Source organism: Francisella sp. 19S2-4 (assembly GCF_036281795.1).
Taxonomy (GTDB): domain Bacteria; phylum Pseudomonadota; class Gammaproteobacteria; order Francisellales; family Francisellaceae; genus Francisella.
This window is the reverse complement of sequence record NZ_JAWUZH010000013.1, coordinates 1-48019: the sequence shown is the minus strand read 5'-3', so window position 1 is coordinate 48019 and position 48019 is coordinate 1. Positions and strand designations below refer to the sequence as shown.

The window sequence follows — 48019 nt, the reverse complement described above, 5'->3', positions numbered from 1 at the left end:
TTAAGGCTAAGTTTTTACTAAAAATAGCAAAAATATTCCTATTCATAGAAATTGAAAGATTTATTCAACAGTCTTTTTTTTAATCTGATACTTCTATTTAAGTATATTTTTTACTAAAAATATACTTTTTAATAAATATTTAATGAAGATTTTTGAGATTTTATTTTAATAATTAAGATATTTATAAGAAAGATATTTTGTTTATTTAAGTCTTACAACAAGAACATCAACATTCGCTTCATGCAAAATACTATTTGCTGTTGATCCTAAGAAAAATCTACCAACCGCACTTCTTCTATGACTACCAACAACGATTAGATCATTTTTATTTTCTTTTGCTTTCTCTAATAGGCTATTAGATATTGCACCGATCATTACTGATTTTTGACCAGTTATATTGTTTTTCTCAGCAAATTTTTCTAATGCTGCTTCAACTTTAGCTGTCTCATAAGTCATCAAAGAAATACTATCATTAGGTATAACAAATGCCGTATCTAATTGTGCATTATAAAGTTTAGCAACTTCTTTTGCTTTGTTAACAACATCACATGAATCATTCTCAAGATCTGTAGGCACTAGTAATTTTTTGTAACTATGAGCTTTGCTTACAGCAGCTTCATTTTCACTAACTCTTACCGTTAACACATCGCACTTAGCTTTATGTAGAACAGCATTTGCTACAGAACCTAAAAGTAAGTTTATACCGTGAGTAGCATGAGATCCAAGTACGATAACATCACACTGACTTTCTTCTGCATACGTAACTATCTCAGCCGCAGGATTACCAACTAAGACTTCATGTTCAACCTTAATTCCAGAGATTTTAGCTACTAGTTTATCTAGTTCTTCTTTTGCTTCTTGCTCTATTGAATGCTGAAAATCAACAATAGATGGTGCAAATGGTGCTACACAATCAATAACTGTAACTACCTTCAAAACTTCAGTATTATTTTTCTTAGCAAAGTCTATTGCAGAATTAATTACAACATCTGCATTTTCATAAACATTTACCGCTAGTAAAACCTTTTTATACGCCATGACGACTCTCCTAACTTGTCTTCCTTTAACTTCATTATAACAAACAAAAATAAAAAAGCATTTAATTACACATCAAATTTTATTTTTATAAATTACTTCAAAATACTTCCATATTTCATTAGGTAATTCTTGTTGTAATTGAAACCTATATTCAACCATTTTCTTAGGCTCAGCAAGTTCTATAGCACCTAAGCATTTTGATATTATCCCTAAATAAAAATAATTATCATTTTTACTAGTTCTTGCAAATACATATTTTGTATAAGTGTCTTTTATCAATTCTCTCTCAAGCTTATCATTTAAATCTTTTCCTATTTTTGAGTAGTAAGTAAAACACTTAGATGAAATAAATTTATTATCGTGCTGAGTAAACTTCTTACTCTCATCAAAAGTCATAAAAAGAAGAGCTTTGTTATCAAAAACTCTATATCCTGCTAAGTTAACCCCGCCATTGGTATAGTCTTGATTGAGCAGATGGGCAATATCCTTTTTTGAATACTTAATATACATGGATAAACCAGCACACTTATGATCCATATATTTTTCTATATAAACCAACTTATTATATTCAAGCAAATCTTTAATTTGAGATTCTAAGAAACTATTATCTTTTATTAAATCGGCTATTCGAAGTAGAACTTTACCATTACTTATAGAGATTAAAGACTCATACTCTTGTCTAGCAGCATTAACTGTAAATATTTCTAAAGCCAAATGTTTCAAAGCATTATTAAAGCTCTCCGTATCAAAATTATCTAAATTTGCTCGAAGTTTTGATTCAAGTTGCGAAAGTTTTAATATATTACAATCTAGTAAATATTCTAATATAAGTATTTCATATAACCTTTTTGCTGGAGTAAATTCTCTAGATATAAATTTTAAGACTAAATATTGCCTTCTATCAAGTTTAGGGATAGTTTCTTTAAAAGAGCTTAATATATCATAATATGTATCTTTAGCAGATAAGATGACTTCTGGAGATATAAAGTTATACTTTTGAAAATCAACTAAAGTTGGTATTCTTCCAAGCTCTTTTTTTAACTGTTTATAATCTCTTTTTATATTTTTCAGCTGAGAAAAATTTGTTACTTTAATATTTTTATAAATAATTTCCTTAGCGATATTCGTAAATGTTATTGTACTTTGACCCGCTATATAATTATTTGGAGAAACTACAAACTTTTTTAACTCATCCTTATCATAACTATTATTTTGACTTAATGCCACAGGAATAAGAAAATTACTATCATAGTTTGCAATAAAATCTAAAACTACAACAAAATGCTTGTCCTTATACTTACGTAAGCCTCTACCTAATTGTTGAATATAAACTATGGCACTTTGAGTTGGGCGTAGCAGTATAACCTGATTTACGCATGGAATATCAATACCTTCATTAAAAATATCAACTGTTACTATAGCTTCTAACTGATTTGACTCAAGCTGGTTTATAACTTCTGATCTGAATTTTTCTGAATCTTCGCTCGTTAATGCTTTAGCCTTTACTCCTTTCTGAGCTAGTTTAATAGACATCTGTTTTGCTTCATTAACATTGCTAACAAAAATTAGTGCTTTTCTTGAATTTCCACTAAACTGATAAAAGTTCATTTTCTCAATTATATGTGCAATTCGATTATCATCGACTAATCTTGAAAAATCACTGAGCAGCGACCTTTCTGACTCAATATAAAAATCTTCTATTGCAAAATAATGAAATGGACATAGTAAATCTTCCTCTAAGGCTTGATGTAATCTAATTTCATAAGCAATGTTATAGTCAAATAGTTTAAATATATCTGCCTCATCAGATCTCTCAGGCGTTGCTGTCATTCCAAGTAAAAATTTGGTTTCGAAGTAATCAAGAACCTTTTTATAGCTCTTTGCTTCAGCATGATGAACTTCATCAACTATTATGTAGTCAAACTCATCCTTTGAAAATCTTGCTAAAACTTTAGGATTCTTAAGCGTCTGTATAGTTGCAAATAAATATTCCGCAGAATCTTTATTATCTCCTGTATATAAACCAAAACTTTTATCTTTGATAACTTTAGCAAAAGTTTCTTTAGCCTTAATTGCAATATTTGTACGATGAACTATAAAAAGACAACGCTTAGGTCTAACTTTAGCAACATCAAACGCACTTAAAAAAGTTTTGCCAGTTCCTGTAGCACTTATTATTAAAGCCTTTTTTTTACCATTATTTCTTAATGTCTCTAGGTTATTTAACGCTTCTATTTGGGCTTTATTTGGATTTATGCTACTAGTTAAAATATTTTTTTGACTAATCTGTAAATTATCCTGCCTGAGATATATTTCTTTATATTCATCAATAAAATCTTTAGCTTCCTTAGCTTGATCAAAAAGTCTATTAAATTCTGATAACGCTTGTCTAACAATTTCATCACATTGACTAGCTTCAAATAACACATTCCATTCACTATTTACTGTAAGGGCTGATTGAGTTAAATTTGAACTCCCTAACATTATTTGCCAACTTTGTTTCTTCCTAAAAAAAAATCCTTTAGCATGAAAGTTTTCACTATCAAGTATTTTGAGCTCTATGTTATTAAATTTAAGAAGAACTTCTAGTGCTTTTGGCTCAGTAAAATTTAAGTAGCATCCGGTTAAGATTTTACCTTTTATATTTTTTGCCTCTAATTGACGCAGAGACTCTAAGATACACAAAACTCCACTTAATGTTACAAATGCAACACTAATTACAAACTCTTCACAGTTACTTAACTGATCATTGAGCTCTGTTACAATTTTATAATGCTTTGAATTTGTAATAAACTTTTTAGAGTCTGTGCTCATTTTATATCTGGACAGGAACTGCAGAGTTTAAGTTTGTACTACCTGTGCTTTTACCCCAACAATAAACACCACCATTTCCTTTGGCAATTCCACAAACATATGTTTTAGAGACACTTAATCTACTAAATTTGACATCTGTTTTTACTTTTTGTGGCTTACTAAAGTGTCCTCTCTCTCCATTACCAATCTCTCCTTGCTCTCCATCACCCCAGCAGTAAGCATTTCCTTGCTTATCTAAAGCACAAGCATATTTACTCTGACCATAAACTTTTTCAAACTTACTCTCATCACTAAAGCTTATTCCTAAAGAGTCCGAAGCTTTAGCTTGTTGTTCTTCCGGCTCTTCAGTATTCTTGTCATTTATACAATAAATATTATAATTTCTATCCATAAAGCACTTAGAACCATTTTTCTCACTGATTCCTTTAGCTTTTTGAAGTTGTTTGTAATGCTCTTCTATTTGTTTAGCATTGTCATTATCAGAGTCAGGCTCTATAATCTGATACTCTCCAACGCTAAGCTCTCCTGATCCATAATAAGAGATATCTTTGTTATATTCATAGTTTCGATTATATGCCGAAAAGAAGTTTTGGGTATAAGTATCAAGAGCAAAAACACTACTTCCTAAAAACACCAAAACCATTACAACTAAATTTTTTTTCATAAATAAATTTCTTAATATTACTTTTTAAATTTTAACTGGTACTGTAGAGTCTAAATTTATAGTACCTTTGTTACCCTTACCCCAACAATATACTTGATTAGATTGCTTAACAATTCCACAAGTATATGTTCTTGCCATAATTAATCTACTAAACTGCATATCTGTTTTGACTTTTTGTGGTTCATTAAAAAGACCTTTTTCGCCATTTCCAACCTCACCATTACTACCATCACCCCAACAATAGGCATGATTATTATCATCTAATGCACAAGCATAATGTGCTTTTGTGTACACTTTTTTAAACTTAACATTAGTATCAACTTTTTGTGGAATCTTTGCTTTATTTTTTATGTCTGGTGTTCCAAGCTGACCTCTTTTATTACTACCCCAACAATAAACTTCATCACCATTATCTAAAGCGCAGTTAAAATCATCACCTTCATGAACATTTTTAGACTTTTTAAGTTTCTCAAGATGCTCTAACATCTTTTTACTCAATTTCTTACCACTATTAGTAGTTGTATCTTTTCTAAGTTTATAATCCCCACATCTTACTTGTCCTGCTGCATCATAGCTACAGTTATAATTTTCAGAGTCATCCTTGCCAAAGCTATAACCATATTCCTGTATTTTCGCATCATCTCTATAATTATTATTCTTAGGTGAGAAATTGTCAGTTGAATAGTTATGGTCATCAAAAAAAGACTGTGTAAAAGTAGAATTAGCAAAAGCATTAGTACATAAAAACACAATTACTAGCAAAACTATAATTTTTTTCATAAATAAGTTTAGTTTTAAAAATTTCATACAACCATTAAATAATAATAAATTAAAATACTCACAAGTAAAATTCTATAAAAAGATTTTTTGCTCCCAATAACGTAAAAAACTAAAAAATTTTTCCTCTCTTGTATAGTTTTCTCTATCAACATAAGGTTTTGTTATAAGTATTGGATAACACCCAGCAATAAAGCATGCAAGACAACCAGTCAAAAGTCTATCATCTACAAGAGCAATTTCTTGTGGTCTACAATTAAGCATTTCTATAATTTTGTTAAGTCCATCAGGATATGGTTTCTTAGCTACTCCTGATATAAATCTAATTTTAGGAAAATATTTTCTAAAATACTCCAACCTTTCTTGAGTTGGTTTATTTGAAAGGATAAATATATTATCTTCACCAAATTTAGTGACAAAATTATCTAACCAATCTCGAACCTCGGCAAGAATTTCTGGCTTACCATGACTAGCTAATACACCATCAAAATCTAAAGCTAAATAGCTAATTTTTTTCTGATTTAAAAACTTCGAGGTTAAATTTACAACACTTTCTAAGCAATTATTCTGCTTCAAAGATCTAAGCTTTTTTCTGTAATGAAACATCTGTCTGATAGTGTATAAAGATCTACTAAGCATTTTTCTTCAAATCCATATCTTTTTTTAAATCCAAGGCTCTTTGATAAACATCATTTTTTTTAAGGTTTAATAATTCTGTAGTTAACTTAACAGCCTTTTTCAAAGGTAATTCTTCAAGCAATGCTCTAAGCAATAGTTCTTGATCGATACTACTAGATGGATCTGATGCGTCATGCCCACTACAATCAACTATTACAACAAATTCACCTTTTAGCTTTTCAGGATAACTCTTAAAAAACTCTATAACCTGACCTGGTTTTCCATTAACAAAAGTCTCAAATTGTTTCGTTAGCTCTTTCGCAACAACAATATCTACATTTGGCAAAACACTATCCAAATCAGCTAACAAATATTCTATCCTATGTACAGACTCATATAATATAACAGTCGTATTAAGACTCTTAAACTCAAGTATCTGCTCCTGCCTTTTTGCTTTTTTTGCAGATAGGAATCCTTTAAATACAAAGCTATCTGAAGGTAACCCTGCTACTGATAAAGCCGTGATCGCAGCACTAACTCCCGGAATAGGAACTATTTTATAATTCTCTTTACGTAGATTTGTTACTATTTTATATCCAGGATCAGATATTAATGGAGTTCCTGCATCACTAACTAAAGCAACTACTTTTCCCTCGTCTAAAAGCTCTTTAACCTGTTGTATCCTCGACTCTTCATTGAAGTCATGGCACGATAATAGCTTCTGATCTTTCCTGATATTAAGGCTTAACAAAAGCTTTGATGTCACACGAGTATCTTCAGCTAAAATAATATCTGCCTCTCTTAGCACATCAATAGCACGAAGTGTTATATCTCCTAAATTACCTATTGGCGTTGCAACAACATACAAAGTTGATTTTTCTATATTACTCATCTAGCATCTCCACTAAATTCGTAACATCTCCTGCTCCTTGTACTAAGATTATTGATTTATCATCAACAATACTCTTCAAAGCAGATATAGCACTACCAAAATTATCAGCTAGTATACTATTAGTAATTTCCTTAGCGATATCTTGACTTTCAAATCCAGCGATCACTTCTTCGCCAGCTGAATAAGTTGGTAATAAAATTAATTGATCTGCAACACGAAGAGTAGTTATCCAATCTTTAAATAAATCTCTATTTCTAGTATATCTATGCGGTTGAAATATATGAATAATCTTTTTATCAGGAAACTTCTCTTTAACAGCTCTTAGACAGCTAGCAACTTCGACAGGATGGTGTCCATAATCATCAATGACCTCTACCTGATGTCCTGAGATATTTTTTATATATCTGTCAAACCGTCTTGCAACCCCCGCAACATCTAATAATATTTGCTTTATATCTTTATATTTGAAACCTAAATCTAAACAACAGATGATACATGCTGTAGCATTTTGCACATTATATTCACCAGGCAGCTGAATGGCAAAATCATAATTTTTATTTCTATGACAAACCTTAAAGTATGTATAGTCATAATCTACACGATAATCACTTATTTGAGCATCTGCACCTTGTGAAAATCCATATGATACTATATTTTTATCATTCAAAGCATTTTTTGCTAATAAATCATTACATCCTTTATCATCTACACATAAATAAATGTTCTCAACTGTTTCTTTAGAAAGAAATTGCAAAAAATTATCTATGAGATTTTCATAACTATTTTTATAAGTTGCCATATGATCAAGATCAACATTAGTAACTATTGCACACTGTGGATTCAAATGCAGAAATGACGCATCGCTTTCATCAGCTTCTATGACTAATTTATCTTTACCATTTACTTGAATATTAGAATCTGTATATTTAACGACTCCTCCAACGACAAAACTACTTTTGTTATCAAGATGGCATAATAACGTTGCTAAAACACTTGATGTCGTAGTTTTCCCATGAGTTCCTGTTACAGCTATACTATAATCAAAATCTCTCATTAAAATTGCCAGGAACATTGCTCTTTGTAGACATTCTATCCCAAGAATCTTAGCTTTTTGAAGCAAAGGATTTTCAACTGAAATCGCGCTTGAATAAACGATCATATTATAACTATCTAAGCTAATATCATTTATTGAGGTAAATATTTTGATTCCTAAAGCTTCAAGTCTAGATGTTAGTTTATTAGGCTTACTATCATACCCATCAACAGCTGCACCAAGATTTTTAGCAGCTATAGCAAGTGCAGAAACTCCAATACCTCCTACACCCAGAAATAATATCTTTTTATTCAAATCAGCCTATTTTACGCAATCATGCCAATGTTTTATATAATTGATATAATACCATATCAACCTAACTAGTCACAGTCCTCTCCAATATTTAAATACTGCTTTACTTAACTCTTGCAACATCCCTTTACCATCAGCTGCAAATATATGATTTTCCTGACACCACTTTGTAAAAATAGTTCCTACATCTGCATACATCAAATCATACGCAAAAGCATTTTCAGTAAAGTTTGTAGTTTTTAAAGGCAACATCTCTTGATGAATACTTGATGAGGTTGAGTTAATAACAATATCAAACGTTCCTGAAATATTTGTGAAGTCTTCAATATCTATAGCGAATTCTGACACAAATAAGTTAGCTATTGCTTGTGCTTTTTGCATAGTCCTATTTGCAATAGCTATCGATTTAGGAGATTCTTTTATTATGGCAGCAACAACGGCTTTTGCAGCACCTCCTGCACCTACCACAAGTACTTTTTTTTGTTTAAGCTCAACTTTATAATTATTTTTAATGTCATTAACTATTCCCAAACCATCATAATTTAAAGCTATCATTTTCCGCTCTGGAGTAAAAATAACATTACTCGCAGCACCAACTGCTTTTGCTGTTGTATCTGAGTCGTCAGCTAAGGCAAAAACTCTCTCTTTATGAGGAATCGTTACACTTAAACCTTTAACTTCAGTATTATTTTTAAACTCTTTAATTTTTTCTTCTAATTCTTCAGGCTTAACCTCTATAGCTGTAAAAATCATATCCTGGCTGTACTGCCTAGCTAGCTCCATTTGAATTTTTGGAGATAAACTATGTTTTACAGGAAAACCAATAACATGGTATAAATCTGACATTTGAAACTCTTCAGTAATTAAAATATTAGAATTATATCATGAGTAAAAAAACATGATTAACTTGAATAGCGCAAAAAAAGTAAATATCATTATGCACACAAAAATCAAAGTATTAATAAAAACTTAAATGACAAAAATAGTTACAACATTAGGATTAAGTATATTTTTATCTACAGGATTTAGTTTACAAGTATCTAGTGGATCAACTCAAAAAATAAATTCTAGCGATCAAAAGGCTACTACAGCAATGAGTGCTATGCCAATAAACACAGACCCAAAGTCTAGCCAGAACCAGGTAAAAATAGATCAGCCCAAACAAAAAGAACAATTAATGGGTTCTAGCTCTTCTACTTGGACTCCAGCATATCTTAAAGTTAAAAAGTTTAAAAAATGTCTAAGTACACAAGACTATAGAGGTTGGCAAGGTTATTGCTTGCCGAGCAAACAGCCAAAGAAATGCCCAGATGCTTCTTGGAGTGAGTTAAATAAAATGAATTTAGTACCTTGTTCAAAATAAGTTTCTCGCGTTGATCGCCAACAAATAGTATTTGACTAATTAATGTCTTTTCTATAGAATACCGAAACTATTTCTGTGATTTATAAAATAAAGATAAAAATTTTAAAGAGGAAAATAAAATGAAAAGAACATTCCAACCTTCAAACCTAAAAAGAAAAAGAACTCATGGTTTCCGTGCACGCATGAAAACTTTAAGCGGAAGAAAAGTTATTAGAAACAGAAGAGCTAAAGGTAGAGCTAAGCTTAGTGCATAATTTTTGTTTAACCAAACAAAATATACTTAATAAAAGTGAGATCAAACAGGCTTTTGATAACGTTGAAAATAAGTTAAGCACACTACACTTTACTTTTTTGCTTGGCCAAAGAGATATTAAAGATCCAGGCATTTGTGTGATCTTGCCTAAAAAAAGCATAAAAAAAGCTACTAAAAGAAATCTTTGTCGGAGACTTATTAAAGAGTTTTTCCGATTAAACAAAGACTCTTTAGATCAAAAAAGCCTGATTGTACTAAGCAAAAAAACGGCATCTCAAGCTACTAAGGAAGATTTGTGGCAATCTATAGAAAGTTTTTATCAATTCTTAAGAAAATCACAATAGTTCCCTTCATACTATTAATCAAACTTTATCGTTACTGTATTAGCCCTTTTATACCAGCTAGATGTAGATATTATCCAACTTGTTCTGAATATGCTCTAGAAGCTCTAAAATCTCATGGTATACTAAAGGGATTATATTTAACTATACGTAGACTTTTGCGCTGCCATCCACTAGCAAAAAGAGACTACTACGACCCAGTTCCGGAAAAAATAAAAGGTTTAAAGAAATAATGAAAGCTAATCATATAAGAATATTACTATTAGTTATAATAGCAATAATGTTTTTATCTCTAATGAATAAGTGGGAGCAAACTTTTCCTTCTACTTCATCTAGCGAGCAACAAACAACAAAAACTCAAGAGAGTAATCACTACACACAGCCAGCAGATTCTAAAGCAGGCGGCGATGCAGCTAAAGATCAAACTCCTAGCTTAACCTCAAAAACAAGTTTCTCTCAATATGATAAAGCTGACAGTGTAACCATAAACACTAATGTTTTCAAAAACCTAAAAGTTAGCTTACTTAATGGCGCTATCACTTCAGCATCTTTAAAAGATTATACAGTTAGCTTAAATGATAAAACTCCTATGAGTTTACTAACAGAAAAGCAAGGCTCTGAGTATATTGCAAAAAGCAGTGTTGTAATAGATAGAAAGCCAGTAAATGTAGAATTTAAAAATGAAGGAATTAAAAAGCAAGATGGCAAACAAATTCTGACTTTATCTGGTTCTGTAGATGGCTTAGATATAGTTAGAACATATACCTTTGATGATTCTAAATACAATATTTTAATATCACAAAAAATCACTAATACTACTTCTAACCCTATTAATGTTATAGTTGATGATTCATTAGCTAGAGATTTTGATCCTGCAGGAGATAGCTTTAGTTTATTAAATGCTCATAGTTATACTTTTACAGGTGTTGCATATTCAACTCCTCAAGATAAATTTAGAAAAGAATCTTTTAAAGATATATCTAAGACTAGTGGCAAACCGACAATAATTGATAACAACGGTCAAGGCTGGGTTGCCTTCTTAGAACACTACTTCATGACTGCTTGGATACCTCAAGCATCAAATTCAAAAATATACTATAAAAACCTAAATGGCGATGTTTTTGAAGCTGGTGAATATACTGGTCTAACAATAGCTCCAAATCAATCACAAAATGTATCTTCTGTGCTTTACACAGGTCCTATCATCAAAGATAACCTAGTTAGCCTAGCTCCAAACTTAGAGAAAACTTTAGATTACGGTATGCTATCATTCTTCTCTGAGATTATTTTCTGGGTTATGAGCCATATCCATGCGCTAGTCGGTAACTGGGGATTATCAATTATCTTAGTTACTGTACTTATCAAACTAATATTCTATCCTCTTTCTGCTAAAAGTTACCGCTCTATGGCAAAAATGAGAATGTTACAACCAAGAATTAAGCGCCTTCAAGAAATATATAAAGATGACCGTCAAGCTCTTGGTAAAAAAATGATGGAAATGTACAAAGAGGAAAAAGTTAATCCTCTTGGTGGATGTTTACCTATGGTAATACAGATTCCTATATTCATTTCATTATATTGGGTATTGCTAGAGTCAGTAGAATTAAGACATGCTCCTTTTATTTTCTGGATTCATGACTTATCAATGAAAGACCCTTACTTTGTTCTTCCTGTATTAATGGGAATATCAATGTTCTTACAACAAAGACTTTCTCCAGCTCCTGCAGATCCTATGCAAGCTAAGATAATGATGTTCTTACCTGTAATATTTACATTCTTATTTGCATCATTCCCATCAGGATTAGTGTTATACTGGTTAACAAATAACTTAATCAGTATTTTGCAACAATGGTTTATAACAAAACGTTATCAAGCAACACATAAAAAATAAAATATCAATACTATGGACAAATCTTTTTTAAAACCAAAATACTGGGGGATATGGATCATAGTTGGCTTATGTAAAGTCGTTGTAAATATACTCCCATATAAAGCATTAATGCGCCTTGCTATTGGTATAGGGTTTTTAGCAAAACCTCTCGCAAAAAAACGTAATCAAATAGCTATTACTAATTTAAAGATAGCTTTCCCTGAAAAGTCAGATCAAGAAATAAAAAAACTGGCTAATGAAAGTTATAAATCTGCTTGCATGGCAGGATTCGAGAGCTTAATCGCTTGGTTTATGACAGATAAAAACTTCAAGAAACTAAATATAGACACTTCTGATTTCAAAACTTTTATTGATGTTCATAATGACCCAAACCGAACTCTTTTAGCTTTAGGATTCCACTTTCATTCTTTAGAAATCGCGGGTAGATATGTTGGTAATAATATTAAGCCTTTATCAATAATGTATCAAAAGCATAGTAGTCCATTAATGGAGCATATAATAACATCCTCTCGTGAAAAATATATTGATAAATGCTTTCAGCGTAAAAATATAGTCTCGGTAATAAAAAGCCTTAAAAGAGGTATGACAATGTGGTATGCTCCTGATCAAGATTTCAAAGAGCATGTTGTTTTTGTTAATTTTTTTAGCAAGCTTTGCTCTACTCTAACAGTGACTCCTTGGCTTGCTCAAAAGACAGGCGCAACAGTTGTACCTATGTATTATATAAGAAAAAAAGATTTATCAGGATATAAGCTCATTTCTTGTGAACCTATTGAATTTACGGGAGATCCACACAAAGATGCTAATATAACAAATAGATTCTTAGAGAATGCTATCCGCAAGTATCCAGAACAATACTTATGGCAGCACCGCCGTTATAAAACAAGACCTCCTGGCGAAGAAAAAATTTATTAGTTATTTATGATTAGTAGACTATATGTTAAAATTTAAATAGTACCTTAACTTAAGAGTAAGATGAGCAGTAAGAACTTTAAACCTGAAAACTGGGGAATATGGCTTGTAGTAGGCATAATGAACTGTGCTTCAAAACTGCCTTTATTTACACATAAGTATATTGTTCTATTCATTGGATTTATAATCAAACCTTTCTTAAAAAGCCGTAATGCAATCGCTCGAGAAAATCTCAAAATTGCCTATCCAGAAAAGTCAGATAAAGAAATAGAAAAGCTTGTTAAAAAGAGTTACTACTCAATGGTTCTTTCTGGAGCAGAAACTACTGCTGCTTGGCTTTTATCAAAGAAAAGATTTAATAAAATAGAATTTGAATGGGGAGAAGGTTCTAGGGAAAGATTCGAGAAGTATCATAATGACCCTAAACAAAAGTTAATCATATTAGGTTTCCATTTTCACTGTATTGAAATAATAGGTAGATATATGGGACAAGAGTTCCCTCCTTTTACAGTGATGTATCAAAAAAATGGCAACCCTCTTATTGAGGATTTGATAAAAGACTATCGTGAAAGAAACCTTTACAAATGTTTAGATAGTAAAAATTTTATATCTGTTATTAGAAGTCTAAAAAAAGGTTATACCATGTGGTATGCTCCTGATCAAGATTTTGGATTAGAAAGCTCAGGAGTAGAGAACTCGGTTTTTGCACCATTTTTCGGCAAACTTTGTGCTACTCTTACAGTAACTCCATGGCTTGCTCAAAAAACTGGTGCTGTTGTGGTTCCTGCATATTATGTGCGAGAGAAATGCTTAAAAAAATATAAAATTGTTACAGGAGAGCCACTAGAATTTACAGGTGACGCTTATAAAGATGCTGAAATTACTAATAAATTCTTAGAAGATGCTATTCGAAAATATCCTGAACAGTATCTATGGCAACATCGTCGCTATAGAACGAGACCAAATGGTGAGCCACAAATTTACTAAGGCTTAGATTTTATGTTAAGAAAAAAATTGTTGTTTATTAAAGGTTTTTCTTTAGTTGAGTTAATGGTTGTGATAGCAATTATAGCTATTCTAGCTTCTATAGGCATCCCTACATACAACAACTATGTCCTAAGAAGTCATCGAAGTGAAGCAACATCAGAATTATTATCTGCATCAAATGCTGCTGATAACTTTGAAATTCGCAACGGCTCATTTCCATCAGGCAGTGATATAAGCTCTTTCTATAAAACCAATTCTCAAAGTGGACTTTATAAACTAGCATATAATGGCGCAGGCTCAAGCTATACAATTACAGCTACAGCACAAGGAGCTCAAGCAGCGGATACACCTTGTACAGATATTCAACTACAAGTAAATGGCGCTATTGTTGATAAAACACCTACAGCGTGTTGGGACTAGTAAATTACTAAAAATATTTTAATTTAAAAATTTAAGGAATATTAAAAATGGCAAATTATAGCACAAATGAATTTAAAGGTGGTCTAAAAGTTTTAATAGATGGCAATCCTATGGTTATCGTTGAAAATGAGTTTGTTAAACCTGGTAAAGGTCAAGCATTTAACAGAGTTAAACTTAAGAATCTTCTTAATGATAGAGTCATAGAAAAGACTTTTAAATCAGGAGAGTCTGTTGAGGCCGCTGATGTAGAAGAATTCACAGTTGTATACTCATATTTTGATGGAGATAGTTATGTGTTTATGCACCCTGAAACATTTGAGCAGTATATGGTTTCTGATGAGGCACTAGGTGAAACTAAAAAATGGTTAAAAGATCAAGATGAATACCAAGTCATCTTATTTAATGGTCAACCAATATCAATAACCCCGCCAAACTTTGTAAATCTTGAAATAGTAGAGACTGATCCAGGCTTAAAAGGAGACACTGCTGGAACTGGCGGTAAACCAGCGACATTATCTACTGGTGCTGTTGTAAGAGTTCCTCTTTTTGTACAAACTGGTGAAGTAATAAAAGTTGATACTAGAACATCAAGCTATGTTTCAAGAGTCAAGGAATAATATGCAGTCAATAGATAATCTAGTCTGGATTGACTTAGAGATGACTGGACTTGATGTTGAAGAGTGTAAAATCATTGAAATAGCTGCGATCATTACAGATAAAGACTTAAATACTATTGCTGAAGCTGAGCCCATTGCAATTCATCAATCAGATGAGATTTTAGACAATATGAATGAATGGTGTATAAAAACTCATGGTGAGACAGGTCTTACTCAAAGAGTCAAAGATAGTAAAATCTCTTTAGAGGAGGCTGAACAAAAGATTCTAGACTTTATAAAACAATATGTCCCTTATCAAAGCTCCCCTCTATGTGGTAACTCAATATGGCAAGATAGAAGATTTCTCGCTAAATATATGCCTAAAATAGATGACTACTGTCATTATAGAATGCTTGATGTTACTAGCCTAAAACTTCTTAATGAATACTGGGGAGATGGTGAAATATTTAATAAAAAAGCTACTCATAAAGCTTTAGATGATATTCAAGAATCAATCGCCGAACTAAAGTTTTATAGAAAAAAATTATTATCACTTTAGAGAATTATATAAATGAAAAAAATATTACTTTTAATCTTATGTAGTTTATTAATAGCTAGTTGTTCCACTCACCCTCTTGGAATATCTGATGAGACATGGCAAAACATGACTCCAGAACAACAGGCTCAAGCATATCAAAAACAAGCTGACATAACTGCGAAACAACAAGCTCAAGAACTCGCTTACCAACAGCAGCAACAACAAGAGATTGCGAATATAAAAGCTAATCCAGCATATGGTCAATATATTCAGTGTGTAATTAGAAAAGGTAAATATCAAGCTTTTATTAATGACTGGAATGATATCCAAGCATTTAGTTTTGATGCTATTCAAGGTAAAACTACTACTGCTAATTTGACATATTATCAGAATAATAATAAATTCTTTAATGAGAATCAGGAACTATATATTTCACTTGAAGGTACTCAAATTAAGATTTGCAAAGATCAAAATGCTTTTTCTAATGATTGTTCGGTAATAACAGCAACTATGCCTCAATATAGAAGAGGAGCTAGGGTTAAAATAACTTCTGGAATAATAGAAGGTACTGCTAGATGTGATATGGTCTATGGCAATAGTGGATCATCAAATGGAAATGGGAATGCCAACATAATAATAAATGTTTGATAATAATTCTCATTATCGTATATCACAATCAAATATCTTTTGATATACTTGTCACACCAAATTATCATAAAAAAAGATATCTTTGAGAATTTATTATGAAATATGCTCTTGTTGGTAACCCAAACTGTGGAAAAACAACGATCTTCAACGCTCTAACAGGGCTTAACCAAAAAGTTGGTAACTGGTCTGGAGTAACTGTAGATAAAAAAACAGGCTTCTTTAACTTTAATGATAAAAAAATAGAAGTTGTTGATATCCCTGGAATTTACTCCCTATCAGTATCAGATGAGAACTCTATTGATGAGCAAATAGCATACTCTTTTATAGTTAAAGAAAAGCCAAATGCAATTATTAATGTAGTAGATGCATCAAATCTAAATAGAAGTTTATACCTTACTGTTCAACTTATAGAACTCGGACTACCCGTCATTTTAGCTGTAAACATGGTAGATGTTGCAACTAAAAAAGGTACTATTGTGCACTATGATAAGCTAGAGAAAGCTCTTGGATATAAGGTCTTACCAATAGTTGGAACAAAAAATATTGGTATTCAAGATCTAAAACAAACTTTAGCATGCCCACAAAGTACACCAAATTTTGATTTAACAAAGTTCTATCCTAAAACTGTCTTTAAAACAGAAAAACAAATTAGTGAGCTACGTCAAACTAAAATAGGTAATTTATGGCTTACTACAGAGCTTCTTGATGGTAGAGATATTCAGCTTGCTCAAGAAATCAAAGATAAAGATTTAAAAATACTAAAAGAATCTATAGGTATAACTAAAAATATAGATATAGCAAAACTCCGCCATCAAGCAGTCGCAGAGATTGTAAACATTACAACAGAAAGTAAGAAAGTATCTCGAATCAACCTTACCAAAATTCTAGATGCCATATGTATGAATAAATACTTAGGTGTGCCAGTATTTCTTCTTATGATGTACTTAATGTTCTTATTTTCAATTACATTAGGTGGCGCGATACAACCAATGTTTGATGATCTATCACATGCTATTTTTGTCGATGGTTTAGCATATTATTCAAATATGATAGGACTTCCTGAACCTCTCATAGGGATCTTAGCAAATGGCTTAGGTACTGGTATAAACACGGTACTAGGATTTATACCTCAAATAGGATTTTTATTTATATTTCTGTCAATTCTTGAAGACTCTGGTTATATGTCACGAGCTGCTTTTGTTATGGATAGATTTATGCAATCAATCGGCTTATCTGGAAAAGCTTTCGTACCTTTAATCGTTGGTTTTGGCTGTAATGTTGCATCTATTATGGCAGCAAGAACCCTAGAAACACGTAAGGATAGACTCATGACTTTAATGATGTCTCCTTTTATGTCTTGTGGAGCAAGACTTGCGATATTTTCTGTATTTGCTAGTGCATTTTTTCCTCATAATGGCGCTACTATTATATTCTTACTATACCTTGCAGGAATAGCTGGTGCAATAATTACAGGATACATTATTAAATTCACTTTTTTAAAAGGTGACACAGCCCCATTTATTTTAGATATCCCAACCTATCATAGACCCTCATTTAAAACTGTAATGATATATAGTTGGAACAGACTAAAATCTTTCTTAATTAGAGCAGGTAAGGTTATTGTTCCTGTAGCTATAATTGTTGGTAGTCTAAATAGTATATACATAACCAATAAGACTACTGCTCTTGAATATGCTGGTAAGAAGATTACTCCTATACTTAATCCAATGGGTATAAGTGATAATAACTGGCCAGCAACTGTAGGTTTGATAACAGGGACTCTAGCCAAAGAAGTTGTAGTGGGAACTTTAAATACTATTTACACCCAAGGTGATAACAATGTTATACCAAAAGAATTTAGTCTTGTAGATAGTTTCAAAGAGTCTTGGGATACCACCATAGACAATATTAAAGGTATAGATTTAGCAACGCTAATTAATCCAATAGAAGCTAGTAAAGCCGATGCAAATATGGATAATGGTGCTATGGGTAATATGATTGCTAAATTTGGCTCACTTTCAGCAGCCTTTTCATATTTATTATTTGTTCTTTTATATATCCCATGTATTTCTGTAGTGGGTGCAATGGTAAGGGAGTCCACTCGTGGTTGGGCGATTCTTTCCGTACTTTGGAGTGCTTCTATCGCTTATGTGTCTGCCGTTATTATTTATCAACTAATAAATTTTATAGACCATCCTGCTAGCTCTAGCATATATATTAGTTTAGCTGTTATATATATCTTTGGAATAGTTTTTCTAATGAAATACTTATCAACTAAAATAAAATTTGTAGCAAATCTCACGGGATGTTCAAGCTGTAATACTAAATGTTCTTAGTCATGCTCGTGCCATTAATCGACCAATATCAGAAAAATCCTTATCTTATAAATTTATTAAATAAAAGTCTTTAATATTTCTATCAAAGTATGATACGATGAAAAATAAGTACGTTCGAGGATGTGCTGATTTCAATTTAATTTATAAAAAGCTTGAGAGGAGTTTTTATGTCGAAGTTTGTCTATGCCTTTAGTGAAGGCAATAAGTCTATGCGTGATTTGTTAGGTGGAAAAGGTGCAAATCTTAGTGAGATGCTAAACAGTGGTCTTCCTGTACCTGATGGCTTCACAGTAACAACAGAGGCTTGTCTTAAATACTATGATGATCGTCAAAAACTAAGTAAAGATGTTAAAGAACAAATATTTGCTCATATCGCTGATTTAGAAAAAAGAACAGGCAAAACCTTTGGTGGTGGCGATAACCCTCTATTAGTATCTGTCCGTTCTGGTGCTAGGGTATCTATGCCTGGCATGATGGATACTGTTCTAAACTTAGGTTTAAATGACAAAGTTGCCAAAGCTATGGTAGCAAAGACAAACAATGAACAATTTGTTTATGATAGTTATAGAAGATTCATAATGATGTTTGCTGATGTTGTTATGGATTGTGAGAAAAAGCCCTTTGATAAAGTGCTTGATGATAAAAAAGCAAAAAGAAAAGTAAAAAATGACTGTGACCTAAGCGCTACTGATTATAAAGATATCGTTGCAGAATACAAAAAAATATACAAAGATTTAGTCGGTAAAGAATTTCCTATCGATCCTGTTGAACAACTTTTAGCTGCTGTTGAGGCTGTATTTAGATCATGGAATGCTGAAAGAGCTATTATATATAGAGAGATCAATAATATCTCAAATAACTGGGGTACTGCTGTTAATGTCCAAGAAATGGTATATGGCAACTCTGGTAATAACTCTGGTACAGGGGTAGCTTTTACAAGGAACCCTTCTACTGGTGAAAATGAGCTTTTTGGAGAATATCTAATTAACGCTCAAGGAGAGGATGTTGTTGCAGGTGTAAGAACTCCTGCACATATTTCTACGCTTAAAGATAAAATGCCTCAAGTCTTTGATGATTTTGTAAAAATTGCTAAAAACTTAGAAAAAGTATACAAAGATATGCAGGATATGGAGTTTACTATCGAAGATGGTAAGCTTTTTATGCTACAAACAAGAAATGGTAAAAGAACAGCAAAAGCTGCTTTAAAAATAGCTGTAGATATGGCTAATGAAGGGCTAATTACTAATGAAGAAGCTGTAATGATGGTAGAGCCTCATTTATTAGAACAGTTATTACACCCTAAATTTGATGAAAAAGCTCTAGCATCTAAACGCCCTCTTGGCTCAGCTCTTGGAGCATCTCCTGGTGCTGCTAGTGGTAGAATATATTTTGATGTTGAGTCATTACTGGCAGCAAAAGCTCGTGGTGAGGAAAAAACTATCCTAGTCAGAATTGAAACATCGCCTGAAGATATTGCTGGGATGAATGCTTGTAATGGTATTCTTACATTACGCGGAGGCATGACTTCTCATGCTGCAGTTGTTGCTCGCGGTATGGGTAAATGTTGCATATCTGGCTTAGAGTCTGCAAAAATTGATGAAGATAAAAAAACTATTACTTTTGAAAGAGGACAAGTTTTCACAGAGGGTGATTACTTATCTCTAGATGGCACGAAAGGTAATGTCTATAGAGGTATTATTAAAACTGTAGATCCTGAAGTTACTCAAGATTTTGAAGAGTTTATGAAATTTGTTGATAGTGTACGTAAACTTCGAGTTAGATGTAACGCAGATACTTATAAAGATGCTATGGTTGCAAGAGCTTATGGTGCTGAAGGTATTGGACTATGCCGTACCGAGCATATGTTCTTTGAAGAAGATCGTATTTCTTATGTTAGACAAATGATTCTAGCAAAAGATAAAAAAGAAAGACAAAAAGCTCTAGACAAGTTACTTCCAGTGCAGCAGCAAGATTTTGAAGAGCTATTTGAAGCAATGGATAATCTAGCTGTTACTATTAGATTTATTGACCCTCCTCTACATGAGTTTTTGCCTCATGAAGTCGATGAAATTGATGCTCTAGCAAGAGAGTTTAATATCAGCTATAGTGAACTAGAATCGCGAATTGAATCTCTTAGTGAAATGAACCCTATGATGGGTCATCGTGGTTGTCGACTAGCTGTGACATTCCCAGAAATTATTGAAATGCAGACAAAAGCTATTATCTATGCTGCAATATCAAGTAAGCGTATGGGAATTGATGTTAAACCTGAGCTTATGATTCCTTTAGTAAGTACCCTTGGTGAGTTTAAACTCTTAGGTGGAATAGTCAGAGAAGTTGCTGATAATATTCTTAAACGTGAAAATATGGAAATTGATTATAAAGTTGGCGTAATGCTTGAAACTCCTCGTGGCGCTATAGGTGCAGGTTTATTAGCTGCGGCTGGTAGTGAGTTTTTCTCATTTGGAACAAATGACCTAACTCAGATGACTTTTGGCTTTAGTAGAGATGATGCCAATAAGTTTATTAAAGATTATCTTGAGCATGGTATCTTGAGCTTCGACCCATTTGCTAGGCTTGATCCTAAGGGTGTAGGTAAATTGATGGAAATCGCTAAAGAAGGTGTAAAAGCTGTAAATCCTAATGCTAAAATGGGTATATGTGGTGAGCATGGTGGTGAGCCATATTCTGTAGGATTCTGTCATGACTTAGGCCTTGACTATGTATCTTGTTCTCCTTTTAGAGTTCCAATTGCAAGATTATCAGCTGCTCAAGCAAAAATTTATGCTGATCGCAAACAATAATTTCCTTATATCCTCTCTTAATTATTAAAAAAAATCACTCGTTACGCTAAAACGAGGTTTACACAAAAATATTATATAGCTACAATAACTATACTAATTTTTAATTAAGAGTATTCTCTTTAGGAATATTCTTATACTAAAAAGATAAGGGAAAATGCATAAAATAGTGAATTCATGTGTGCAGATGCGGATACATATAGATATCGAATCTATAATAAAAATATTAAGTAGTAGCAAGATCTTCTTTAGAGCTGTTACTTCTGTATTCATTCAAAAAAGCAAATCTCAAAGTAATTCTTCTCAAGCACTCCTCTCCCTCATAAAAAAATCTCTCTGTCTCTAAAATAAAAAAATAAAGACAAGTAAAACTATTTAGAATCTTTAAATTAATAATTAAATATCGAGGGTCAATAATGATAGATAAAATTTGGAAAAATGGTGAAATCATCTCTTATGAAGATGCAAAGGTTGGTATAAACACTCATTCTCTACACTATGGTTCATCTGTATTTGAAGGTATACGAGCATATGAAACACCCAATGGTGTTGGTGTTTTAAAATTAAAAGAACATATGGAAAGATTCTTATATTCTATGAGTGTTCTTGGTATGAAATGTAAATATAGTATCGATGAGCTATCTCAAGCTGTACTAGACATAATTAAGGCAAGCGGTAAAAAATCATGCTACATAAGACCTTTAGCATACTATGCTGAAGGTGGTGTAAGTGTACTGCCTGCTAAAGATCATCCAGTAGACATCGCTATTTACTGTATTGATATGGGTAAGTACATGTCTGCCGATGAAGTTGACATTAAGGTTAGTAAGTATATTCGTATCCATCCTCAATCAACTGTTTGTGATGCTAAAATTGGTGGTCATTATGTTAATAGCATCTTAGCATCTAGAGAAACTTTAGACACACATTATCATGAATCATTATTACTTGATGTAGATGGTAATGTTGCTGAAGGTGCGGCAATGAATGTCTTCTTTATAAAGAATAATGAACTAATAACAACTCCTCTAGGTACCATCCTAAACGGTATAACAAGAAAACTTATTATCCAAATAGCAAAAGATTTAGGCTATAAAGTTACAGAACGTTTATTCAAAGTAGAAGAATTAATTGATGCTGACGAAGCTTTCTTCTGTGGTACTGCAGCTGAAGTAACTCCAGTTGCAAGTGTGGATGATAATAAATTAAAAAGTTCAGATCATACAATAACTAATCAAATAAAAGAAGTCTTTGAAAAAATTAAGCAAGGACAAGCTTATAAAGAAATTTTAACTTATGTAGAGGAGTCTTAATATGGATAAGAAGAAAATTTATATCTTTGACACTACTCTTAGAGATGGTCAACAATCTCCAGGAGCAGGTATGTCTTTCGAGGACAATATCACGTATGCTGATCTAGCAGATAAGTTAAAAATTGATGTCTTAGAAGCCGGCTTTCCTTCTGCAAGTAAAACTGACTTTGAAATAGTAAATACTATTTCAAAAAGAATGGCTGAAAGAAAGTCTAATATGATTATTGCTGGGCTATGTCAATTACGTAAAAACCAAGTTGAAATTACAATGGATGCTTTACGCCCTTCTTTAGAAATTGGTAAAGCAAGAGTTCATGTCTACTTACCTGTAGATCCTAACCTAGCTCAAGCAAGCTTAGGTAGCAAAAATGATAATGAACAAAATATTAAAAATGTTTATGAACTAATTAAGCTAGCTACTGATCAAGGCTTCGAAGTTGAATTTAGTGCCGAAGGATATTCAAGACTTGGTGATACTTTTGATTATGTAACTGATATTTTTAGAGCTGCTGTGTCTGCTGGTGTTTCTGTAATAAACTGTCCAGATACTATAGGTGGTGCATGTGAAAGAGAAGGAGAAAACTATTTTGTCCATAATATGTCTAAACATGCAAAAATAATCAAAGAAGAATTTCCTGATAGGGATATAATTTGGTCGGCTCATTGTCATAATGATTTAGGCTTAGCATTAGAAAACTCTATGAATGCAGTCTTTGACGGACCTGCAAGACAGATTGAAGGTTGTATTAATGGTGTTGGTGAAAGAGCTGGTAATGCTTCTTTAGAGCAATGTGTTATGTTTTTAAACCTTTTTGGTAAGCAAAAAGATTGTCATTATTACAATGATATAGACATTTCTAATTTCAAAACTATCTCTGACTTTATTGGCGAAAGAATGCTATCAAGACAGCCTCACTATCCTATCACAGGCCTAAACTCTGCTAGACATACCTCTGGTGGTCATACTAATGCGATACTAAATAATCCATTAGCATATCAACCTTTTCACCCAGAATCAGTCGGTAATGAAATTAGTTTTGTATTTGGTCCACTTTCTGGAGGAAACCATGCTAAAAAGATTATCGAAGAGAGTGGCTATATCTGCAATGACAAAGAAAAAGCAAAAATTGCTCAACAAATAAAAGATATTTATCACGAGCGTAGAAAAGGTATCACAGATGAGGAACTAATTAACGCTTATAGAAAAATTAGAGCTCCTATCAATGCCTCAAGCATTAATTATGGAAAATCTAATGGTGAAACATATGTAGAACTTAAAGGTAGCTTCTTTGGTAATATTGACTATAGAATAGCGGACAATAGTGAAAACTCAGCTCTATCGGCTTTACTAAAAGGTATCCAAGAGTATATTCCAGAAGTAAATATCTCAGACTACTTCTCACGCTCACTAAAAGATGCGGGAATAAACTCCAAATCAGAAAGTACGATTATAATTAAAGCTGGTGATAATAGCCCTACAGTTGAGGGTGTAGCTATTGATCAAGATATAGAAATATCGACTCTTAAAGCTCTGATCGCAGCTACTAATAAATTATTTATAGAAACAAATTATAGGAAATAATATGGCAAGAAATATTATAGATAAGATTTGGGATGCCCATGTTGTTCAACAAATATCTGACTTCCCAGATATGTTATATATTGATAGAATGTTGGTACACGAGGTAACTTCACCTCAAGCATTTGATAAAATTAGAGAGTTAAATATCGCTATAAATAACCCTAAATCTATCATTGCAACTGTTGATCATAGTATATCGACATCTCCCATTAACCGTTTAGAAATGGAAGATAAAGTTGCTCAAGCACAAGTTGAAAAACTTCGTAATAATGTCAAAGAATTTAATCTTGATTTTTATGATTTTGAAAGCCAACATCAAGGTGTAGTTCATGTAACAGGCCCTGAGCTAGGCTTTACTCTACCAGGAATAACTCTTGTATGTGGTGACTCTCATACTTCAACACATGGAGCATTTGGGGCTTTAGCATTTGGTATAGGAACATCTGAAATTGGTCATGTACTTGCAACTAACTGTATCCTACAATATAGACCTAAAACAATGAAGGTGGAATTTGTAGGTAAACCTTCAAAATTAGCAACTGCTAAAGATATCGTAATGAAGCTAATAGCTAATATTGGTATCGGTGGTGCTGGAGGCCATGTCATAGAGTATACTGGTCAAGCAGTCAAAAACATGACTATGGAAGAGCGCATGACTTTGTGCAATATGTCGATAGAATGTGGTGCTAGAGCTGGCTTAGTCGCTCCTGATAAGAAAACTTTTGATTACCTTAGAGGTAAAAAATATGCTCCTCAAGACGCTGAGTTTGATAAAGCTATCGAAGAGTGGAAAAAGCTAGAAAGTGATACAAATGCACACTTTGATAAACATATAAAAGTAGATATTGAAAATCTAGGGCCAATGGTTACTTGGGGAATCAACCCTCAACATGCAATAAATATATCAGCGAAGATCCCAAATCTTAAAGATATTCCATCGCATCAGCATAAATTAGCTCAACAAGCTTATGACTATACTAAGTTTAATGCTGATGAAGATATTCTTGGTAAAGAGATCCAGTGGGCTTTTGTAGGCAGCTGTACTAATGGGCGTATTGAAGATATGCGTGCTGTAGCAGAAGTTCTAAAAGGTAGAAGAGTCTCTAAAAATGTCACTATGTATATAGTTCCTGGCTCAGAACAAGTTAGAAAAATAGCAATCGAAGAAGGCTTAGATAAGATCTTTACTGATGCTGGTGCTGATTTTAGAATGCCAGGGTGCTCAATGTGCCTAGCGATGAATGATGATAAAGTTCCTGCAGGCCAAAGGTGTATTAGCACATCAAATAGAAACTTTATCGGTCGCCAAGGTAAAGGAAGTATAACTCATCTTGCCTCACCACAAACTGTTGCTGCTAGTGCCGTTATGGGTAAAATTTGCAGTGTTGATAAACTATAAGGAGTCATAAGAAATGCAAGCTTTTAAAAAACTAACATCTAATGCAATCCCTTTATGGCTAAGCGATATTGATACAGATATGATTATCCCTGCTAACTTTCTAACTCAAACAAGTAAAGATGGTTATGGGAATAGTTTATTTCATAATTTAAAAGAAAAAGATCATGATTTTATTTTTAATAACCCTAATTACTCAAATTCACAGATACTAATCGCAGGCAGCAATTTTGGTTGTGGCTCATCTAGAGAACATGCTGTTTGGGCTCTTGCTCAAGCAGGAATTAGAGCAATAATTGCACCTTCTTTTTCTGATATCTTTTTTAATAATGCCGCTAAAAATGGCTTATTACTAATTTCTTTAGATAAAGATGTTGTTAAAAACTTATGTGATAAAGCAGATGATCCAAAGTTTAATGTAACTATTGATCTTGAAAACCAGGAGGTTTCTGCTGATGGGCATACTTATAATTTTGATTATGACCCTTTTCGTAAAACTTGCCTTATCAAAGGACTTGATGATATGTCTTACCTTATCGAGAACTTAGATCTAATCAAACAATTTGAACAATCAAGAAGAGGCTGAAATGGAAAAAAATATTGCTATATTAGCAGGCGATGGAATCGGACCAGAAGTAATGGAGTCTGCAATTAAGGTTCTTGATACTATAGCTAAGAAATATAATCACAAATTCAATTATACTGAAGCTCTTGTTGGTGGAGCAGCTTATGATAAATATAAAAGCCACTGTCCAGAACAAACATTAGAAATATGTAAAAATTCTGATGCTATACTTTTTGGCTCAGTTGGCGGTCCAGTTGAAGCTCAAAACGAAGAAAAATGGCAAGGTTGTGAGGCTAATAGCATTCTAGCTCTTAGAAAACACTTTAATTTTAATATAAACATTCGCCCAAGCCAAATATTCCCTTCTCTAAAAGAAGCATGCCCATTAAAAGATAATCGTATTGCAAATGGTGCTGATATTGAGATCTTTAGAGAGCTTTCTAGAGATATCTACTTCGGAGAGCATAGAACTTTTACAGATGAAAATGGTACAAGATGCGCTACTGATGTTGCAGAGTATGATGAGCATACAATTAGAAGTATTGTCACGCAAGCATTTGAGAGAGCTACACAGCGCTCAAATAGGCTTACATCTGTGGATAAAGCAAATGTCCTTGATACATCAAGACTTTGGAGAAATATAGTTAATGAAGTAGCAAAAGATTATCCAAATGTAAAAGTTAATCATATGTATGTTGATAACTGTGCTATGCAAATGGTTCTGAATCCAAGCCAATTTGATGTCATGGTTACAGGTAATCTTTTTGGGGATATTATCTCTGATTTAGCCTCTGTACTACCTGGATCAATTGGTCTAGTGCCATCTATTAGCTTAAATAAAGATGGTTTTGGTCTTTATGAGCCTTCTGGTGGTTCTGCTTATGATATCAAAGGCCAAGGCAAAGCAAACCCAATAGCTCAAGTACTATCAGCATCACTAATGCTTTCTTACTCATTTGGATTAGTATCAGAAGCTGAAGCTATTTCTAATGCAATTAATTTGACTCTTGAAGATGGATTTAGAACCCAAGATATCTATACTCAAGGAACTAAACTAGCTTCTACTGAAGAATTTACGAGTGAAATTATAAAAAGATTGTAAATTTATTTATCCTAATGAAATATCATATTTATTCGCTATAGCAGTCACAATCTTGGCTACTATGCCATATATAATACCTAAAATTATCGTAATTACTCCTAGCCATAGGAAATAATTTTGATAAATACCTAAACTTACCATTGGATCAATCTTACCATCAGGAATGGCAACAAGCTGACCTAATTTACCAGATAAAGCTCCACCTAGAGCGATTGCAAGCATAAAAAATCCCATACCTAAAGTAACTATTTCTTTTCTGAAATAAATAGCAATCAGTGAGAATCCTAATGCTGCAACTAAAAGTTCTGCTAATGCTCCAAAAAAGAAATAAACAAACATCCAGTTTCCATCAACAAAGCCACTTACCTGTGTCAGCTTTATCACCACATATAAACTTAGAGGCGCTATACCTGCAATTACAGTTCCTATAGAGTATTTATAAGGTACAGATAAGTGTTTTACACTCTTTTTATATAAAATAGCTAATAATGGACTCAAAACGATTAACCAAAAAGAATCTAAAGACGCATAAGTTGCTGGAGATACATCAAACCCTATCAAGTTAAGTGAAACATTATGCTTTGCAAATAACACTAATGTCGAAAACATTTGGCTATAGACAATAAAATAAATCACCGCTTCAATAACTAAAATCACTCCTATTACTTGTAGAATAGTCTCTTTACGATCACAAGCATTTCTTGCATCATTTAACATATATATGAATGTTAGAATGCATAAGATTATTATCAAATATAAAGAAATATCTGTAACCTGGAATAAGCCATAGCATATTAATAACTGAGCTAAGCATATTAATGATATTAACATCTTAACTTTGGTAGTCATTGATGGTGTATCAGACCCTACACCTTTTAAAAGCTTTGCACGCCAGAAATAGTTTGATATAGCAAGAAACATACCTATAACACATATGATGAATGCATAAGAATAACTAGTATATTTTGCAATTATCGGTGTAAACGCTATAGCAAGGAAACCACCAATATTTACTCCCATATAATATACTGTAAAAGCCGAATGAGACTGCGATGGATTATCATTAAAAATTTTCGAAATTAACGATGTCGGTGTTGGCTTAAAGAGTCCATTACCAACAATTATAAGTGATAAAGCCCAATTTACATGACTTAAATCCGTTGATACTGCTAAAACAATATAACCTAATAATAAGAATATCGCACCTATAACTAAAGCATTTTTAACACCTATATATTTATCAGATAAGTACCCACCTATGGTTGGCGTAATATAGATAAGTGAAGCAAATATTCCGAAAATTAAATATCCTTGCGACTCACTAATATGGCTAGCTGTTATAAAAAGCATAAAAAGAGCCTGGAAGCTATAAAAAGCGTATCTTTCCCATAACTCTATAAACCATAATACAGAAAACTGCCTTACTTTTATGTCTTTTATCAAAACTATCCCTCTAATTATTATTTAAACCAAAAAGATAATTTAACCTAAATAATGCTAAATCTAAAGTAGATTCTATTTTAATTAACTATAAAATTGACTATAACTACAGAGTCACATAAACTTTTTTATATACATACTTTTTATTTCAAATAAATGATTATAACTAAACTTGATGAAAATTCTTTTTGTCTCTATGTTAAAAATAATTCTGTAATCTCTTTCGATTACAATACTGACCATCATGGACAATTTAAACTTTATGATAATCATGTAGTAATTGAATGCGAGCCTATACAAACAACTAGTTTGAAAGCAAAGTACTATCACGTTGAATGGTCTCTAGAAGCAAATAAAAAATATATCTTTAAAATAATTTGTGACTCACAAAGCTTAGATATACAAAATGGTTGGATATATGATGACTCATTACTCGAGCATGGAGGAGTTTGCTTTAGCTTAAAATATGGGCAATACCAATCACATCACTCTCATGATAACTCAAATCTAAAAGACACAAAGCGCCTACAATATCATTTTACAGCAAAGAAGGCTTGGTTAAATGATCCTAATGGTTTAGTTTACTTTAAAGGTAAGTATCATATGTTTTATCAGTACTATCCTTATGGTAAACATACCGCAATGCTACACTGGGGACATGCAGTTTCTAAAGATATGGTGCATTGGCAACACTTACCTATTGCCATTTATCCACAAAATGTCCTTAATGACAGATATATAGGTGGTGCATTCTCAGGTAGTGCAATGGTTGTAGATGATGAGCTCTTTCTTGTCTATACAGAACACTTTGAAGATTTAGATAATTCCCCAGATATTTTCATAGAAAAGCAAAATCTAATAAAAAGTAAGGATGGTATACATTTTTCAAAACCTAAAACTATTGTTAATCGTAAGCCTGATTTTTGCTCTTATGATTTTAGAGATCCTAAAGTATGGTTTGATAAAAATTTCAACTGCTATTATATGGTGATTGGCACTTATGCAAATAACTATCCAAGCGTTGCACTGTATAGATCTGATGACGCTAAGAAATGGAGTTATCATAGCACATTATTTCAAGAAAAAATCATCTCTGGAAGAACTCTAGAATGTCCTGACTTATTTTATCTAGATGGTAAATATGTGTTAGTACTTTCAATTTTTACAACAGAAAATAAAAAAGACTTCGATTACCAATCTTTTTATTATATTGGTGATTTTGATGGTAAATATTTCTCAGCTAAGACACCTGCTACATATATAGATTCTGCAAAAGAGTTCTATGCTCCACAGACTTTTGAAACTAACGGTAATAGGTATGCTATAGGTTGGATGAACTGTTGGGAAGATCATCAAAACCGAGCCAAAGAGGATTCAGCTGGTGCAATGAGTCTAATGCGACAACTCAGGATAGAGAATAATAAGCTTATTTCCTATCCTATCGATGCTTATAAAAACCTTAGGGTGCAACGCTTACAGCTAGAAAACTTTAACCAAAACATTGATCTTCCATCTAATCTTATTGAACTAAGTTTAGAGTTTAATTCAAATAATACTTGGCAGTTAAATCTTTTAGAAGATAATCGAGGACCTGTGTTTGATATTTGTTATCAAAATAATCAAATATCCGTAAAAAATAGCCTAAATCAAGTTATGAATGAAGCTTTTATAAAAGATATAGCCTCTGAAAATATATCTGTAGATATATTCCTGGATACAACAAGTATTGAACTTTTTGTTAATAAAGGTCAAGAATCTATCACTATGAGATTTGAGCGCTCTACTGACATAAAAGATACAATAAAAATTAAAACCTCTGACCAAAATGATCTAAATATCGAACTATATAAACTAAATTCAATATGGCAATAAAAACCTAGAGAGTATACAAATGGCATCAATTAATACAAATAATCAACTATCGACATTCACTGTTCCAGAGAGTTTAAAACTAAAAGCTGTGAGTATATGTTTCTTCGCAGCATTTATTACGGGAGGTTTTGGAGCAATACCTGGATTAGTATCACCACAGATATCTAGTCATTATGGTGTTAATGTTTCTCATATTGTATATATTGATGTTTTAAATATATTAGGCCTTTTGATAGGTAATGCTTTAAGCTCAAAAACCATGAGCTCTCTAGGCTGTAGAAACACTCTATTAATTGCTCTAGTAATTGGACTAATTGCACAATTTACTATAGCCGCTGGATTTCCTTTATATATCTATGCTATTTGTGCTCTTTTAAATGGTACTTGTGTCGGTTTTTTAGTGCCCGCTGTTAGCCAAACAATCCATGCAGCATATACAAAAAATGGTAAAAGTGAGTCACGCTTAAATATTTTAAACTTTTTCTTTGGTGCTGGCTCTGCATTTGTGCCTTTCGTTGGTGGACATATAGTTGAACAGTTTTCATGGCGCGCTGTATTTATTGGTATGGGCTGTTTATATTTGATCTTACTTATTATTATATTTTTATCAAAATTTGAAGAAAAAGCAGCTGTAACTATTACTGATGATCTAGTTGATGAATCTGATACCGCTAAACCAAAACTTTTAAATATAAGTGTAGTCCTAATCGCTCTAGCTATAATGATTTATGTATATATTGAGTATATTGTTTCATATTGGTTTTCACCATATTTGCAAGAAGCTAAACATGTAAATGTTACAGATGTTGGTCTAGTTATCGGTTTGTTTTGGGGAATTATTGCTATTTCTAGGCTAATAGTAGGACTATTTGTACTTACAAAAATCAAACCTGCTGTCTATATTATGATTAGCTCATTTATTACTCTAGTTGGTTTTATAATATTTTTAATTACTAATAGTCTTACAGGATTTATCATAGGTGGTATAGTGCTTGGTTTTGGCTGTGCTGCAATGTTCCCAACACTTCTTGGATACGGTATCAATAATGCTAACTACTCTAGTCCTAAAATTTCATCTTTTTTAATAATGTCAGGCTCTATAGGTGCTTCAATTTGTTTATTTATTTCAGGGTTCTTAGGTCAACATATCGATAAGCAAGTGCCTATAATTCTTGGGCCTATACTTTGTGTGATTATAATTATTTTGGTATTTATTACTCATACAAGGAAAACAAAATTAAAATAAATTATACATCTATAATAAAATTCTAAGTATTTTTATATTCACTACCTATTCTAGAATCATATGAATAAAACTCTGGATTAGTTCTGCTACTAGCTACAAATATTTTTATTTTTTCATATAAATCATCCGTGTTATAAAAACAATTATGGTATAAAGCATTAATATGAGTTTCTAATGCGTTAATTTTAGCAATTTGAGTACCATTTGATTTGATTATATTTCTAATTTCACTCAAGCTCATACTATTATCAATTTCTTCAAACTTATAAGGTACTACTCCTACTACACTATAGTTAAGTAAACCCATTAGTGTTTTTGTGACACTGCCAGGCATTGCATTTTTATCACGAACTATTGGAACTAATTTTAATGCCGCAACAAAAATATTTCTCATATTATCATTACCAATATCTACGTGGTTTGTTTGTGCATAATTGATACATTCTATTAACTGTTTATAGCTCTCTCCTTTTTTATCTTCACAAAACCAGCTAGAATACCAAAAGCTAGATTTTTCAGATAATTTCTTAATAAAAATTTTAAGATCTTCTAAACATTGACACCGATCAATATCTTGACTTAAACCAAATTTAATCTTATCTATATCTAAATTAGGTAATGTTTTCTCTTCCGTATAGAATGAATTAAAATCATGTTTAATTCTGCTAAACATTAAATTATTATATGTTAATTGCTTATTTTTAGAAATTATTTTTGAATACCCCGTAGTTTTGACTGGCCCTGAAAGATATGTACTTACACCTCTTATCTCCTTAGCACATTGAATATACTCTTTGATATCTGAAATTTTTGATACCTTATAAAGCCATGGATCTACTAATATAGCTTGACTTAAATAAGTTATTTCTTCTAAGTTATCTAAACCTGTAGCCAATTGAGTAACATGTTTATTATCATTTAAACTTTGATTATTGTGGGCTATACAAAAAAAATGGCCATCAGTTCTTATCATTGTCATATAAGCATTATCAATTTGACTCTCCATATAGTTAGATAAAAAAGCTACTATAGTAGCTAAATCTTGGCATAAACCGACTCTGATTTTATTATTCAACATATAATAAGCAAGATGATCATTAGATAGATTTGCTGTACTAAATCTAAATGAATTTAAGCTATCTCGTCTATATTTTACAAAACTACTATTCTCTTGATTACGTTGATATAAAGCAGGAATATTTTCTGAATACTTAATCTGTTTACGAACTGCCGCAACAAGACATCTAGAAAAGTTAAATAAGTTTGATTCCAATATATTCCCCTCATATATTTTTTAAGAGTCAAAAGACTCTATCGAATATTTTATATTTATATATTAAGAAATGAATATGTCTAAAATATTAAACTTTTGTAACAATTTGTATTACGCAAATTATCTTTATATATCTTATACTGTATAAAACATTTTTTTGATACAATCTAAAACTGTTTATAAGACAAATATTTTTTAAAATGCTTAGTATAATTCAACGAGTCAGTTGTGCAAATGTAATTGTGGCGCAACAAAATTAAAATAAATTATACATCTATAGTAAAATTCTAAATATCTCTATATTCACTAGCTATTCTAGAGTCGTAATAATAAAAATTTGAATCTGTTTTACTATTATTTATAAATGACTTTATTTGTTCATATAAATCATTCGTGCTATAAAAAAAATCACCAGGTAAACTATGAATATGTATTTTTAACTCGTTAATTTTATCAATTTGAGTACCATTTGATCTGATTATATTTCTAATCTCACTCAAGCTCATGCCATCAATTTCTTCAAATTTATAAGATTCTACTCCTACTACACTATAGTTAAGTAAACCCATTAGTGTTTTTGTGACACTGCCAGGCATTGCATTCTTATCACGGATTTTTGGAGCTAATTTTAATGCCGCAACAAAAATATTTCTCATATTATCATTACCAATATCTACGTGGTTTGTTTGTGCATAATCGATACATTCTATTAACTTTTTATAACTCTCTCCTTTTTTATCATCGCAAAACCAACTAGAATACCAAAAACTAGATTTTTCAGATAGTTTCTTAATAAAGATTTTAAGATCTTCTAAACGTTGACACCGACCAATATCCTGATTTAAACCAAATTTAATACTATCTATATCTAAATCAGGTAATGTTTTTCTTCCCGTATAGAATAAATTAAAATCATCTTTAATACTTCGAAACATTGGAAACTCTAAAAAACGCTTATTTTGTGGCATTAGTGAAGCAAGATAATTTTCAGAAATCATTTTTGAATATCCACTCTTTTTTATAGATCCAGAGAAATATCTTTCCACATTGAAAGTTTTAATAGTATCTTGATATTCTAAAATATCTGAGAGCTTTGATACTTTATAAATCCAAGGATCTACAAGTATTGCTTGTTGTAAGTTAGATTTTTGACTTAATTCAGTTAAGCTCTCTGCAATTGTCATATTCATTGACATTTGATGTATTTCTTTAGAGTTATGAGCTAAACAAAATGTATGACTATGCGTATATACCATAGTCATATAAGAATCTCCAATTTCTGAATTCATAAAGCTAGATAAATAACATACTAGAACGCTTAACTCTAGACAACGCCCAACTCTAATCTGATTACGTACTATATGAAAACCAAGATACTCCTCATTAAAATTACATGTTCGTTGTCTGAATGTAAATTGATCGTCATTCCTATGCTTATAATAACTACTTTGAAAATTTTCTTTATATAATGAATGAAGATTTTCTGAATATTTAATCTGTTTACGAACTGCCGCAACAAGACATCTAGAAAAGTTAAATAAGTTTGATTCCAATATATTCCCCTCATATATTTTTTTAAGAGTCAAAAGACTCTATCGAATATTTTATATTTATATATTAAGAAATGAATATGTCTAAAATATTAGACTTTTGTAACAATTTGTATTACGCAAATTATCTTTATATATCTTATACTGTATAAAACATTTTTTTGATACAATCTAAAACTGTTTATAAGACAAATATTTTTTAAAATGCTTAGTATAATTCAACGAGTCAGTTGTGCAAATGTAATTGTAGAGCAGCAAAAAGTTGCTGATATAAATAAAGGTATCTTAGCACTAGTATGTGTTGAAAAAGAAGACACTCATCAAACTTTTGAGAAGATGGCTGAGAAAATCCTTAAATATCGTATATTTGAAGATGAAGCTGGTAAGATGAACTTATCTCTTAGAGATATACAAGGAGAGATAATTCTTGTGCCACAATTTACTTTAGCTGCTAATACTCGTAATGGCAATAGGCCTAGCTTTAGTGATGGTTGCGCCCCTAATATTGCAAAAGATAAATTTGAAGAGTTTCAAGAAATCTTTAAGAACAAATATGAAAAAGTCCAATCCGGAATATTTGGTGCGGATATGAAAGTATCGTTAACTAATGACGGACCAGTAACTTTTAGTTTTAAAATTTAGTAATTAGTAAAAGATAGGTGACTTACATCTTAAAGAAAAATACAATGCACATTAGCGATTAGTAGTTTCAAAAACAAATAATAAGAAAATAAAACTATTTGAACAATGTGAGTTTTTTATTTTCTATTTGTTTTCAATTACGTTAGCGCAGTGCTAGGCAGTTTTGCATACCGGTTCCTGAGCGAAGTCGAAGGGCTGCCATGAAAAAAGTATGTCGCTATAGCTTACAAAGTAAGCAGCGAGAAAATTAAAATTAAGGAAACTTAAAAATGCAAAAAAGAATTTGTATAATTGGTGGTAATGGTGAAATGGGTCAAATGACTCAAAACATTTTTGGTAAATTTTTACCTGAATATACTCTAACTATTTTCGGTCATAATGATTGGCAAAATCCTGAACAAAAACTTGCTAATCAAGATATTGTAATACTATCTGTACCAATATATATGACAGATGAAATTATTAAAAAGACTATACCTTATCTCTCTGAAGGAACAATCCTAGCTGACTATACTAGTATTAAAAAAGAGCCTTTAGATAGTATGTTAGCTAACTATGATGGTCCTGTGGTAGGTCTACATCCTATTTTTGGCCCAACTATTAGCTCTCCTGACAATCAAGTAATTGTAGTATGTGATGGTAAGCAACAGGATAAGTATCAATATTTTATCGATGATCTAGCAAGAATTGGCTTTAGTATTGAGAAAATGACTGCCGAAGAGCATGATGAGGCTATGACTTTTATCCAAGGTATTGAGCATTTTAGTGTGTATTGTCTAGGACTATTTCTTAAGCACAAAAATGTTGATATTCAAAAAATGTTAAAGCTTGCGAGTCCTGTATATAAGATGGAACTCAATATTGTTGGTAGACTTTTTAGCCAAGGGCCAGGGTTATATGCTGATATTATTATGTCAGATAAACAAAGACAACAAACTATCGCGGAGTTCGCTGAATTTGTAAACTCTAATGCTGAGAAAGTATCTGATGGTGATAAACAAACATTTATCGAAAACTTCAAAGCAGTTAAAGAATGGATGGGAGATTTCGCACCACAGTCATATAAAAATACGGATAAACTACTGCTAAAAAAAGACTATGAATAAGTATTCAGAGCACCATATATAATAGGTATCTGCCAAATCAGTAACCCTAAAACCAACACGCCTCTCATAGCATTTTTTCTAACTAAATTCCTAGATGTTAGGAACTCCCAAGTATGGATAACTGCCGATAGAGTAAAAAATGTTAAGCAACATAGCAGCACCGTAGCATCAGCATAGACCCCCCATTGCATATACCAAACAAAACTAGCAACTAAAGCTACAGATAGATTATTAACCCCAGATTGTAGTTGGTAAGATCGATTTGCTTGCCTACCTAAAGATTTCGCTGATTCTTTGCTAAAAAATATCCCCTCTAATCCAGAGAGCCCTGATAGTGATATAACAATAACCAATGTATTATAATGCAATAGCTCTATAGAGTTTTGTTTAAACAGAAAGGAGACTAGAAAGCCACCAACAACTATTATACCAATCCTTGTAAACTCTATAATTTTTGAAATCATAAATTAAAAGCCAAACTCCCTAACAATCTCTTTAACTAGTTTTTTACCTTTAATTGGATTAAACATTATAGAGCTTAGAGATAAGTGATCAGCGCCAGCATTTATATATTTTTTAGCATCTTCAAGAGTATAAATACCACCTCCACCAATTATAGTAATACTATCACCAAATTCTTCTTTAGCTTTCTTGATAGCTGGCAAACTATATTCATGTAAGGGATAACCTGAGATACCGCCCTTATCTGTAGGGATAGTATTACATAAATGAAAAGTTGTAATACCTACTGCAAGATACTCTCTAATCTTAGCATTGTGATCTACTGTTGGTGGCATTTTTATACTAATATTTCTATCTTCAAATAAAGATGCTAACTCAGCTGGGAAATCAACAATACTAGCATTTGGACAACCAATATTTATCTCAATATTTTTATGATTAGCAAACTTTGGTAACTTTAAAGTTTCTGCAAAGCTATGCCAGTCTGCTATTTCTAATGCTGCTAGAGATATTATATCCTGAGCTCTTTTTGGTGGATTTGCATTTGCCAGTCCTGGATTACGTAAACCTATCTTATTACGCCAAGCATTTTTCTCTACCTTGCGAATAGTTTTAATTGCTTGTTTGATAAGTCCCCAACGTCTACTTACTGTAAAAGATCCATAGACATTAGAAGTTTCTTTAAACTTAAGATATTTGCCAAACGGTGGTGATATTATGATTTTCTTTAGATTATGATTTCGCATAGAATAAAGCTCAAAAACATTTTGGAAATTCTAACATTTTATAAACCTTATGCATAGTACTATCAAATTGCTACCTTGACTTGGGATAGAGTTTCTAATATATTTATATTATGTATTTAAAATGTATATTATTTTTTAAAGGTGATAGATATGGCAAAATTTATAAATTTTGTTGAAGGCGCTGACTTTAGTCAAAACAAAGTTATTATCAAAAAACTAATAGAGACTCCTCTAACGAAAGAAATGCAAGTAAGCATTCCAAAAAATATAACAATGAAAGAGCATGCAGCCCCACACTCTATAACGATCATGTTAATCAAAGGAGATCTTAACTTCTATATTGGTGAGGAGAAACATAACCTAAAAATCGGTGACTTAGTTTATCTAGAGCCAAATACTATGCATAGCTTAGAAGCAATAGAAAATAGTATTATCCGCCTATCCTTAGCAAAAGCAGACTCAGCTGAACATGTAAAAAAGATAGTAGATTAATTTTATAAACTAAACTCTTTTAGCTTCTCAACAATATTTTCAGCACGTAGAAGAGGTCTTCCTACTATAATATAGTCAACGCCAAGCTCTTTAGCTTTTTTAGGTGTCAAAGCATTAAAATGATCGTCACTTAAGTCTGACTCAAGTCTTACACCTGGGACATATAGTTTGATTTTATCCCCAAACTTAGCTCTGACATCTGCTACTAAATGAGGATGACATATGAAGTTTTCCACACCTAAATTCACACATCTTTCAAATTTAGCTAGGCTATCTGCTTTATCAAAGTTAGCATCACTACTTAGAGTAATCACTGCTAATGGGATAGCTTGGGTATCTGCATTAAGCGCTGCTTTTACCATATCTTCACTAGCAGTTCCATGAAAAGTAAAGTATTTAAAATTTGGGATAGCTTTTGAATAGTTTTCTATCGCAGTCTTAACTGTATTTGGAATATCATGGAATTTAAAATCTAAGAAGATATCTCTATCTCCTACTAGCTCATGAATTTCTTTAAATGATAGTGTCGAACATAAAATATGACCTATTTTGACACAGTCAACATACTTTGAAACAGACGCTGTTTTTTCTAAATCAGATTTAGATATACCATCTGCTGAGAACATTATTTTCATTGAGTTTCTCAAAAGATTAATCGATGTTGAAACTATATATTAGTTCAATTTGTAATGATAGTAAACTATATTTTAACTTTGTTTTAATGCTTAGCTTTTTTAATATTCTGTAAGCTATATGCAACTAAATCTAAATAGTTAGGATCTTGTGGAATACCTTTAATATTTTGTTTTTTAACAAGCTCGCTAATCTGAGAAGCCAATTTTTTATCTTTTCTAATTGACTTAATATTTTCACTTATTGCAGGATATAGCTGAGCATCAACCTTTTTAATCTTATCGCGATAATTAGTCAAACAATCTGTACTTTGCTGCTCAAGTTGTTGTTTTGTCGCATTATTTAGATAGTAGTTTTCTATTTGCTTAGATAAATCCATTTGTAGTTGAATGAACGTTAGAAATGAATTTTCCTCTAAGTTATTTTGTTTAGCTAAAGCTTTAGCATTTTGTAATACACTTATTTCTTGATTAGCATCGTAGATAGAGCCTTTAAGCTTTGATTTACATATTCCTACACCTTGCATCAATGCCGCTCGTTGTACTAACAACTTAAGTGGCTGATCTACACTAGCATAACAAAAGCCAAACATCACAAAAAATATTACCAATATTTTTGTTAATTTATTCATAACTCTAAACCCCATATTATTGCGAAATCAACTATGTTAAAAGCTGATTTTACAAAATTTTAACTCTTTTATAAGTATATAATGATTTATAATTATTAGTATAGATATCTTTTACAATAAAAAAGGAGTACAAGATATGTTTAAAAAATCTCTTTATATAGTTTCAGCTCTAGCACTATCATCTTGTAGTATCCTAGGGATAAACAATACTCCTCAAGCTAAATATACGAACATCAAAAAGGATGATAACTTCTCTGTCAGAGTCTATGCTCCTCTTACAGAGGCTCAAGTAACTGTACAAGACTCTAGTTACAAGTCTGCTGTTAATAGAGGTTTTGGCTATCTATTTAAGTATATAACTGGAGAAAATACCACTAAGCAAAATATCCAAATGACTGCTCCTGTCAAGATAGAACAATCATCAGAGAAAATACAGATGACAGCGCCTGTGATGATAACAGGTAATGATAAAAATTGGACCATCGCATTTGTATTACCATCACAGTATAATCTTCAAAGCGCACCAAAACCAACTAATGATAGAGTAAGACTTGTTGAAAAACCTGAGACAAAAATGGCTGTAATCACATTTAGTGGATTCTTAGATAAAGAATCTATAGATTCTAATACCGAAAAGCTTAAAGCATGGATAAAATCTAATAACTATCAAGTCACTGGTCAACCAGAAGCAGCAGGATATAACCCACCTTGGACTATACCATTCTTACGCACTAATGAAGTTATGATACCTATTAAATAAGCGATCTGATAATGAGAATTTCTTAATATCTCCAATTTTTCAAAATAAATTAAAATAATATTTATTAATCTAAATACATATTGTTAATTTCTGATAGAATAAATTAAATACAAAAACCTAAATTAATAGATAAGAAATATGGAAAAAGTAAGTTTTAAATCTCACGGATCAAATATCGCGGCTTTACTATACAAGCCTGAAAACTTTAACGAAAATAGCAAATACCCAGCAATAGTTCTTTGTCATGGTTTTGCTGGTTTTAAAGAAGTGCTACTCCCAGCATACGCTGAAGCTTTTGCTAAAGCTGGATATATAGTTCTTAACTTTGATTATAGAGGATTTGGTGAGAGTGAAGGTGAAAGAGGTAGATTAGTACCAAAATTACAAATAGAAGATATCAACTCAGCGATAGACTATGTTACTAGCTTAGACTTCGTTGACTCTAGTAAGATCGGACTATGGGGAACTTCATATGGTGGCGCAAATGCTATCACTGCAGCAGCTCAAAATGATCTAGTTAAATGTCTATCTGTACAACTAACTTTTGCTAATGGTGAAAGAGTAATCACAGGCGAGATGTCTGCTGAAGAGAAAGAAAAGTTCTTTGGAATGATCGATAAAATGTTAGCTAAAAAAGAAAAAACTGGTAAGGAAATGATGGTTCCTTTACATAAGGTTCTAACAGATGAGCAATCTTTAGGTTTCTATGAAAGATATAGTAAAGAGTATGATGCTTTTGATATTAAGATCCCTTTTCTTACAGTTAATGAAACTATCTCACACAAACCTGAAAACTATATAGGTGACTTAAAGATACCTGTATTAATAGTTGCTTCAGATACAGATTCTGTAAACCCTGTAGAAGAGTCTCATATCCTATATGAAAAAGCTAATGATCCTAAAGAGCTTATGGTTCTAGAAGGTGTTAGTCACTATGAATGCTATGAAGGTGAGCCCTTGCAGCAAATACTTACTAAACAAATAGCTTGGTTTGATAAGTATATTAAATAATTTCTGTTTTTTTAGTTTTTATTGGAATTCTAAAGCAAGTTTAGAATAACTAATTATTTTTTCAAGAAACTCTTCAAATGATCTAAAAACCAAGTGTATCGAACAGGTAGATCTTTATATTTTTTATATAAAACATATATGCTCTCATATGTCGGAACTTCTAAATCTAGAATTTTCAACTTATCAGAATATTCTGAGTTCTCTACTGTAAATCTAGGCAATATCGTAAAGCCTAGACCTAGAGACACCGGTAATAAAATCTGACTTAACTGATTAACATAACCAGTCTCTCTAACTCCTTTAAAACTACTATGAGATTTGTTGTTATTTTTAAATATTTTCTCAAGGTAATATAACCCATCTGGATGATTAATAAATCCTGTATTTATAATGTCTTCTAAAGATTTATCTTGTTGTCTTTTTGAGATCACTACTACAAGTTCTTGGACACCCACCTTTAATTGTGTGAACTGTTCTGAGTCTTGTTTATTTGTCACTATACCAATATCAATATCATTAGAACTAAGCATATCTATAATTTTCTTGTTTGGTATAGACTCTAGTGATATCTTAAGATCTTGATGTTTAGTTTGATATTCAAGAAAAGGCTTATATATCTGTATTAAAATACTTCCGGAGCAGCCAAACTTGCACTCTCCTTCATAAGGATAGTCATGGCCTATTTCTGATACGAACTCTTGTTCTCTATCTCTTATGTCTATAGCATATTTATAGAGTAAATACCCTGCTTGAGTTAGCTCAAACTTCTTACCAGTATTATTTATGATCGTTTTGCCAATACTTTGTTCTAGCTTATCTATATGCTGACTAACTCCTGATTGTGTCATATTTAAAAGCTTAGCAGTCTTTGTATAATGACCAACCTCGACAAGTTTTAAGAAAGTATTAAGAAACTTACTATTAATCATTTTTTATAATTAAAATTATAATTTTTAATAATTTTACATTATAGCATTTAAAAAATATAATCATCTCATAAATTAAAGTTCTAATCAAAAAAAGGAAAAAATCATGCAAAATACATACCCAAGAAATTTCTCTCATATCGGAATATCTGTACCTGATCTTGAAGCAGCTGTTAAATTTTATACTGACGTTTTAGGCTGGTATACGATTATGAAACCTACAGAAATTATTGAAGATGATAGTGCTATTGGAGAAATGTGTACTGATGTTTTTGGCGCGGGCTGGAGATCATTTAGAATAGCTCATTTATCTACAGGTGATCGTATTGGTGTTGAGCTATTTGAGTTTAAAAACCAAGAAAATCCAGAGAATAACTTTGAATACTGGAAAACTGGGATCTTCCACTTCTGTGTCCAAGATCCAGATGTTGAAGGACTAGCTCAAAAAATAGTTGATGCTGGAGGTAAACGTAGAATGGCTAAACCAAGATTCTACTACCCTGGTGAAAAACCATATAGAATGATCTATATGGAAGATCCATTTGGCAATATCTTAGAAATCTATAGCCATAGCTATGAGCTACACTACTCTGCTGGAGCTTATAATTAAGCTAGAGGTAGATTTCAAATTTATCCATATATGTTTATATGCCATTCTACAGCAAAACTTACAGCTATAATAATCATGAATATTACAAATTAGCTCAGCTGTTTAGCATAAATTATGAATCGCACAATAAAATCTCAAATAGTTCTATTATATTGCTGTCAATTTATTAGTTATAGTAGCAATGGAAATGTGTAATCCATTTTTACCAATTTATCTACACTCTCTTAATAGCTATGGTCTATTGTCTGCAAATACATGGAGTATTCTCGCATATACTCTACCCCTCGTATCTGCAATAATATTTTCTCCTATTTGGGGTAAATATGCTGATAAGTTTGGCTATAAAACGATGATACTAAGAGCTGCAGCAGCCTTAGCACTTATTCAGATTTTGATATATTTAACTAATAATATACTCGTATTTATAACTCTTCGATTTATTCAAGGGGCAATTGCTGGGTATTTATTAGCTTCCCAAAGCTATGCTGTAATTCTCGTATCAAAAGAATATAGAAGCAGAGTACTCGCTTGGTTACAATCCTCAACAGCTGTAGGTATAGCACTAGGACCATTATTTGGTGTAGTTTTAGCAAATATTTTTAACTATAATAATGTCTTTCTAATTAGCTCATTAATCGCTGGATTTACATTTTTAATACTACTATTTAAGCTTAAGAAAATTACTCCGGCATATTTACCAAAAGAAAATCATAACGGAGATATATCTCCTCGCAGAGAAAAAAATAAATTAGACTATCTATATTTTAGTGTGATCTTCTTAAGTATATTTTTATTTCAAGCTGCGAAATTTATACCTCTATCTTTCTTTGCTGTCTATGCTAAGGATTTCTTTAATGCAAATCCTCTGATTATTGGAGCAATATATTCAGCTCCTGCTTTTAGTTTATTATTTATATCTGCTCCATTAGGCCACCTTTTTGATAAATTATTAAAAAATAATAATCAAAAATACTACTTTGCTAGTGGGTATTTTGTAGTTATATTCACTTTAGCTATAGTAGCTATCTTCGTACATACTACGACACATAACATCTATGAAATAATAATAGCTAGACTTATATTAGGGGTAGCCTTTGCCGGTACACTACCTTGCTTATTTAGCCTAACCTGTCGAATTAGAGATACTAATTTTGGCTCATTGATAGGATACTGCAACTCTCTTTCTAAATTTGGTAGCCTCACAGGGATTTTTGCTGGAGGAATAATATTTCAATTAGCCAATGTACAAGTAGCTTTTTATGTTGCTAGTGCGCTGTATTTTACTTTAGTTGTAACTCATTTATGTTTGCTTTACACATTTAACCCTGTTATCTCTAGCCATTCGAACAAAGAATTTAGCAGTATTTAAAAATTTGATCTATAGCTATAGTTCGTATGCTAATGCCGTTGTTGTAATTGTTGTAAATAAAATGAAAGACAGGAAATGTGCACATTAGCTATTAGTAGACTCAAAAACAAATGGGTAGAAAATAAAACTATATAAAAGTAATACGTCATTCCGTCAGGCTTGACCACGGAATCTAGCAAATATCTTATTGATAAGCTATTTGATCAAGTACTATTTTTAAACATAGTGGATATTTTAAGCTACGATAGCGTAGTGCTAGGCAGTTTTGCATACTTTTTCTGCCATGAAAAAAGTATGTCGCTAAAACTTACGTAGTAAGTAGCGAAGTATATAAATAATAGATAATTTAACTATTATTACCACATAGGTTAGATATGGAGCTTTTGAGCTGATTAATAATTGAAGTTAATTTTTCTTTTAGAGATCTATTTTTCAAAAAAATAACCTCTTCTAAACTTAATTCTAGTTCTCTAAACATTTCTTCCATCTCTTTTACTTTTTGGTTTTTTTCTTGATAATAATCATTTGTTTTATAATCCAAATATACATCTCTATCTATGACAATATCTTTTAATTTTTTTGAGATGTTTTTAAAAGGCTTTTTAAGCTCTGGTCTAAGGAATATACGTGAACTATTAAACTCTTGCTCAAACTCAATAAGGCTTTTATCTGCTTGGTACACTTCTTTCTTGTCGATATAATATTGAAGCTTCTTTTGTATATTCTCACCACTTTCTTCAAGTTGCTTTATTTGAGAAGTATTTAATTCCAACGATTTATACAATGCCTCTAGCTCGTCGACATGAAGAGCTTTAATATCTGGATATATTTTCATATTATTGACGGAAATAAGAGCATTATTTCTAAACTTTTGAAGATTCTCCCATGATTTAGTGGCTACTTCCAACTCCTTATCTAACCATTTTTGTTCGCGAAGATATTTATAACCTATTCCTATCTTTAAAGAAGTTAGGATATAAGTGCAAAATGATGATATAACAGCAATTGCAGCAGCTATTAGAAACTGACCCATACAAAAACCACCTTCTATTTAAACCTAAAACTCATGATTAAACTCTAAACACTGTCCTCTTTGATCACTCACAACTTTACCTTTATGATATTTCACTACACCATTTACAATTGTAGTCTGAATCTTTGATTGGAAAGTAACACCATCAAATGGAGTCCAACCACATTTATAATGACAACACTCATCAGTCACAGTATGCGGATCATTAAGATCTACCAATACCAAATCAGCATGATATCCTTCACGGATGAAACCACGATCTTTTACTTTATAGACTATAGCTGGAGCATGAGCTGTCTTTTGCACGACTTGCTCTAAAGTTAAGAAACCTTTGTGATAATGCTCTAATACTGAGATAAGAGCTTGCTCAACAAGTGGTAAACCAGCTGGCGCTTTAAAGTAAGTACCTTGCTTTTCTTCCCAAGTATGCGGGGCATGGTCTGTTGCGATCACATCAATAGTATCATTAGCTACACATTCTAGTAGTTTTAGACGGTCACTCTCTTCTTTAACTGCTGGATTACATTTAATGCGTGAGCCTTTATCAGCATAGTCTTTACGTGAGAAGAATAAATGATGGGCACAAACCTCCGCTGTGATTCTCTTTTCCTCAAGAGGAATAGTATTATCAAAATGTATCATCTCTTCAGCTGTAGTTAGATGTAATACATGTAATCTTGAGTTATATTTCTTTGCCAAACCAACTGCAAGCTCCGATGATTTAAAACATGCCTCACGTGAACGAATCTCTGGATGTAAGTCAAAAGGTACATTTTCACCATATTTCTCACGTGCTTTATTTTCATTCTCGGTAATCATCGGCGTATCTTCACAATGCGTCACGATTAGTAACGGACTATCTTTGAAAAAGCCTTCTAATGTCTCAGGATTGTTCACTAGCATATTACCAGTTGAAGCACCCATAAAGATCTTAATAGCACAGGCATCATTTGGTTTTAGGCGTTTTAACTCTTTAACATTATCATTTGTCGCACCTAGATAAAAAGCATAGTTTGCATGTGATCTAGCTGCCGCACGCTCTTTTTTCTCATCTAAACGCTCAACTACTGTAGTAGCTGGATTTACATTTGGCATCTCCATATATGATGTGATACCGCCCATTACAGCAGCGCGAGATTCTGACTCAATATCACCCTTATGCATAAGGCCAGGCTCTCTAAAATGCACCTGATCATCTATCATACCAGGTAGTAGATGAAGACCTGTGGCATCGATAGTTTTATCTACCGCTCTATCTATATTTGCAGCAACTTTAGCTATCTTGCCATTCTCTACTAAAACATCAGATTTAAATGTTTTACCCTCATTTACAACTGTAGCATTTTTGATAAGTAAGCTTTGATTTTGCATTTTTCTCTCCTTTATAATCTTAGAAAATTATAATAAACCAAACCTTAAATCACCACATTTAAAGCTAATATTTATCATCTAATTCATGTTAACATGTCTACTAACCAATAACCTAAAATCATAAGCAAAATGAATAAGGTCGAAACTGAGAATAATCAATACTGGTTAAATAGATGGCAAAATAATGATGTCGAAAATTTCTGTCAAGAATCTCCAAATGAGTTTCTAGTTAAGCATTTTCCTAAACTGAAAGTAAGTGATTTCTCAACATGCGTAATCCCAATGTGTGGATGTAGTATAGATATATTATTTTTCTTATATAAAGGGATCAAGGTTATTGGAATCGAATTATCTGAAAAAGCCGTCATCTCATTTTTTACTCAGAATCATATAGAATATGAAGTTATAGAAGAAGATGGCTATAAATATTATAAGGGTGATAGTGTTGTAATATATGTATCAGATATTTTTAATCTACCTAAGATAGCTAAAAACTTACCAGAATTTGACATTTGGTATGACCGAGGTGCTTATATTGCTTTACCTTCTGAATTAAGAGCCAAGTATGCAAAGATGATGCTAGAAGTATGCTCAGAAAAAACACAAATATTACTCCTAGTAATGGAGCATGATAAAAACCCCGAAATCCAAACCCCTCCCTTTAGTGCCTCTCAATCTGAATTAATAAACAACTTCTCACCTAGCATTGAGTTTAAGCTAATTGATAGTGAGTTAAGAGAAGATATTCCTGATTATAGAAAAGCTGAAGGAATGACTTTCCAGTATTATAAAGCCTATATAAAAAAACAAGATTAACCCTCTCTATAACTCGAATGAAAATCCTCATTCTAAACTAGTTTCCAGTTCTTAATAAAATCAATTAAAAGCTTCTTCATAACTTAATTATTTAACCTTATTAAAAATATAAAAATTCACTAATTTCTTAAAACAATGTTTGATATAAATATAAATTAATTATTTAATTTATTTGTTAATATTTAACAAGATATTATATATATTTTTTAACAAGTAATAACTAAATGAAAATTTTAATAAATAATATCAGACTCATTGTTCTAGTTTTATTTACTTTAGTATTAATAGGATGTACAAGCAATTCTGATCAGACAAAAAATATCGAAGATAAACTACCCCAAAATACTAAAGTAGTAAAAAACTTTGATGAATTAACTGAATTAGTACAAACAAATGAATACAACTTTACTGTATATTACTATATCCATAAAGACTACTCAGATAAAACACTTATAGAAGAACATGAAGGTATTGTTACAAAAGATAATATAAATCAAACAGTAAAAAACCTATACATTCATAAATTTAGTAACGCATCAAGTATAGATAAAGATAATATTACATTCTCAGGAGAAAATGGACTAAATGCAGGCCCTGCTAAAATCTCATATATACACCATTTTAATTACAATATTAAACCATCTGGTAAAGTTATAATTTACGGTTCTGATGAAACTAGATTACCAACTGAAGGTATAGATGAGACAAATCATAAATATAGCCTAGTAGGATCTTTAAATAAATCTGTCTTTGTAGCTTATAAAAGACTGTTGAATTAATATCCCAAATTGTTAGATATATTTTGTAAAATACAGATGTTACAGATATTAGTATTTTA

General features: G+C 31.8%; 47 protein-coding genes. 29 read left to right on the top strand and 18 right to left on the bottom strand.

What is annotated here, in order from left to right; all coding sequences use genetic code 11:
- Positions 1 to 201: 201 nt before the first annotated feature.
- The 8 genes from R8535_RS04410 to aroE all read right to left on the bottom strand — a co-directional run bounded on the left by R8535_RS04410 (position 202) and on the right by aroE (position 8994).
- The gene (locus R8535_RS04410) at positions 202 to 1038 is read right to left on the bottom strand and encodes a universal stress protein (RefSeq protein WP_329497584.1); all 837 of its coding nucleotides are present in this window, start codon (positions 1036 to 1038) and stop codon (positions 202 to 204) included.
- A 72-nt stretch (positions 1039 to 1110) separates the two neighbouring features.
- Positions 1111 to 3852, bottom strand: coding sequence for a DUF3427 domain-containing protein (locus R8535_RS04405; RefSeq protein WP_329497586.1), 2742 nt, complete (start codon positions 3850 to 3852; stop codon positions 1111 to 1113).
- A gap of 1 nt (position 3853) precedes the next feature.
- The gene (locus R8535_RS04400; protein ID WP_329497588.1) at positions 3854 to 4516 is read right to left on the bottom strand and encodes an RCC1 domain-containing protein; all 663 of its coding nucleotides are present in this window, start codon (positions 4514 to 4516) and stop codon (positions 3854 to 3856) included.
- 24 nt (positions 4517 to 4540) lie between these two features.
- Positions 4541 to 5296, bottom strand: a complete 756-nt coding sequence (locus tag R8535_RS04395; RefSeq protein WP_329497589.1) for an RCC1 domain-containing protein — start codon at positions 5294 to 5296, stop codon at positions 4541 to 4543.
- A 72-nt stretch (positions 5297 to 5368) separates the two neighbouring features.
- Positions 5369 to 5932 (bottom strand): YqeG family HAD IIIA-type phosphatase, encoded by a 564-nt coding sequence (locus R8535_RS04390; RefSeq protein WP_329497591.1) that lies wholly within the window; start codon positions 5930 to 5932, stop codon positions 5369 to 5371.
- Positions 5925 to 6803, bottom strand: coding sequence for a 16S rRNA (cytidine(1402)-2'-O)-methyltransferase (gene rsmI / locus R8535_RS04385; protein WP_329497593.1), 879 nt, complete (start codon positions 6801 to 6803; stop codon positions 5925 to 5927). The genes R8535_RS04390 and rsmI overlap by 8 nt, the downstream gene beginning before the upstream one ends.
- Positions 6796 to 8151: a UDP-N-acetylmuramate--L-alanine ligase gene (gene murC / locus R8535_RS04380; RefSeq protein ID WP_329497594.1), complete on the bottom strand. Its 1356-nt coding sequence runs from the start codon at positions 8149 to 8151 to the stop codon at positions 6796 to 6798. Before murC ends, rsmI begins: the two co-directional genes overlap by 8 nt.
- A 69-nt stretch (positions 8152 to 8220) precedes the next feature.
- Positions 8221 to 8994, bottom strand: a complete 774-nt coding sequence (gene aroE, locus R8535_RS04375; protein WP_329497596.1) for a shikimate dehydrogenase — start codon at positions 8992 to 8994, stop codon at positions 8221 to 8223.
- Between the two features lie 127 nt (positions 8995 to 9121).
- Between aroE and R8535_RS04370 the strand changes: the two genes are divergently transcribed.
- The 18 genes from R8535_RS04370 (at position 9122) to leuB (ending at position 27192) form a co-directional block, all read left to right on the top strand.
- Positions 9122 to 9511, top strand: coding sequence for a hypothetical protein (locus tag R8535_RS04370; protein WP_329497598.1), 390 nt, complete (start codon positions 9122 to 9124; stop codon positions 9509 to 9511).
- Positions 9512 to 9630: 119 nt separating this feature from the next.
- Positions 9631 to 9765, top strand: a complete 135-nt coding sequence (gene rpmH / locus R8535_RS04365) for a 50S ribosomal protein L34 (protein WP_329477625.1) — start codon at positions 9631 to 9633, stop codon at positions 9763 to 9765.
- Positions 9758 to 10108, top strand: coding sequence for a ribonuclease P protein component (gene rnpA / locus R8535_RS04360; RefSeq protein ID WP_329497600.1), 351 nt, complete (start codon positions 9758 to 9760; stop codon positions 10106 to 10108). The genes rpmH and rnpA overlap by 8 nt, the downstream gene beginning before the upstream one ends.
- Positions 10060 to 10338 (top strand): membrane protein insertion efficiency factor YidD, encoded by a 279-nt coding sequence (gene yidD, locus R8535_RS04355; RefSeq protein ID WP_442902164.1) that lies wholly within the window; start codon positions 10060 to 10062, stop codon positions 10336 to 10338. Before rnpA ends, yidD begins: the two co-directional genes overlap by 49 nt.
- The gene (gene yidC / locus R8535_RS04350; protein WP_329497602.1) at positions 10338 to 11996 is read left to right on the top strand and encodes a membrane protein insertase YidC; all 1659 of its coding nucleotides are present in this window, start codon (positions 10338 to 10340) and stop codon (positions 11994 to 11996) included. The genes yidD and yidC overlap by 1 nt, the downstream gene beginning before the upstream one ends.
- Positions 11997 to 12008: 12 nt before the next feature.
- Positions 12009 to 12911 (top strand): LpxL/LpxP family acyltransferase, encoded by a 903-nt coding sequence (locus tag R8535_RS04345; protein ID WP_329497604.1) that lies wholly within the window; start codon positions 12009 to 12011, stop codon positions 12909 to 12911.
- A 60-nt stretch (positions 12912 to 12971) separates the two neighbouring features.
- On the top strand, positions 12972 to 13895 hold the full coding sequence (locus R8535_RS04340) for a lysophospholipid acyltransferase family protein (protein ID WP_329497606.1): 924 nt from the start codon (positions 12972 to 12974) through the stop codon (positions 13893 to 13895).
- A gap of 12 nt (positions 13896 to 13907) precedes the next feature.
- The gene (locus tag R8535_RS04335) at positions 13908 to 14315 is read left to right on the top strand and encodes a type IV pilin protein (protein WP_442902165.1); all 408 of its coding nucleotides are present in this window, start codon (positions 13908 to 13910) and stop codon (positions 14313 to 14315) included.
- A gap of 47 nt (positions 14316 to 14362) precedes the next feature.
- On the top strand, positions 14363 to 14932 hold the full coding sequence (gene efp, locus R8535_RS04330) for an elongation factor P (protein ID WP_329497608.1): 570 nt from the start codon (positions 14363 to 14365) through the stop codon (positions 14930 to 14932).
- Position 14933: 1 nt separating this feature from the next.
- On the top strand, positions 14934 to 15470 hold the full coding sequence (gene orn, locus R8535_RS04325) for an oligoribonuclease (protein WP_329497609.1): 537 nt from the start codon (positions 14934 to 14936) through the stop codon (positions 15468 to 15470).
- A 12-nt stretch (positions 15471 to 15482) separates the two neighbouring features.
- Complete coding sequence (locus tag R8535_RS04320) at positions 15483 to 16097, top strand: hypothetical protein (RefSeq protein WP_329497611.1); 615 nt, start codon at positions 15483 to 15485, stop codon at positions 16095 to 16097.
- Between the two features lie 95 nt (positions 16098 to 16192).
- Entirely contained in the window at positions 16193 to 18433 is a 2241-nt protein-coding gene (gene feoB / locus R8535_RS04315) for a Fe(2+) transporter permease subunit FeoB (protein WP_329497613.1), read from the top strand.
- 167 nt (positions 18434 to 18600) lie between these two features.
- Positions 18601 to 21237 (top strand): pyruvate, phosphate dikinase, encoded by a 2637-nt coding sequence (gene ppdK / locus R8535_RS04310; protein WP_329497614.1) that lies wholly within the window; start codon positions 18601 to 18603, stop codon positions 21235 to 21237.
- 413 nt (positions 21238 to 21650) lie between these two features.
- Positions 21651 to 22547: a branched-chain amino acid transaminase gene (locus R8535_RS04305; protein WP_329497616.1), complete on the top strand. Its 897-nt coding sequence runs from the start codon at positions 21651 to 21653 to the stop codon at positions 22545 to 22547.
- Position 22548: 1 nt separating this feature from the next.
- Positions 22549 to 24129: a homocitrate synthase/isopropylmalate synthase family protein gene (locus tag R8535_RS04300; RefSeq protein WP_329497618.1), complete on the top strand. Its 1581-nt coding sequence runs from the start codon at positions 22549 to 22551 to the stop codon at positions 24127 to 24129.
- Between the two features lies 1 nt (position 24130).
- Positions 24131 to 25528 (top strand): 3-isopropylmalate dehydratase large subunit, encoded by a 1398-nt coding sequence (leuC, locus tag R8535_RS04295; RefSeq protein ID WP_329497620.1) that lies wholly within the window; start codon positions 24131 to 24133, stop codon positions 25526 to 25528.
- Positions 25529 to 25541: 13 nt separating this feature from the next.
- Positions 25542 to 26111, top strand: coding sequence for a 3-isopropylmalate dehydratase small subunit (leuD, locus tag R8535_RS04290; RefSeq protein ID WP_329497622.1), 570 nt, complete (start codon positions 25542 to 25544; stop codon positions 26109 to 26111).
- 1 nt (position 26112) lies between these two features.
- Positions 26113 to 27192 carry a 3-isopropylmalate dehydrogenase gene (gene leuB / locus R8535_RS04285; RefSeq protein WP_329497624.1) on the top strand — a complete coding sequence of 360 codons (1080 nt, stop codon included), beginning with the start codon at positions 26113 to 26115 and terminating at the stop codon, positions 27190 to 27192.
- A 6-nt stretch (positions 27193 to 27198) separates the two neighbouring features.
- Here leuB and R8535_RS04280 read toward each other — a convergent pair whose 3' ends face one another.
- A complete protein-coding gene (locus tag R8535_RS04280; protein ID WP_329497626.1) occupies positions 27199 to 28635 on the bottom strand; it encodes a peptide MFS transporter in 1437 nt (478 codons plus the stop codon).
- A 153-nt stretch (positions 28636 to 28788) separates the two neighbouring features.
- On the opposite strand from R8535_RS04280, the gene R8535_RS04275 reads away from it, so the two are divergent.
- On the top strand, positions 28789 to 30504 hold the full coding sequence (locus R8535_RS04275; protein ID WP_329497627.1) for a glycoside hydrolase family 32 protein: 1716 nt from the start codon (positions 28789 to 28791) through the stop codon (positions 30502 to 30504).
- Between the two features lie 19 nt (positions 30505 to 30523).
- Positions 30524 to 31750, top strand: a complete 1227-nt coding sequence (locus R8535_RS04270) for an MFS transporter (RefSeq protein ID WP_329497628.1) — start codon at positions 30524 to 30526, stop codon at positions 31748 to 31750.
- Positions 31751 to 31772: 22 nt separating this feature from the next.
- Here the strand turns inward: R8535_RS04270 and R8535_RS04265 are convergent, their stop codons facing one another.
- Together R8535_RS04265 and R8535_RS04260 are read right to left on the bottom strand one after the other, a co-directional pair.
- Positions 31773 to 33023, bottom strand: a complete 1251-nt coding sequence (locus R8535_RS04265) for a hypothetical protein (protein WP_329497629.1) — start codon at positions 33021 to 33023, stop codon at positions 31773 to 31775.
- A gap of 287 nt (positions 33024 to 33310) precedes the next feature.
- Complete coding sequence (locus R8535_RS04260; RefSeq protein ID WP_329499484.1) at positions 33311 to 34576, bottom strand: hypothetical protein; 1266 nt, start codon at positions 34574 to 34576, stop codon at positions 33311 to 33313.
- 201 nt (positions 34577 to 34777) lie between these two features.
- Between R8535_RS04260 and dtd the strand changes: the two genes are divergently transcribed.
- Positions 34778 to 35215, top strand: coding sequence for a D-aminoacyl-tRNA deacylase (gene dtd, locus R8535_RS04255; protein WP_329498787.1), 438 nt, complete (start codon positions 34778 to 34780; stop codon positions 35213 to 35215).
- Positions 35216 to 35484: 269 nt separating this feature from the next.
- The gene (tyrA, locus tag R8535_RS04250; protein ID WP_329498785.1) at positions 35485 to 36321 is read left to right on the top strand and encodes a bifunctional chorismate mutase/prephenate dehydrogenase; all 837 of its coding nucleotides are present in this window, start codon (positions 35485 to 35487) and stop codon (positions 36319 to 36321) included.
- Here the strand turns inward: tyrA and R8535_RS04245 are convergent.
- The gene (locus tag R8535_RS04245; RefSeq protein ID WP_329498783.1) at positions 36312 to 36785 is read right to left on the bottom strand and encodes a DUF6790 family protein; all 474 of its coding nucleotides are present in this window, start codon (positions 36783 to 36785) and stop codon (positions 36312 to 36314) included. The genes tyrA and R8535_RS04245 overlap by 10 nt on opposite strands.
- Before the next feature lie 3 nt (positions 36786 to 36788).
- Complete coding sequence (locus R8535_RS04240; RefSeq protein WP_329498781.1) at positions 36789 to 37529, bottom strand: HisA/HisF-related TIM barrel protein; 741 nt, start codon at positions 37527 to 37529, stop codon at positions 36789 to 36791.
- Positions 37530 to 37679: 150 nt separating this feature from the next.
- Between R8535_RS04240 and R8535_RS04235 the strand changes: the two genes are divergently transcribed.
- Positions 37680 to 38021: a cupin domain-containing protein gene (locus tag R8535_RS04235; RefSeq protein ID WP_329498779.1), complete on the top strand. Its 342-nt coding sequence runs from the start codon at positions 37680 to 37682 to the stop codon at positions 38019 to 38021.
- 2 nt (positions 38022 to 38023) lie between these two features.
- Here R8535_RS04235 and pyrF read toward each other — a convergent pair whose 3' ends face one another.
- Positions 38024 to 38656 carry an orotidine-5'-phosphate decarboxylase gene (pyrF, locus tag R8535_RS04230; RefSeq protein WP_329498777.1) on the bottom strand — a complete coding sequence of 211 codons (633 nt, stop codon included), beginning with the start codon at positions 38654 to 38656 and terminating at the stop codon, positions 38024 to 38026.
- Positions 38657 to 38739: 83 nt separating this feature from the next.
- On the bottom strand, positions 38740 to 39285 hold the full coding sequence (locus R8535_RS04225; RefSeq protein ID WP_329498775.1) for a chorismate mutase: 546 nt from the start codon (positions 39283 to 39285) through the stop codon (positions 38740 to 38742).
- Between the two features lie 136 nt (positions 39286 to 39421).
- Here R8535_RS04225 and R8535_RS04220 point away from each other — a divergent pair, with 136 nt between their 5' ends.
- Positions 39422 to 40045 (top strand): SOUL family heme-binding protein, encoded by a 624-nt coding sequence (locus tag R8535_RS04220; protein ID WP_329498773.1) that lies wholly within the window; start codon positions 39422 to 39424, stop codon positions 40043 to 40045.
- 138 nt (positions 40046 to 40183) lie between these two features.
- Positions 40184 to 41056 carry a UilS family quorum-quenching N-acyl-homoserine lactonase gene (uilS, locus tag R8535_RS04215; protein ID WP_329498771.1) on the top strand — a complete coding sequence of 291 codons (873 nt, stop codon included), beginning with the start codon at positions 40184 to 40186 and terminating at the stop codon, positions 41054 to 41056.
- Between the two features lie 53 nt (positions 41057 to 41109).
- Here the strand turns inward: uilS and R8535_RS04210 are convergent, their stop codons facing one another.
- Positions 41110 to 41985 carry a LysR family transcriptional regulator gene (locus tag R8535_RS04210; RefSeq protein WP_329498769.1) on the bottom strand — a complete coding sequence of 292 codons (876 nt, stop codon included), beginning with the start codon at positions 41983 to 41985 and terminating at the stop codon, positions 41110 to 41112.
- A gap of 103 nt (positions 41986 to 42088) precedes the next feature.
- Here R8535_RS04210 and R8535_RS04205 point away from each other — a divergent pair, with 103 nt between their 5' ends.
- Entirely contained in the window at positions 42089 to 42592 is a 504-nt protein-coding gene (locus R8535_RS04205) for a lactoylglutathione lyase family protein (protein WP_329498768.1), read from the top strand.
- Between the two features lie 181 nt (positions 42593 to 42773).
- Positions 42774 to 43961, top strand: a complete 1188-nt coding sequence (gene fslB / locus R8535_RS04200; protein WP_329499482.1) for a rhizoferrin export MFS transporter FslB — start codon at positions 42774 to 42776, stop codon at positions 43959 to 43961.
- Between the two features lie 346 nt (positions 43962 to 44307).
- Here fslB and R8535_RS04195 read toward each other — a convergent pair whose 3' ends face one another.
- Both R8535_RS04195 and R8535_RS04190 read right to left on the bottom strand, forming a co-directional pair.
- Positions 44308 to 44994, bottom strand: a complete 687-nt coding sequence (locus R8535_RS04195) for a hypothetical protein (protein WP_329498764.1) — start codon at positions 44992 to 44994, stop codon at positions 44308 to 44310.
- A 24-nt stretch (positions 44995 to 45018) separates the two neighbouring features.
- Positions 45019 to 46365 carry a dihydroorotase gene (locus R8535_RS04190; protein WP_329498762.1) on the bottom strand — a complete coding sequence of 449 codons (1347 nt, stop codon included), beginning with the start codon at positions 46363 to 46365 and terminating at the stop codon, positions 45019 to 45021.
- Positions 46366 to 46494: 129 nt separating this feature from the next.
- On the opposite strand from R8535_RS04190, the gene R8535_RS04185 reads away from it, so the two are divergent.
- Positions 46495 to 47181: a thiopurine S-methyltransferase gene (locus R8535_RS04185; protein WP_329498761.1), complete on the top strand. Its 687-nt coding sequence runs from the start codon at positions 46495 to 46497 to the stop codon at positions 47179 to 47181.
- 224 nt (positions 47182 to 47405) lie between these two features.
- A complete protein-coding gene (locus R8535_RS04180; RefSeq protein ID WP_329498759.1) occupies positions 47406 to 47960 on the top strand; it encodes a hypothetical protein in 555 nt (184 codons plus the stop codon).
- Positions 47961 to 48019 lie beyond the last annotated feature (59 nt).

Coding starts and splice junctions, on each gene's coding strand:
- R8535_RS04410 (WP_329497584.1), bottom strand. CDS start 1,038: ATGGCGTATAAAAAGGTTTTACTAGCGGTAAATGTTTATGAAAATGCA.
- R8535_RS04405 (WP_329497586.1), bottom strand. CDS start 3,852: ATGAGCACAGACTCTAAAAAGTTTATTACAAATTCAAAGCATTATAAA.
- R8535_RS04400 (WP_329497588.1), bottom strand. CDS start 4,516: ATGAAAAAAAATTTAGTTGTAATGGTTTTGGTGTTTTTAGGAAGTAGT.
- R8535_RS04395 (WP_329497589.1), bottom strand. CDS start 5,296: ATGAAAAAAATTATAGTTTTGCTAGTAATTGTGTTTTTATGTACTAAT.
- R8535_RS04390 (WP_329497591.1), bottom strand. CDS start 5,932: ATGCTTAGTAGATCTTTATACACTATCAGACAGATGTTTCATTACAGA.
- rsmI (WP_329497593.1), bottom strand. CDS start 6,803: ATGAGTAATATAGAAAAATCAACTTTGTATGTTGTTGCAACGCCAATA.
- aroE (WP_329497596.1), bottom strand. CDS start 8,994: ATGTCAGATTTATACCATGTTATTGGTTTTCCTGTAAAACATAGTTTA.
- R8535_RS04370 (WP_329497598.1), top strand. CDS start 9,122: ATGACAAAAATAGTTACAACATTAGGATTAAGTATATTTTTATCTACA.
- rpmH (WP_329477625.1), top strand. CDS start 9,631: ATGAAAAGAACATTCCAACCTTCAAACCTAAAAAGAAAAAGAACTCAT.
- yidC (WP_329497602.1), top strand. CDS start 10,338: ATGAAAGCTAATCATATAAGAATATTACTATTAGTTATAATAGCAATA.
- R8535_RS04345 (WP_329497604.1), top strand. CDS start 12,009: ATGGACAAATCTTTTTTAAAACCAAAATACTGGGGGATATGGATCATA.
- R8535_RS04340 (WP_329497606.1), top strand. CDS start 12,972: ATGAGCAGTAAGAACTTTAAACCTGAAAACTGGGGAATATGGCTTGTA.
- R8535_RS04335 (WP_442902165.1), top strand. CDS start 13,908: ATGTTAAGAAAAAAATTGTTGTTTATTAAAGGTTTTTCTTTAGTTGAG.
- efp (WP_329497608.1), top strand. CDS start 14,363: ATGGCAAATTATAGCACAAATGAATTTAAAGGTGGTCTAAAAGTTTTA.
- orn (WP_329497609.1), top strand. CDS start 14,934: ATGCAGTCAATAGATAATCTAGTCTGGATTGACTTAGAGATGACTGGA.
- R8535_RS04320 (WP_329497611.1), top strand. CDS start 15,483: ATGAAAAAAATATTACTTTTAATCTTATGTAGTTTATTAATAGCTAGT.
- feoB (WP_329497613.1), top strand. CDS start 16,193: ATGAAATATGCTCTTGTTGGTAACCCAAACTGTGGAAAAACAACGATC.
- ppdK (WP_329497614.1), top strand. CDS start 18,601: ATGTCGAAGTTTGTCTATGCCTTTAGTGAAGGCAATAAGTCTATGCGT.
- R8535_RS04305 (WP_329497616.1), top strand. CDS start 21,651: ATGATAGATAAAATTTGGAAAAATGGTGAAATCATCTCTTATGAAGAT.
- R8535_RS04300 (WP_329497618.1), top strand. CDS start 22,549: ATGGATAAGAAGAAAATTTATATCTTTGACACTACTCTTAGAGATGGT.
- leuC (WP_329497620.1), top strand. CDS start 24,131: ATGGCAAGAAATATTATAGATAAGATTTGGGATGCCCATGTTGTTCAA.
- leuD (WP_329497622.1), top strand. CDS start 25,542: ATGCAAGCTTTTAAAAAACTAACATCTAATGCAATCCCTTTATGGCTA.
- leuB (WP_329497624.1), top strand. CDS start 26,113: ATGGAAAAAAATATTGCTATATTAGCAGGCGATGGAATCGGACCAGAA.
- R8535_RS04275 (WP_329497627.1), top strand. CDS start 28,789: ATGATTATAACTAAACTTGATGAAAATTCTTTTTGTCTCTATGTTAAA.
- R8535_RS04270 (WP_329497628.1), top strand. CDS start 30,524: ATGGCATCAATTAATACAAATAATCAACTATCGACATTCACTGTTCCA.
- dtd (WP_329498787.1), top strand. CDS start 34,778: ATGCTTAGTATAATTCAACGAGTCAGTTGTGCAAATGTAATTGTAGAG.
- tyrA (WP_329498785.1), top strand. CDS start 35,485: ATGCAAAAAAGAATTTGTATAATTGGTGGTAATGGTGAAATGGGTCAA.
- R8535_RS04245 (WP_329498783.1), bottom strand. CDS start 36,785: ATGATTTCAAAAATTATAGAGTTTACAAGGATTGGTATAATAGTTGTT.
- R8535_RS04240 (WP_329498781.1), bottom strand. CDS start 37,529: ATGCGAAATCATAATCTAAAGAAAATCATAATATCACCACCGTTTGGC.
- R8535_RS04235 (WP_329498779.1), top strand. CDS start 37,680: ATGGCAAAATTTATAAATTTTGTTGAAGGCGCTGACTTTAGTCAAAAC.
- pyrF (WP_329498777.1), bottom strand. CDS start 38,656: ATGAAAATAATGTTCTCAGCAGATGGTATATCTAAATCTGATTTAGAA.
- R8535_RS04225 (WP_329498775.1), bottom strand. CDS start 39,285: ATGAATAAATTAACAAAAATATTGGTAATATTTTTTGTGATGTTTGGC.
- R8535_RS04220 (WP_329498773.1), top strand. CDS start 39,422: ATGTTTAAAAAATCTCTTTATATAGTTTCAGCTCTAGCACTATCATCT.
- uilS (WP_329498771.1), top strand. CDS start 40,184: ATGGAAAAAGTAAGTTTTAAATCTCACGGATCAAATATCGCGGCTTTA.
- R8535_RS04210 (WP_329498769.1), bottom strand. CDS start 41,985: ATGATTAATAGTAAGTTTCTTAATACTTTCTTAAAACTTGTCGAGGTT.
- R8535_RS04205 (WP_329498768.1), top strand. CDS start 42,089: ATGCAAAATACATACCCAAGAAATTTCTCTCATATCGGAATATCTGTA.
- fslB (WP_329499482.1), top strand. CDS start 42,774: ATGGAAATGTGTAATCCATTTTTACCAATTTATCTACACTCTCTTAAT.
- R8535_RS04195 (WP_329498764.1), bottom strand. CDS start 44,994: ATGGGTCAGTTTCTAATAGCTGCTGCAATTGCTGTTATATCATCATTT.
- R8535_RS04190 (WP_329498762.1), bottom strand. CDS start 46,365: ATGCAAAATCAAAGCTTACTTATCAAAAATGCTACAGTTGTAAATGAG.
- R8535_RS04185 (WP_329498761.1), top strand. CDS start 46,495: ATGAATAAGGTCGAAACTGAGAATAATCAATACTGGTTAAATAGATGG.
- R8535_RS04180 (WP_329498759.1), top strand. CDS start 47,406: ATGAAAATTTTAATAAATAATATCAGACTCATTGTTCTAGTTTTATTT.